The 57671-nt window shown below is 37.1% G+C and carries 40 protein-coding genes, 2 pseudogenes, 1 riboswitch and 1 other annotated feature; of the genes and pseudogenes, 27 read left to right on the top strand and 15 right to left on the bottom strand.

Features of this window, described 5'->3' with window-relative positions:
• The first annotated feature begins 256 nt into the window (after positions 1-256).
• Positions 257-516 (top strand) — a binding site (T-box leader).
• 72 nt (positions 517-588) lie between these two features.
• The gene (gene asnA, locus LRP84_RS16655) at positions 589-1572 is read left to right on the top strand and encodes an aspartate--ammonia ligase (protein ID WP_230576109.1); all 984 of its coding nucleotides are present in this window, start codon (positions 589-591) and stop codon (positions 1570-1572) included.
• A gap of 276 nt (positions 1573-1848) precedes the next feature.
• Here asnA and LRP84_RS16660 read toward each other — a convergent pair whose 3' ends face one another.
• The gene (locus LRP84_RS16660; RefSeq protein ID WP_230576110.1) at positions 1849-3078 is read right to left on the bottom strand and encodes an aspartate kinase; all 1230 of its coding nucleotides are present in this window, start codon (positions 3076-3078) and stop codon (positions 1849-1851) included.
• 234 nt (positions 3079-3312) lie between these two features.
• Positions 3313-3500: riboswitch (Lysine riboswitch) on the bottom strand.
• Between the two features lie 217 nt (positions 3501-3717).
• On the opposite strand from LRP84_RS16660, the gene LRP84_RS16665 reads away from it, so the two are divergent.
• From LRP84_RS16665 to LRP84_RS16690, 6 genes are all read left to right on the top strand, one after another.
• Positions 3718-4626 carry a DoxX-like family protein gene (locus LRP84_RS16665; RefSeq protein WP_230576111.1) on the top strand — a complete coding sequence of 303 codons (909 nt, stop codon included), beginning with the start codon at positions 3718-3720 and terminating at the stop codon, positions 4624-4626.
• 4 nt (positions 4627-4630) lie between these two features.
• Positions 4631-5260 carry a DUF4166 domain-containing protein gene (locus LRP84_RS16670; protein ID WP_230576112.1) on the top strand — a complete coding sequence of 210 codons (630 nt, stop codon included), beginning with the start codon at positions 4631-4633 and terminating at the stop codon, positions 5258-5260.
• Positions 5248-6876 carry a YndJ family protein gene (locus tag LRP84_RS16675; protein WP_230576113.1) on the top strand — a complete coding sequence of 543 codons (1629 nt, stop codon included), beginning with the start codon at positions 5248-5250 and terminating at the stop codon, positions 6874-6876. The genes LRP84_RS16670 and LRP84_RS16675 overlap by 13 nt, the downstream gene beginning before the upstream one ends.
• 133 nt (positions 6877-7009) lie before the next feature.
• The gene (locus LRP84_RS16680) at positions 7010-8272 is read left to right on the top strand and encodes an MFS transporter (protein ID WP_230576114.1); all 1263 of its coding nucleotides are present in this window, start codon (positions 7010-7012) and stop codon (positions 8270-8272) included.
• 206 nt (positions 8273-8478) lie between these two features.
• On the top strand, positions 8479-8769 hold the full coding sequence (locus LRP84_RS16685) for a GYD domain-containing protein (protein WP_230576115.1): 291 nt from the start codon (positions 8479-8481) through the stop codon (positions 8767-8769).
• Positions 8770-9147: 378 nt separating this feature from the next.
• On the top strand, positions 9148-10623 hold the full coding sequence (locus LRP84_RS16690) for a SulP family inorganic anion transporter (RefSeq protein ID WP_230576116.1): 1476 nt from the start codon (positions 9148-9150) through the stop codon (positions 10621-10623).
• A 908-nt stretch (positions 10624-11531) separates the two neighbouring features.
• Here the strand turns inward: LRP84_RS16690 and fabZ are convergent.
• Positions 11532-11963: a 3-hydroxyacyl-ACP dehydratase FabZ gene (fabZ, locus tag LRP84_RS16695; protein WP_230576117.1), complete on the bottom strand. Its 432-nt coding sequence runs from the start codon at positions 11961-11963 to the stop codon at positions 11532-11534.
• Between the two features lie 146 nt (positions 11964-12109).
• Here fabZ and LRP84_RS16700 point away from each other — a divergent pair, with 146 nt between their 5' ends.
• The 3 genes from LRP84_RS16700 to LRP84_RS16710 all read left to right on the top strand — a co-directional run bounded on the left by LRP84_RS16700 (position 12110) and on the right by LRP84_RS16710 (position 15260).
• Positions 12110-13099 (top strand): ketoacyl-ACP synthase III, encoded by a 990-nt coding sequence (locus tag LRP84_RS16700; RefSeq protein ID WP_230576118.1) that lies wholly within the window; start codon positions 12110-12112, stop codon positions 13097-13099.
• A 483-nt stretch (positions 13100-13582) separates the two neighbouring features.
• Positions 13583-13945: a P-II family nitrogen regulator gene (locus tag LRP84_RS16705; protein WP_230576119.1), complete on the top strand. Its 363-nt coding sequence runs from the start codon at positions 13583-13585 to the stop codon at positions 13943-13945.
• A gap of 1 nt (position 13946) precedes the next feature.
• Complete coding sequence (locus LRP84_RS16710) at positions 13947-15260, top strand: ammonium transporter (RefSeq protein ID WP_230576120.1); 1314 nt, start codon at positions 13947-13949, stop codon at positions 15258-15260.
• A gap of 93 nt (positions 15261-15353) precedes the next feature.
• Here the strand turns inward: LRP84_RS16710 and gltC are convergent, their stop codons facing one another.
• A complete protein-coding gene (gene gltC, locus LRP84_RS16715) occupies positions 15354-16271 on the bottom strand; it encodes a glutamate biosynthesis transcriptional regulator GltC (protein WP_230576121.1) in 918 nt (305 codons plus the stop codon).
• A 130-nt stretch (positions 16272-16401) separates the two neighbouring features.
• On the opposite strand from gltC, the gene gltB reads away from it, so the two are divergent.
• The 5 genes from gltB to LRP84_RS16740 all read left to right on the top strand — a co-directional run bounded on the left by gltB (position 16402) and on the right by LRP84_RS16740 (position 26381).
• Entirely contained in the window at positions 16402-20967 is a 4566-nt protein-coding gene (gltB, locus tag LRP84_RS16720; protein ID WP_230576122.1) for a glutamate synthase large subunit, read from the top strand.
• Between the two features lie 11 nt (positions 20968-20978).
• On the top strand, positions 20979-22454 hold the full coding sequence (gltD, locus tag LRP84_RS16725; RefSeq protein WP_230576123.1) for a glutamate synthase small subunit: 1476 nt from the start codon (positions 20979-20981) through the stop codon (positions 22452-22454).
• 164 nt (positions 22455-22618) lie between these two features.
• Positions 22619-23257: an alanyl-tRNA editing protein gene (locus LRP84_RS16730; RefSeq protein WP_230576124.1), complete on the top strand. Its 639-nt coding sequence runs from the start codon at positions 22619-22621 to the stop codon at positions 23255-23257.
• A gap of 600 nt (positions 23258-23857) precedes the next feature.
• A complete protein-coding gene (locus LRP84_RS16735; RefSeq protein ID WP_230576125.1) occupies positions 23858-24082 on the top strand; it encodes a hypothetical protein in 225 nt (74 codons plus the stop codon).
• 94 nt (positions 24083-24176) lie between these two features.
• Positions 24177-26381 carry a transglycosylase domain-containing protein gene (locus LRP84_RS16740; RefSeq protein ID WP_230576126.1) on the top strand — a complete coding sequence of 735 codons (2205 nt, stop codon included), beginning with the start codon at positions 24177-24179 and terminating at the stop codon, positions 26379-26381.
• Positions 26382-26680: 299 nt separating this feature from the next.
• Here LRP84_RS16740 and LRP84_RS16745 read toward each other — a convergent pair whose 3' ends face one another.
• The 5 genes from LRP84_RS16745 to LRP84_RS16765 form a co-directional block, all read right to left on the bottom strand.
• Complete coding sequence (locus tag LRP84_RS16745; RefSeq protein WP_230576127.1) at positions 26681-27265, bottom strand: SCO family protein; 585 nt, start codon at positions 27263-27265, stop codon at positions 26681-26683.
• A 61-nt stretch (positions 27266-27326) separates the two neighbouring features.
• Positions 27327-29768 carry a heavy metal translocating P-type ATPase gene (locus tag LRP84_RS16750; protein ID WP_230576128.1) on the bottom strand — a complete coding sequence of 814 codons (2442 nt, stop codon included), beginning with the start codon at positions 29766-29768 and terminating at the stop codon, positions 27327-27329.
• Entirely contained in the window at positions 29758-30117 is a 360-nt protein-coding gene (locus LRP84_RS16755; RefSeq protein ID WP_230576129.1) for an ArsR/SmtB family transcription factor, read from the bottom strand. The genes LRP84_RS16750 and LRP84_RS16755 overlap by 11 nt, the downstream gene beginning before the upstream one ends.
• 188 nt (positions 30118-30305) lie before the next feature.
• Positions 30306-31511: an MFS transporter gene (locus LRP84_RS16760; RefSeq protein ID WP_230576130.1), complete on the bottom strand. Its 1206-nt coding sequence runs from the start codon at positions 31509-31511 to the stop codon at positions 30306-30308.
• Positions 31512-31596: 85 nt separating this feature from the next.
• A complete protein-coding gene (locus LRP84_RS16765) occupies positions 31597-32175 on the bottom strand; it encodes a DUF2087 domain-containing protein (RefSeq protein WP_230576131.1) in 579 nt (192 codons plus the stop codon).
• 1170 nt (positions 32176-33345) lie between these two features.
• On the opposite strand from LRP84_RS16765, the pseudogene LRP84_RS16770 reads away from it, so the two are divergent.
• Both LRP84_RS16770 and LRP84_RS22670 read left to right on the top strand, forming a co-directional pair.
• A pseudogene (locus tag LRP84_RS16770) lies at positions 33346-34764 on the top strand (GW domain-containing glycosaminoglycan-binding protein); the annotation flags it as partial.
• A 132-nt stretch (positions 34765-34896) separates the two neighbouring features.
• A pseudogene (locus LRP84_RS22670) lies at positions 34897-36111 on the top strand (GH25 family lysozyme); the annotation flags it as partial.
• A 240-nt stretch (positions 36112-36351) separates the two neighbouring features.
• On the opposite strand, the gene LRP84_RS16780 reads toward LRP84_RS22670, so the two are convergent.
• Both LRP84_RS16780 and LRP84_RS16785 read right to left on the bottom strand, forming a co-directional pair.
• Positions 36352-36606, bottom strand: coding sequence for a Phr family secreted Rap phosphatase inhibitor (locus LRP84_RS16780; RefSeq protein WP_230576132.1), 255 nt, complete (start codon positions 36604-36606; stop codon positions 36352-36354).
• A complete protein-coding gene (locus LRP84_RS16785; protein ID WP_230576133.1) occupies positions 36606-37700 on the bottom strand; it encodes a Rap family tetratricopeptide repeat protein in 1095 nt (364 codons plus the stop codon). Before LRP84_RS16785 ends, LRP84_RS16780 begins: the two co-directional genes overlap by 1 nt.
• 229 nt (positions 37701-37929) lie before the next feature.
• On the opposite strand from LRP84_RS16785, the gene LRP84_RS16790 reads away from it, so the two are divergent.
• A complete protein-coding gene (locus LRP84_RS16790) occupies positions 37930-38157 on the top strand; it encodes a hypothetical protein (RefSeq protein WP_230576134.1) in 228 nt (75 codons plus the stop codon).
• A 237-nt stretch (positions 38158-38394) separates the two neighbouring features.
• A complete protein-coding gene (locus tag LRP84_RS16795; protein ID WP_230576135.1) occupies positions 38395-41742 on the top strand; it encodes a carbohydrate-binding protein in 3348 nt (1115 codons plus the stop codon).
• Between the two features lie 376 nt (positions 41743-42118).
• Here the strand turns inward: LRP84_RS16795 and LRP84_RS16800 are convergent, their stop codons facing one another.
• Positions 42119-43072 (bottom strand): aldo/keto reductase family protein, encoded by a 954-nt coding sequence (locus LRP84_RS16800; protein ID WP_230576136.1) that lies wholly within the window; start codon positions 43070-43072, stop codon positions 42119-42121.
• A 739-nt stretch (positions 43073-43811) separates the two neighbouring features.
• On the opposite strand from LRP84_RS16800, the gene LRP84_RS16805 reads away from it, so the two are divergent.
• From LRP84_RS16805 to LRP84_RS16820, 4 genes are read left to right on the top strand one after another with little or no spacing between them, the layout of a single operon-like run.
• The gene (locus LRP84_RS16805; RefSeq protein ID WP_230576137.1) at positions 43812-44840 is read left to right on the top strand and encodes an ABC transporter ATP-binding protein; all 1029 of its coding nucleotides are present in this window, start codon (positions 43812-43814) and stop codon (positions 44838-44840) included.
• Positions 44815-45603, top strand: coding sequence for an ABC transporter permease (locus LRP84_RS16810; RefSeq protein ID WP_230576138.1), 789 nt, complete (start codon positions 44815-44817; stop codon positions 45601-45603). The genes LRP84_RS16805 and LRP84_RS16810 overlap by 26 nt, the downstream gene beginning before the upstream one ends.
• 5 nt (positions 45604-45608) lie before the next feature.
• Complete coding sequence (locus tag LRP84_RS16815) at positions 45609-46409, top strand: ABC transporter permease (RefSeq protein WP_335379683.1); 801 nt, start codon at positions 45609-45611, stop codon at positions 46407-46409.
• A complete protein-coding gene (locus LRP84_RS16820; RefSeq protein ID WP_230576140.1) occupies positions 46384-46611 on the top strand; it encodes a hypothetical protein in 228 nt (75 codons plus the stop codon). Before LRP84_RS16815 ends, LRP84_RS16820 begins: the two co-directional genes overlap by 26 nt.
• A gap of 134 nt (positions 46612-46745) precedes the next feature.
• Here the strand turns inward: LRP84_RS16820 and LRP84_RS16825 are convergent, their stop codons facing one another.
• On the bottom strand, positions 46746-48569 hold the full coding sequence (locus LRP84_RS16825) for an APC family permease (protein ID WP_230576141.1): 1824 nt from the start codon (positions 48567-48569) through the stop codon (positions 46746-46748).
• Between the two features lie 372 nt (positions 48570-48941).
• Here LRP84_RS16825 and LRP84_RS16830 point away from each other — a divergent pair, with 372 nt between their 5' ends.
• Both LRP84_RS16830 and hflX read left to right on the top strand, forming a co-directional pair.
• Positions 48942-49736, top strand: a complete 795-nt coding sequence (locus LRP84_RS16830) for a polyphosphate kinase 2 family protein (RefSeq protein WP_230576142.1) — start codon at positions 48942-48944, stop codon at positions 49734-49736.
• A gap of 642 nt (positions 49737-50378) precedes the next feature.
• Positions 50379-51641, top strand: coding sequence for a GTPase HflX (gene hflX / locus LRP84_RS16835; RefSeq protein WP_230576143.1), 1263 nt, complete (start codon positions 50379-50381; stop codon positions 51639-51641).
• A gap of 54 nt (positions 51642-51695) precedes the next feature.
• Here hflX and LRP84_RS16840 read toward each other — a convergent pair whose 3' ends face one another.
• Positions 51696-52256, bottom strand: a complete 561-nt coding sequence (locus LRP84_RS16840) for a GNAT family N-acetyltransferase (RefSeq protein ID WP_230576144.1) — start codon at positions 52254-52256, stop codon at positions 51696-51698.
• A 267-nt stretch (positions 52257-52523) separates the two neighbouring features.
• Here LRP84_RS16840 and LRP84_RS16845 point away from each other — a divergent pair, with 267 nt between their 5' ends.
• Together LRP84_RS16845 and cysK are read left to right on the top strand one after the other, a co-directional pair.
• Positions 52524-53732 (top strand): MFS transporter, encoded by a 1209-nt coding sequence (locus LRP84_RS16845; protein WP_230576145.1) that lies wholly within the window; start codon positions 52524-52526, stop codon positions 53730-53732.
• A 26-nt stretch (positions 53733-53758) separates the two neighbouring features.
• Positions 53759-54676, top strand: coding sequence for a cysteine synthase A (gene cysK, locus LRP84_RS16850; RefSeq protein WP_230576146.1), 918 nt, complete (start codon positions 53759-53761; stop codon positions 54674-54676).
• A gap of 73 nt (positions 54677-54749) precedes the next feature.
• Here the strand turns inward: cysK and LRP84_RS16855 are convergent, their stop codons facing one another.
• Positions 54750-55598: a pentapeptide repeat-containing protein gene (locus LRP84_RS16855; RefSeq protein ID WP_230576149.1), complete on the bottom strand. Its 849-nt coding sequence runs from the start codon at positions 55596-55598 to the stop codon at positions 54750-54752.
• 406 nt (positions 55599-56004) lie between these two features.
• Entirely contained in the window at positions 56005-57639 is a 1635-nt protein-coding gene (locus LRP84_RS16860) for a putative polysaccharide biosynthesis protein (RefSeq protein WP_230576147.1), read from the bottom strand.
• Positions 57640-57671 lie beyond the last annotated feature (32 nt).

Here is a 57671-nt window from a genome sequence, read left to right on the forward strand (position 1 = left end):
TATTTATAGTTATGTCACACATTACATGACCAATTTGTCTTAAATATGAACGTAAAAAAGAATACACTTAAGACAGTATAATTTATTGAAGTGTGACATATTGTATTTATGGAAATGCGTTCAAATACTTTCTTATCACACACTATTTGAAAAACCATAAAATAAAGAATTGAAAAATATTTTTAAAATTTTTGTTGACTTTCTTATTTTTTTGTATAAAATAAGCATTAATAAAATGTTTCAGAGATGTGACAGTAAAACGACTGTGAAAGGAAGAGTAGTAATAGGGCGTAGTCCAAGCGAGTCAGGGATGGTGTGAGCCTGATACGAAGCCTGTTATGAAGAACCTCCTGGAGTCGCTAACCGAAATCCTTTTTAGGAAAGTAGACTTAGCCGGGAACTTCGCCGTTACAAGAAGAACAGTATCGAGTTATCTCTAATCTCCGTACTGATAAGTGAGCAACCTCTGTTGCTAATTTGGGTGGTACCGCGGAACCAAAGCCTTTCGTCCCAGTTTTTTGGGATAGAAGGGCTTTTTTTATTGGTTTCTATCCTCACTACATCAAAACATTTTAGGAGGAAAACAACATGTACCAAACATTAATGACAGTAAGAGAAACACAAATCGCAATTAAGGAAGTTAAAACATTTTTTGAAGAGCAATTATCAAAACGTCTTGGATTATTCCGCGTATCTGCGCCATTATTTGTAACGAAAAAATCAGGATTAAACGATCATTTAAACGGTGTAGAGCGTCCAATTGAATTTGATATGCTGCATTCAGGAGAAGAGTTAGAAATTGTACATTCACTAGCAAAATGGAAAAGATTTGCCCTGCATGAATATGGATATGAAGCTGGTGAAGGTTTATATACAAACATGAACGCAATTCGCCGCGATGAAGAGCTCGATGCAACGCATTCCATTTACGTTGATCAATGGGATTGGGAAAAAATTATTCAAAAAGAATGGCGCACAGTAGATTACTTACAAGAAACCGTACGAACAATTTATGGAATATTCAAAGATTTAGAAGGCTATTTATTTGAAAAATACCCGTTCCTTGGTAAATACTTACCGGAAGATATCGTATTTATCACATCTCAAGAGCTTGAAGATAAATATCCAGAATTAACACCGAAAGATCGTGAGCATGCGATTGCGAAAGAACACGGTGCAGTCTTTATTAGCGGAATTGGGGGGGCGCTGCGCTCTGGTGAAAAACATGATGGACGTGCAGCTGACTATGATGATTGGAAATTAAACGGAGATATCTTATTCTGGAATCCAGTACTGCAGTCTTCATTTGAATTATCATCCATGGGCATTCGTGTTGACAGCAAATCTCTTGATGAACAATTAACAATAACAGGGGAAGATTTCAAACGTGAATATGATTTCCATAAAGGTATTTTAGAGGACGTACTTCCACTTACACTTGGCGGTGGCATTGGACAATCAAGAATGTGCATGTACTTCTTACGCAAGGCACATATTGGCGAAGTTCAAACTTCTGTATGGCCAGATGACATGCGTGAAGAGTGCAAGAAGCAAAACATTCACTTATTCTAAAAATAAAACAAGGAGATGACCCAAAAGTCCACTTTTGGGTCATCTCTTACTACTTTTCAATATGATCCAGCTTCAGTGGATAGGCTATTCACGTGTCGAACATTGTTTAAGGATCTTTATAATATGTCGAATCGCCGATATATTATAAAAAATGGTCGATATATTGTGAAAAGCGCCGATAAATGTACCATTTCGACCGATATATCGGTCGACACATAAGAAGGGGCCGATCCCCCAAGGCACCTATGTGCTTTTGGAGTCGGCTCCTTGTTTTATCTAATTTACTGATACGAGAGGCTCGATTTTTGCCATAAACGATTCATGAAGTGCTTCCACACCTTTTATTAAGTTAAGACGATCAATAACTACAGAAACTTTAATTTCAGATGTACTTACCATTTTAATATGAATATTTTCTTCTTGTAATGTTGAGAACATTTGAGCAGCTACACCTGGATTAGATACCATACCTGATCCAACAATTGATACTTTCGCCAAATGATTTTCATATTCTACAGATTCATAGTGCATAACCTCACGATTTTCTTCTAGTACGGCTAATGTTTCTTTTAAGTCATTCGAATGAATAGAGAAGGATAAATGTACAGTTCCTTCATTTGTAATACTTTGAATAATAATATCTACATTAATATGAGCACTCGCTAATGTAGAGAAGATTGTGGGAAGTTTTCCTTGTTGTAATCCTTTAATCGTTACGCGCGTAATATTGTCTTCAAATGCAATGCCTTTTACGATTGATTGTTGTTCCATGTCACATTCTCCCTTTACGATTGTTCCGTTTTCTTGTTTCATACTTGAGCGAACTTCTAAAATAACATTATGATTTTTCGCAAATTCTACTGCTCTTGGATGAAGTACACCAGCACCAAGGTTGGCGAGTTCTAGCATTTCATCATAGGAAATTTCATCTAATTTGTAAGCATCTTTTACAACTCGTGGATCAGTTGTGTAAACACCTGTTACATCCGTATAAATATCACATTTTTTTGCTTTTAATGCTGCAGCTAATGCGACTGCAGTTGTATCAGAACCGCCGCGGCCGAGCGTTGTAATTTCTTGTTCTGCGCTTAATCCTTGGAAACCGGCTACAACGACAATTGTTCCTTTTTGTAAATGAGATTGAATACGATCTGTATCAATATCGGTAATTCTTGCACTGCCGTGTACAGGTTCGGTTGTAATACCTGCTTGCCAGCCTGTTAGTGAAATTGCAGCATAACCTTTCGCTTGCAGAGCCATTGTTAATAAAGAAATTGAAATTTGTTCACCTGTTGTAAGTAGCATGTCCATTTCTCGTTTACTAGGCTGATCAGTAATACCGGTAGCTAAAGATACTAATTCATCTGTATTATGTCCCATCGCGGAAACGACCGCTACAATTCCATGTCCTCTTTCATATTCTTCAATGACTAAATCCGCAACATGTTGAATACGTTCGATACTTCCAACAGATGTACCACCAAATTTTTGAACAATAATTTCCATCATGAGAGCCCACTTTCAATTTAATATTGGTTAATAAATTAGGAAAAATGTTGTTAAACATAAGATGGGAAATATAGATCCCTTTCATTCCTGCGAGTTACCGAAAGCAAATAAAAAAACACCATCTCAAATAGGTGAGGATGGTGCTGTTACAGGAAAAAGGAAACAGAAAACGGAGCTAATAAAAAAACCGCCAAAAAAGAAGACGATCATAAAGAAACATGATCTCTCTTTTTTGTAGATAGCTCTTCATATATACACCGCTGTATATATGACAGTTCTGTTTCTATTCGAAAACAGCCCCAATTTACATGTTCAGAGAAACATATAAATTTCGGCAACCTTTCCTTTCTTCTAAACTCACTGACAATCTCTGTGTCTCCTTTAGAATACTCATAAAAGTTGCAACCTCTATCTCACGTCGTTCGGCGAGAGTGATTGGTTGTATGAAGTTGTTGGTAACATTTGTTCCATAGTAATCAAAATGTTGAGAGAAATCAAGTGGGTTATAAAAATTTAGAAAATTAAATCTATTCTAAAATGAAATGAAAATGATATAAAATATGTTTAAAAGAAGGATTTATAACAATATTTTACAAATTTATTCGTTATATAGATTATATGGATGGAGCGGTGTGAATGGAAAAACAAAAACCTATTTATGTGCAAACTGAAATAGAAACAACAATGAATGAACTTTGGAAATATACACAAGATCCAAAGATACATACAGAATGGGATGCACGGTTTACAGAAATATCGTATTTAGAGAGAAAAGAAGGCGAACCGCAGCGTTTTTTGTATAAAACAAAAATTGGTTTTGGACTTGAAATTGCTGGAGAAGGAGAATCAATAGGAGAACTACAAAAAGAAGGTGGGGAACGAATCTCTTCACTGAAATTTTGGACAGATAGTAAACTTTCGTTGATTGCGGTAGGGAGGGGTTATTGGAAGTATACACCGAATGAGAATAAGATTCACTTTGAAACGCAGTATGATTATGAAACGAGGTTTGGAAATATAGGGAAATCTATAGATTCATACATATTTCGTCCGTTATTAGGATGGGCAACTGCTTGGAGTTTTGATGCTTTAAAACTGTGGTTAGAAAAAGGATTTCATCCACGTTTATTATTAAAAAGAGCTGTTACGTATTATCTCGTTTGTTTTTTACTTTCTTTTGTGTGGATTTATCAAGGACTTATTCCGAAAGTTTTATATACGCATCCAGAAGAGGTACGAATGCTTTCTAGTCTTATTGGTGCAACTGATAATGCTGCATGGATTATTAAAATGATTGGCTTTTTGGAAATCGTATTTGGAATCGCGTGGTTGATACCTTTCCAAAAGAAGAAATTGTTTTTCATTCATATTATTATACTATTGGCATTGACCACTGCAGCAGGATTCACAAATATTCATAGTTTTATACAACCTTTTAATCCAATTACTTTAAACATCATGCTGATTGGATTTTCAATAATCGGTTATGTAAATAGTAATAACTTACCACAAGCAAAACATTGTAAGAGAAGCAGAAAGGGGTAAAAATTTGTCTTCCATTTACGAAGCATTATTAGGAGAATCCTATTATCAGTTACATCCAAAATTACAGAAACGTTATGCAATTACAGAAAAATATAGTTTTGTAGGAGAAGGAAGGATGGATGAAATTACAGAAGGATCGGTTGCTGTAAGAATGTTTTTAAAAGTAGCAGCAAAATTCCGGATGTTCTTTTCAGAAAGAGGGGAAGAAGTACCATTTATCATTCAGAATACTGCAGAGAAAGACAGTAAAGGAGAGGTATTTGTAAGATGGAATCGGATGTTTCTATTTGGTGAAAAAAAACGTTATTTTAATGCTGTTATGTATTTGAATGATAAACAAGATGAAATTATCGATTATTTCGGTGAACCACATTTGCTCGTATCGACGCTTGCGCTTCATGTTGGTGCAAAAGGAGCAATTCATATTTCATCAAAAAAACAATGGTTCTACTTATGTGGAGTGAAAATTCCATTGCCAAAGTTTTTATATGGAGAGGCAAAGATTATAGAAAGTTATGATGATGAATTAGATTGTTATCGAATTCATGTACAAGTGCAAAATCCGTTATTAGGGCCGCTTTTCTCCTATAAGGGGACGTTTAAAGAAAGGGATATAAATATATGCGAAATATAATGATTGGTTCCATCTGTTATGTCACTTTTCTCATACTAGAGTGGCCAAAGCTACATCCTGTTGAATCGATTATATTATTGTCAATTCTTTTATTTATCCCGATGGCATTTTCTATTGTAGATAAGAGAAAAAGAAATGGAGAGGAATTATTCTGTTATAAACTTGCAGTATTTATTTATCCAATTGCGGCGATAAGTGCGATGCTTGCTTTTGTAACAAGCCACTTTCTCTTTGCGATAATTTGGTTTATATATACGGGTATTGTAGCGTTGTTTGGTGTCCGTAGATTATTAGAAAGAGGCTGGAGACCGCTAGAAGAAACGGCGATTGATAGTGGGTTTATGTATTTATTTTTAGGCGGCTTTTGGTTCTTTGCTTCTGTAGCAAACATACCAATTATGCAGTTTAGTTCAGATATCGTCTTACTCACAGCAGCTCATTTTCATTACTCTGCTTTTCTACTTCCTTTATCTGCGGGTTTGCTAGGGAGAAAGCAACAAAAGAAAAGTCAATTATATACGATTGTTATGTTTATTATCATCATCTCTCCGATGACAGTTGCAATTGGCATTACTTATTCGAGAATACTCGAGTTTTTTGCGGTGCTACTCTATCTTATTTCGCTCTATGTTTACGGCATTTTTGTATGGAAAACAAAATTTACTTCTATGAGTGCGAAAGTTCTTCTTATTATTTCGTCTAGTACACTTATGGTAACTATTCTTTTTTCGCTTTTATACTCATACGGGAACCTTAGGGGAATGATGACTATTACAATTGCGCAAATGGTTTGGATTCATGGGGTTGTGAACGGAATTGGCGTAGCATTACCTGCTTTTATTGGCTGGATGATTGAAAAGGAGAATCCAGTATACATTCATTATGGAAAGCCGATGAGTCGTATAAAAGGAAGGATGAAAATTGGAGAGAATATTTTATTGGAAAATAAGCTAGTAGAGAAGAACGAATATACGGGTCTTATAAATGAAATGATAGATTTTCATAGTAAACAGTTTAATCCCAAAAGTGTATCACCGCTCATTATTGATTTTTATGAGAACACGAAAAACTATGAATTAAAAGCAACTATTCATTGGTCACGTTGGTTTCGAATATTTGCTTATCTTTATGAAAAAATAAGCCGACGCGTGCAGCAAATTCATTTAGGAATGGGAAATCGCTTAGAGGTTATGCATGGAGAGATTGTTTCTATAAAAGATGAAAAAGACGGTAGAAATGATGCCAGAGCATGGATTCGGAAAAATGAACAGAATGAAACAATCTTTGTAGCGCTCTACTCTCAGCATGAACATAATGGGGAAACATATATGAATATTGCGTTGCCATTACCATATGCGAATATGACTGGAATGTTAAAACTGCGCAATGATAAGAAAAAACTTATCATTACGAGTCGGTTACGGAACAGTGCAAAAGGGGATGAAGGGATTTATTTACATGGTCGCTTCTTTACGATTCGCTTACCGCTCACAGAAACGTTTTTGATAAGAGAGAAGGATGAAATCACGTTAACAGCACATCATCAAATGTGGATGTTTGGTGTGAAGTTTCTAGAGATTGATTATGAAATAGAAAAAACGATTGCTCGAAAATAGCAAGCGTTTTTTATTGCTAAATAATACGATATAAAATACAAAAATTAATGAAATTTGAATTTTTAGAAAATGGTTACATTTAAATGTTATAATGGAATGCAGTATTGTTTTATTTTAGGTAAGGAGGGGACATATGCAAGGAGAGATACAAGAGCAAAAAAATTCGAATTATATAAGTAATTTATTATTACCTATTACAAAATCACGTCATTTTACTTTTTTATGGATTGGGCAACTTTTTTCAGTTCTTGGAAGTTCCATTACAATGGTTATTCTTCCGGTGGTTGTATATACATTAACAGGCTCGACAGTCGTTATGGGGATGACAATGACGATGTATATGCTTCCAAATGTACTTATTTTACCATTTTCGGGATTAATTGTAGATCGTCTTAATCGTGTTAAATTGATGTTATTTACCGATATTGTTCGAGGGATATTAATGACAACGCTAGCAATTCTCATGTTTACTGATACTTTAACGATCCATATTTTATATGTATTAGTAGCAATGTATGGTCTTATGGAAGGGTTATTTCAACCTGCCTATTCAGCAGTTCGAGCAAGAGTATTTGTGCCAGAAATTCGAAATGCAGCGAACGCCTTAACGCAGATGAGCAGCCAAGGTGTACGTTTAATCGGTCCAGCACTTGGTGGCCTTATTGTCTCCGTCGCATCTGCAGGTGTCGGTTTTGGTTTAGATGCATTAACGTATTTGAGCTCTTTTATATGCTTACTATTTTTGAGAGATTTGACAGCAAAAAAAGTGCAAGACAGGGCAGATAATAAGGTTAACCTTAAAAAAGATTTCACGGAAGGAATTGTAGTATTAAAAAGCCATCCGTGGTTATGGGTTACAATTTTAGCATTTTCGTTTATTAATATTTGTCACGCGGGTATCGTAGTCGTCTTAATTCCTTGGTTATTTAATATTCATCATCACTTTGAACCTTTAGTTTACGGTTTTGGAATGGCATTTTCTGGCGGGGGTGCTGTTGTTGCTGCTCTTATTTTTGGAGGGAAACAGAAGTGGCATAAACGTGGTTTATTGGCTTATGGTGGTGTTTTAATTAGTGGAATGGCGCTCTTAATAATGCCTTTTGTCTCATGGGCACCAGCATTAATTGGATTAATGGCTATTGAAGGGTTTGGCATTATGATTTTCGGTTTAATTTGGGAAACGAGTTTGCAAGAACTTGTGCCGGAAGAAGCGTTTGGTAGAGTTGTTAGTCTCGATATGCTTGGATCCTTTGCGCTATTACCGTTAGGGTATTTGATAGTTGGATGGTTGGCTAATATAATTGGTGGTATTTTGACTATCATCATTTTAGCGATTGCGGCTATTGTAGTGGTTCTGGCCGCTTTATCTGTTCCGAGTATTCGTCAATTTGATTGATTCCACTTAACTATAAAAAGAGTAAGCTATGCCTTTTCTGATAAAAATGATTAACAAAGAAGAAATGCATCATCATGTAGTGCCTTTAATGGGAAGTATGTAAAGAAGAAGGAATTCACCTGTGAAGAATGATAATTTAATATTTTTATCGAGTAATGAATATAGTATTATCTGTTTTTATTCTTATTAAAAAAGAGGAGGTTCTTATGCAAAAATATATACTTCTAGCAAAGTTTAATCGTGAAGGAAATGTAAATGTAAAAAATATTAGTGAACGCTTTTCCAACTTACATAAGAATTATGAACGATTCGGTGGACGTATTTTAACTGCTTATGCCATTGTAGGTGAATACGATATGGTTATCACTTTTGAAGCACCTGACATATTAGCAGTAAAGAAAATTGATTTAGCAGGGAAATTACCAGGAATGGTAGAAACAAAGATTTTCCCGTTATTAGAAATGGATGAATTTCAACAACTAGTAACAGAAATCTAAGTTAGAAGATATGGTATTTTCTATTCAAGATTGATTTCATAATGTTTAACAAGTTTATAACTGAACCTTAAGGTTCAGAGAAACGCAATGAAGATAGGTGGGGATATCTACCCGTAAAGTTCGATTGGTTCAACTAACCATCAGTGAGGGATGAAGAAAATCCCTACTGATAGAGGTTTCGCTTTATTTTGGCTATCCTTAATATCTAAGGTTAGCTTTTTTATTTTTTGTTTCATGTGATGTGTCTTTTTTAGGGGATTGTTTAGAGAAAATGCTTGTGACAAAATTGTCACACATGTATAATCGAATCTGTTGTGTCGGACCCGACTTTCATAAGGTGAAAGTTACTTATAATTAAATCAAGAAAGAGGTGCTGTTTTGAAACAGAGACTACAACAAGAGTGGTTTTCAAATATTCGAGCTGATGTATTAGCGGGTATTGTAGTAGCGCTTGCTCTTATTCCCGAAGTAATCGGTTTTTCTATTATTGCTGGTGTTGATCCCATGACTGGTTTGTATGCTTCGTTTTGTACGGCTATTGTTATTGCATTTGTAGGAGGACGTCCCGGGATGGTGTCGGCAGCTGCTGGAGCGATGGCACTTGTACTAGCAGGTTTGGTAAGAGAGCATGGAGTACAATACATGCTTGCAGCTACTATTTTAACGGGAATGATCCAAATTTTACTTGGTGCACTACGAGTAGGACAACTTGTGAAATTTATTCCGCGTTCTGTTATGATTGGTTTTGTAAATTCTTTAGCAATCTTAATTTTTATGGCACAATTACCAGCTTTTTCAGGTGAGTCTTGGAAAATGTATGCGATGGTAGCGGGAGGATTAACGATTATTTATGTGTTTCCTAGAATTACAACAGCGATTCCTTCATCGCTTGTAGCAATCATTATTATTAGTGCAATTTCTATTTTTACAGGCAGCGGGGTACGAACGGTAGGAGACATGGGGAGCATTACGAATGTGTTACCGAACTTTTTCGTTCCAAATGTTCCATTTACAATGGAGACGTTTTCAATTATTTTACCCTATTCTATTTCTTTAGCATTGGTCGGATTAGTTGAATCGTTATTAACAGCTCAAATTGTAGATGAGATGACAGATACAGATAGCAATAAGAATACAGAATGTCGTGGACAAGGTATTGCTAACATTGTAACGGGATTTTTTGGCGGGATGGCTGGTTGTGCGATGATTGGACAATCTGTTATCAATGTGAAATCTGGTGGGCGTGGACGCTTATCAACTTTGGTAGCAGGATCATTTTTAATGTTTTTAATTATTATTTTAAACAAATTGGTTGTCCAAATTCCATTAGCGGCATTAGTTTCGGCTATGATTATGGTATCGATTAGTACATTTAATTGGAGTTCGTTACGAAAGTTGCATAAACTTCCAAAAGCAGATGCAGTTGTTATGATTGTAACGATGATAGCGATTGTGTTTACACATAACTTAGCGATTGGAGTTATTTTAGGTACAATATTAAGTGCATTGTTTTTTGCAGCAAAAATTTCAAAGGTTCGTGTCACAGAAGTGCAAGATGCCTCACTAGATAAAGTTGTTTACAGAGTTGAAGGACAATTGTTCTTTGCATCTGTTACGGATTTTGTAAACGCATTTGATTTTAATACAGATAGAAAAGAGATTGATATTGATTTATCTAAGGCTCATATCTGGGATGATTCAGGTGTAGGAGCAATTGATAAAGTTGTTATTAAGTTTCATCAAAATGGTATTCAAACAAATGTAATTGGTATGAATGAAGCTAGCTCATCACTGATTGAACGTGTAGCGGTCTTTAATAAGCCAGGTGGATTAGATCAAGAAATAAGTCAATAAAAATACCCCTTCATATAGAAGGGGTATTTTTTAGTAAGAAAAGGAGGATATGAAATAAGAATGGGATTGATAATTAAATTCATAATATGCTTAATTAATTATGGGTGAATGATATGGAAATTCATGGGGATTGATGCGCTTTGCAAAAGGAGATCCCTTAATCGTAGCGCTTGATATTGGAATAGTGTTTATCGATAGCGTTTTGTATGGGCTTCTGTTCCATCGAACAAAAAATATATATGCTTCTTAGATTTCACACTTAGCATTGGATGTTATTGGAATCATATGTTTAGTATTCTTTTTATAAGGAGTCTGCCTAGAAGTGAAGCTTTTGGGCAGACTTTTTGTATTTATATATAATGGGAATTTCGCTGTGTTTATTCACAAAAAAATTACAAATAAGTTTGAAAAATTCTCACAAAACCTTCACATATGTTCGATATATTAAAAATCGGAATTATAATCTTACATGTTTATACGAAAAGCGAAGAGCAAGTATCATTTAGGGGGAAAACAGAATATGTTTGCAAAACGACAAACGGTAAATCATTCTGCAGAAAAGTATGTAACTCAGTTGGAAGTTTCAAAGGAGCAATCTTTGTATCGAGCTGTATGGCGCTGGATTGGTTAGTAATAAAGAGAGTTCCAGCTTTGAAAAAATGGTTTGGCTAATATAGATTAGATTATTTATAGAGTAAGGAGAATAATATGAAAAAGAAAATCTTTTCATATGCAGTAGTAAGTATTTTATTAATAATGGGTATATATTTATATATAGGTCATGATAAAATGCATGAAACAAAAGTTACCTCTATGCCGCCTTGTCATATCAACAAGTAGAGTACAGAAAATAGTGAATCATTTTAGGTAAAATAAGAAAGCCCACTTGCATTTGCAAGAGGGTTTTCTTATTTTTTATCGTAAAGAGCAAATGTAACTTCTGCCTCACAAGCGATTTCCCCATCTACTGTAGCAATAGCATGAGCTTTTGCAATTGAACCACGAACACGCATCATCTCCACTTCTAAACGTAGCTGATCACCGGGACGAACTTGTTTTTTGAAGCGACAATTGTCAATACCAGCAAAAAGACCGAGCTTTCCATAGTTCTCTTCTTTTATAAGCATAATAACTGCACTTACTTGGGCTAAAGCTTCTACAATCAGGACACCCGGCATAACTGAGTAGCCAGGAAAGTGACCGTTAAAAAATCTTTCATTAGTCGTAACATTTTTGATCCCAACTGCACGCTTTCCGTCTTCTACTTCAATAATACGATCAATTAATAAAAGGGGAAAACGATGTGGAATAATTTCTTTGATTTGTTGAGTATTGAACATGAATCGATCTCCTTTATACCGTAGCTAGATATTTTAGTCATGTTAATTTCCTAAAATTACATGTTTAAATATTGACAATAATTAGTACCTAGTACTATTATCTAATTATAAAACTAAGTATAAAAATAGTAAAGGGGAATAAATGCATGCAATCAAAAGCAAGAATTACAGCTATTGGTACCTATGTACCCGACAAAAAGTTGACCAATGATGATTTAGAAAAAATAGTAGACACAAATGACGCATGGATTATACAAAGAACTGGAATGAAGGAAAGAAGAATTGCTGGTGATAACGAATATGCCTCTACATTAGCTTTTAAAGCCATTGAAAATTTAGTGGAACGTTATCATAAAAATCTTGTTGACGTGGATTGTATTCTAGTTTCAACAACTACACCTGACTACGCTTTTCCTAGTGTAGCCTGCCAAATACAAGAATATTTTAATATTCAACATACAGGTGCTATTGATCTCAATGCAACTTGTGCTGGTTTTACATATGGATTACATCTGGCGAATGGTTTGATTACATCTGGTCTTCATCGCAAGATTTTAGTTATAACGACAGAAACCTTATCTAAAGTTACAGATTATACTGATCGAACTACATGTATCTTATTTGGTGATGCAGCTGCGGCTGTCTTAGTAGAGAAGGATGAAGAATTGTCTAGTTTTATAGCTACCCATATTGGGACAAATGGGGAAGGGGGCATGCATGTATATCGTACGAATTTATCTACCACCATGTTTGGAAATCCATTGAGAACACATGGAAAGATGGTTCAAAACGGAAGAGAAGTATATAAGTGGGCAGCACGGACGCTACCAATTGGGATTAAAGAATTATTATATCAAGCAGAGTTACAACTGGATGAAGTGGATTGGTTTGTTCCACATAGTGCTAATTTACGAATGATTGAATCTATATGTGAAAGATCAGGTTTCCCACTGGACAAAACTTTAACTAGTGTAGAATACATGGGAAATACTTCTTCTGTCTCCATTCCATTAGCATTGGACATCGGTATGAACGAAGGAAAGCTGAAAAATGGAGATACTCTTTTACTGTATGGATTTGGGGGAGGTCTTACGCATGCTGGGCATATTATTAAGTGGCATTTAGCAAAGGAATAGGAGATGATGTATCTAGTAGTAATATAAACGTATTTTGTTGCATTAAAAGTCCTTATTATTCGTACGGGTTACTAAGAAGAGGTTTGGTTGAGGTAGACTTGAAGATTGCATGAGCTGTAAACTGTTGCATAAAGGAACACCATCTGTTAGAGCGGGTGGTGTTCCTTTATGTGTCTGCTTTATCGGGGAACGAATGAAATGAAGTACATGTTTATCCCGTATTAACGGGCAGTAAGACTCCCGCCTCAAGATTCAGAGAGAAGCAAAGAAGATAGGTGGGGGATGAAGAAAACCCCCACTGACGGAAGTTTCACTTTATTAGGATTACAAATAATCCGCTTACATATTTCAGTGGACTTATTTTTTTCTCTCCGCTCAATAAGGATATTGAAAAAATATTCTAACAATGGATTGACATCTTTTCTTTTGTTGTTATAATTTATTTCAATCGATGTTAGAAAACCTTACATGGGAGGGTGCTGGATGAAGAAGATTGAAGCTATTATAAGGCCTGAAAGGTTAACGGATACGATTAAAGAGTTGAAAAACATTGGGATTACAGGATTTACTGTATCTCAGGTTGTAGGAAGAGGGAAACAAAGGGATGCACAAGGGGTGTATCGTGGAAGAAATTATAAAGTTACTCTTCATCCGAAAATAAAACTTGAAATCGTTCTCTCAGACTATATGGTGGAAAGGACGATAAAGGCTATTATTGCTTCTGCCCAAACGGGTGAAGATGGTGATGGTAAGATTTATGTTTATCCTATTTTGGAAGCTTATAACATACGGACAGGGAAGATGGACTTGAGTATAGATGATTTAGCTGAGAGAGGAGGGGAATGAAGTGAAGTTGATGTATTTAAATACTGTATGGGTTGTAATAGCTGCGGCAATGGTTTTGTTTATGGAAGGCGGATTTAGTTTGCTGGAAGCAGGTTTGGTTCGAACGAAAAATGCTGTGAATGTAACGATGAAGATTTTTGTGGATTTAACAGTGGGAGCCCTAGTTTTTTGGATGCTTGGTTTTGGTCTTATGTTTGGAAAAGATGCTTTCGGAATAATTGGTATTAATTTATTTGGTAGTCCTGAAAAAATATCTTTAGGAATAGAATTGCCTAGCGCTGCTTTTGTGCTATTTCAAATGGGATTTGCGATTGCGTGTGTATCTATCATTTCGGGGGCGGTAGCTGAACGGATGAATTTTAAGGCGTATATTTTGACGGTGGCTATAGTAACGTTGTTAGTTTATCCGATTTCAGGTCATTGGATTTGGAATAGTGATGGCTGGTTGGCTAAATTAGGAATGAAAGATTTTGCTGGATCGGCTGCGATTCACGCCTTAGGTGGATTTACTGCATTAGCGATGGCAAAGCTGTTAGGTCCAAGAAAGGGAAGGTTTAATTCGGACGGCAGCGCGAATGTTTTTGCGCCTAGTAATATTCCATTGGCTTCGTCTGGAGCATTTATTTTATGGTTTGGCTGGTTCGGTTTTAATGCAGGGAGTACTCTTGATGCCTCTAGTCCAATACTTGCACCGGTAGCTATCAATACTATGTTGGCGGGAGCGAGCGGTGGTATAGTTGCTTTATTTATGACGTTGAAAAAGTACGGTAAAGCTGATCCGAGTATGACGATTAACGGTGTATTATCCGGTTTAGTGGCAATTACGGCTGGAGGAGCATTTGTTTCGCAGTGGAGTGCTGTAATTATTGGAATTATAAGTGGTTTGATTGTTATGTATGCTACGCTGCTGATTGATAATTGGAAAATCGATGATCCGGTTGGTGCAGTTGCTGTACATGGATTCAATGGTGTGTTTGGGACAATTGCTGTTGGGTTATTTGATATGTCGGACGGTCTTCTTACAACAGGTCATTTTTCGCTTCTGGCTACACAATTATTAGGAGCGATAGTAGTTAGTGGTTGGGGGATTTTAGGTGGTATCTTTATTGCGAAGCTATCTGAAAAAACTGTTGGCTTCCGAGTAAGTGAACGTGAAGAAGAAGAGGGGCTTGATATGTCATATCATGGTATACCGGCCTACAATGAATTGGAACGCTTTGTTGATTTACCTACGAGTTTATATGATTTTGAAGAAACGACCGGGATTAGTGTCGCTCCAATTGATAGTAAGGAAATTGCAGGTAAAATTGTTTAGTAGCTATTCGTTATTAAAAATTTGAAAGAAGAATGTAAAGAGCCTTTGTGTACATACTCTTTTTGTACACAAAGGCTCTTTTGCAGATCAGACTTATATAAAATCTGAAAACTGATGCTTTGAAAGTAATAAGAAATAACGTCTTACAAAATCATAAAATAGTTTTTCGGAGGGTGGAAGTTCTCGGTTTCGAGGAGAAATTAATCCGACTGTTCTCTTCACTTCCGGGTCGAGAATTTGTACTTTCACGGTATTTTTTGGGAGATTTTCGTAAAGTGTAATTTCGGGTAATAAAGTGACACCGATTCCCGCTGAAACTAAGCCTTTTATTGCATCGAGATCTTCGCCCACAAATGGAATATTCGGACGAAATCCTGCTTGTAAACAAGCGTTTACCGCAATTTCTTGAAGGACAAATCCTTCGGGGAAAAAGATAAAGGACTCGCCGGCTAATTGATATAGTGAAATCCGCGTTTGGGCAGCTAAAGGATGTGTTTCGGGTAATAGCGCGACGATTTTCTCCATAAATAGGATATCTCCGTGAATATCTGGGTCTCGTGTCGGAACAGGACCGATGAAAGCTAAATCTATATCTCGTTGTTTAACCGCATTTACGAGAAAGGTATTAGAACCTTGTCGTAAATGAAATCCGATATGAGGATACTCCTTTTTAAATGTTGAAATTACATTTGGGAGTGTGTGACTTGCTAGGCTGGAAGGGAACCCCACGCGGATTGTACCTCGTTCCGGATCTAGATATTCATAAATTTGTTGTTTGGCATTGTCGATGGCTTTTAATCCGATTATCGCATGTTCAGCAAATATTTTGCCGATAGGAGTGAGTTTAACATTACGCCCTTCTCGTTCTAACAATGAAACTCCTAATTCGCTTTCTAAATTTGCGATTTGGCGGCTGACGGCAGATTGTGCAACATGTAACGTTTCGGCTGCGTCTGATATATGTTCCTGTTTAGCAACTTCGATAAAATATTTCAATTGTCTGAGTTCCATATATGTATCCCCTTTCATATCAAAATGAGATGAATACTATCTAAATTATATATTGTTTATATGAATATTGGAAATTAAAATAAAATTATAAATTTAGACTAGATAAAAATAGAGAAAAGGGGATACGGAGATGAAGAAAAACTTTCAACCTCAAGGATTATATCATCCGGACCTTGAACATGATGCGTGCGGTATTGGTTTATATGCTCATCTGAAAGGAAAAGCCTCCCATGATGTAGTTGAAAAAGGATTATATATGCTTTGCCAAATGGAGCATCGCGGCGGACAGGGAAGCGATCCGAAAACAGGAGATGGAGCAGGAATTATGCTTCAAATTCCGCACGCTTACTTACAAGAAATATGCGATATGCCTATTCCGGAGCAAGGGCGTTATGGTGTAGGGATGATATTCTTTCCGCAAGAAGAAAAAGAAAGAATGGATTATCAGAAGAAAATAGAAGACATCATTGAAGCGGAAGGGCAAATTGTGCTTGGATGGAGAGACGTACCGGTTAATCCGGGTGCGATTGGAGAAACGGCAAAAGCAAGTCAGCCTTATATTCAACAAGTAATTGTTGGTGCGAGTGTCGATATGAAAGACACAATCGCTTTTGAACGTAAACTTTATATCATTCGTAAAAAAATGGAGAAGTTAGAGCAAGGCGAAGAAAACGGGTTATACGTTGCGAGTTTCTCGAGCCGGACAATCGTGTACAAAGGTTTGCTGACTCCAGATCAAATTCGTGCATTCTACTTAGATTTGCAGGATGAAAGGTTTGCTTCTGCGTTTGCTTTAGTACATTCACGTTTTAGTACAAATACTTTTCCAAGCTGGGAACGTGCCCATCCTAATCGCTATTTAGTTCATAATGGAGAAATTAATACGCTGCGCGGAAATATCAATTGGATGAAAGCAAGGGAGAAGCAGTTTGTTTCGGAAGTGTTTGGAGAAGAATTGGAGAAGGTATTACCTGTTATTGATATGAATGGAAGTGATTCTTCTATTTTAGATAATAGTTTTGAATTTTTTGTATTGGCAGGTCGTACGCCTGCTCAAGTTGCGATGATGATGATTCCAGAGCCATGGGTTTATGAGGACGAGATGGATCAGGAAAAAAGAGCTTTTTATGAATATCACAGCAGTTTGATGGAGCCGTGGGATGGACCGACAGCGATTTCCTTCACTGATGGTAAACAAATTGGTGCGATTTTAGACCGTAACGGTCTTCGTCCGATTCGGTATTATGTGACAAAAGATGATTATATTATTCTTTCCTCTGAAGTAGGGGTTATTGATGTGAAACCTGAACAAGTCGCTTACAAAGGTCGACTAAGCCCAGGGAAAATGCTGCTAGTTGACATAGAAGAAGGCCGAATTGTTTCGGACGAGGAGATTAAACAACAGATAGCAAAAGAACAGCCGTACCGTCAATGGGTAGAAGAGAATTTGATAAGAGTTGATGAGTTGCCAGAAGCAATAGAGAATGAAGCGCCTGTTGAAGATGTATTAGCGCAGCAAATTGCGTTTGGTTATACGTATGAAGATGTGACGAAAAATATCGTTCCTACAGTGGAAGAAGGAAAAGACCCAATTATCTCGATGGGCACTGATACGCCGCTGGCTGTGCTATCTAATCGTCCGCAACTGCTGTTCAATTACTTTAAGCAATCCTTTGCGCAAGTAACGAATCCGCCAATCGATGCGATTCGTGAGTATGCCGTAACTTCAATGGTAACATTCCTAGGGGCAGAGGGAAATCTTTTGCACCCGGATGCGCAAGTGGTGAAAAGAATTCGTTTAGAAACTCCGATTTTATCTAAGATTAACTTTCGGAATATTACAAATAATTTTCATCCAGAATTTCAAGTAGCGACGCTTTCTCTGTTGTTTCAAAACAATTTGGAGAAAGCGCTGAACGAATTATTTCAAGCGGCGGATCAAGCAATTGAATCTGGTGCGAGGTTGTTAATCTTGTCTGATCGCGGATTAAACAAAGTATTTGCAGCGATTCCGACGTTATTAGCTGTAAGTGGACTACATCACTATCTCGTTGAAAAAGGAACGCGCACAAAAGTGAGCATCCTTTTAGAAACAGGTGAAGCAAGAGAAGTGCATCATTTCGCCATGTTGATCGGCTATGGGGCGGATGCTATTTATCCGTATTTAGTTTTTGAAACATCAAAGCAATTGATTCATGATGGATCTCTTTCCATGGATGAACAGCAGGCGGAAAAGAATTTCATTGCCGCTGCAACAGATGGTGTTATAAAGGTAATGTCTAAAATGGGAATTTCTACAGTACAAAGTTACCGGGGGGCACAAATCTTTGAAGCACTTGGAATTGGCCTATCGGTGATTGAGAACTATTTCAAAGGTACGCCTTCAAAAATTAATGGTATCGGCTTAGATGTCATTGAGCAAGAAGTGTTATTGCGCCACGAGAAAGCATTTGCGGAAGCAGTTTACGAAGATAAAACATTAGAAACAGGAAGTGATTTCCAATGGAGAAAGCATGGCGAACATCACGCCTTTAATCCAGGAACGATTCACACGCTGCAACAAGCTTGCCGAGCTGGAGACTATGAATTATTTAAAAAATATTCCGAGCAGGCAAATAAAGAGCAGATGGCATTTTTACGTAATCTCTTTACATTTAAGAATGAACAAAAGTCTATTTCAATAGAAGAAGTAGAATCCGTAGAATCTATCGTTCGCAGATTCAAGACAGGAGCGATGTCTTATGGCGCTCTTAGTCAGGAAGCGCATGAGGTGCTCGCGATTGCTATGAATCGTTTAGGCGCAAGAAGCAACAGCGGTGAAGGCGGAGAAGATCCGAAGCGTTACGTTCCTGACGCAAATGGAGATTTACGCCGCAGTGCAATTAAACAGGTTGCATCGGGACGTTTCGGTGTAACGAGTCAATATTTAGTGAATGCGGATGAAATTCAAATTAAGATGGCGCAAGGAGCAAAACCAGGAGAAGGCGGACAGCTACCGGGTAAAAAAGTTTATCCGTGGGTTGCAGAAGTAAGGGGAGCTACGCCAGGTGTCGGTTTAATTTCTCCGCCGCCGCATCATGATATTTATTCCATTGAGGATTTGGCACAACTTATTCACGATGTGAAAAATGCCAATCCATACGCGCGTATTAGCGTAAAACTCGTGTCAAAAGCCGGGGTTGGGACAATCGCTGCAGGTGTAGCGAAAGCCGTTACAGATGTAATTGTAATTAGTGGTTATGACGGAGGAACAGGCGCGTCTCCTCGGACAAGCGTGAAACATGCCGGAATGCCTTGGGAACTTGGATTAGCGGAAGCTCATCAAACGTTGTTAATCAATCAATTGAGAGATCGTGTCGTGTTAGAAACGGACGGGAAGTTGATGACAGGACATGATGTCATTATGGCCGCACTTCTTGGAGCAGAAGAGTTTGGATTTGCTACAGCTCCTCTAGTTGTATTAGGGTGTGTAATGATGCGTGCTTGTCATAAGGATACATGCCCAGTCGGAGTGGCGACTCAAAATCCAGAGCTGCGCAAGAAGTTTATGGGCAGCCCGGATGATATCGTTAATTTCATGCTATTTGTCGCGCAAGAAGTACGTGAGGTTATGGCACAGCTTGGCTTTAGAACAATAGAGGAAATGGTAGGAAGAACAGATATACTAACTGCTAGCAAACGGGCAGCTTCACACTGGAAAGCGAAGCATTTAGACTTATCGGCAATGTTGTATCAGCCGCCTAACGGAGCAGTGCGGACATTTAAACGCCCGCAACAGCATAAGCTGGAGCAGTCTTTAGATGTCCGTGAAATTCTTCCGCTATGCGAAACAGCAATTCGCGAGAAAAAACCGGTGGAGATTGTATTGCCGATCCACAATGTTAATCGTGTAGTTGGAACAATTCTTGGCAGTGAAGTAACGAAGCAATGCGGGGAAGCGGGATTGCCTGAAGATACAATCCAGTTACATTTCAACGGTTCAGCGGGGCAAAGCTTTGGTGCATTTGTACCGAGAGGAATTTCGCTTCAGTTAGAAGGCGATGCAAATGATTTTGTTGGTAAAGGATTATCTGGCGGGAAAATTATTGTTCGTCCGCATTCGAAAGCAAGCTTTTCTCCAGAAGAGAATGTCATTCTTGGAAACGTGGCGCTTTACGGAGCAACTTCTGGAGAAGCGTATATTTACGGCCAAGCTGGAGAACGCTTTGCGGTAAGAAATAGCGGTGTTCAGGCGGTTGTTGAAGGAATAGGCGATCATGGCTGTGAATATATGACAGGTGGTCGCGTTGTTATTTTAGGTTCTGTCGGCAAAAACTTTGCAGCAGGGATGTCCGGCGGTATTGCCTATGTGCTGGTAGAAGATAAAGAGGCATTTGCTGCAAAGTGTAACCTTGAGATGGTGCTCTTAGAAGAATTGAAAGATGAAAAAGAGATGAAAGAGGTTGCTTATTTGATTTCAAACCACTTCCATTACACAGGAAGCTTGAGGGCGGCTCATATACTAGCAAACTGGGATGAATATGCACCTTGTTTTGTAAAAGTGATTCCAAGTGACTACAAACGAGTGGTAGAAACAATGAAAGGCTTAATGGAAACAGGGATGAGTGAGGAAGAAGCTACTCAGGCGGCGTTTGAAGCCAATACGAGTCAGACAAAGGTTTCTATAAAAGAAAATAAAAAAACGGTTATAGTGTAGGGGGAGAGATCATGGGAAAAGCTACAGGATTTATAGACTACGTACGAGAAAAAGCGCAAGAACGTGATCCTCTTGCACGAATTCAAGACTGGAAGGAATTTTCTGTTCGATTATCAGATGAACCGTTGCGCACGCAAGGATCCCGCTGTATGGATTGCGGGACTCCTTTCTGCCAAATGGGAACAGAAATGAGAGGATTAACATCGGGCTGTCCGGTACACAATCTGATTCCAGAATGGAATGATCTTGTATACCGGGACAGATGGAAGGAAGCATTAGGACGATTATTGAAGACAAATAACTTTCCTGAATTTACTGGACGTGTTTGTCCAGCACCATGTGAAGGATCATGTACAGTTGCGATTAATGATCCGGCAGTTTCCATAAAAAATATCGAGCGAGCTATTATTGATAAAGGCTTTGAAGAAGGGTGGGTGACACCGCGTCTTCCGAAAGCACGTACTGGAAAAAAGGTGGCTATCGTCGGATCGGGTCCGAGCGGTCTTGCTGCTGCAGATCAGCTCAATCAAGCAGGGCATTCTGTCACTGTATATGAACGAGCTGATCGAATCGGCGGTATGCTTGTGTATGGGATTCCGAGTATGAAATTAGAAAAAGAAGTAGTGGAGCGCCGTGTGAAGCTGCTAGAACAAGAAGGCATCTGCTTTATTACGAATACCGAAATTGGAAAAGACATTACAGCGGCGGAATTGAGAGAAGGATTTGATGCTGTTGTACTTTGTACAGGCGCTCAAAAGCAACGAGATTTAGTTATTGAAGGTCGTGAATTGCAAGGTGTCCATTTTGCGATGGAATATTTAACGAAGTCTATAAAAAGTTTGCTAGATCCCGATTTTACTAATGTCATTGATGCTAAGGACAAGGATGTTATTGTAGTTGGCGGTGGAGATACAGGAGCTGACTGCGTTGCGACAGCATTAAGACAAAATTGCCGAAGTGTTGTACAATTCGGGAAGCATCCGCAATTGCCAGAAGAGCGTGCATATGACAATCCGTGGCCTGAGTTTCCGTTAACATATACAGTGGAGTATGCGTACGAGGAAGCGGAGGCGAAGTTTGGTGAAGATCCGCGTGTATATTGTATTCAAACGAAGAAATTCGTAGGAGATGAACAAGGATGTTTAAAAGAAATTCATACGATTCAAATGGAAAAGTGTAAGGATGAAAACGGCAAGATTATTTTCCGAGAAATTCCGGGAACTGAAAAAGCATGGCCAACGCAGCTTGTATTTATTGCGATTGGTTTTGAAGGTACAGAACAGACAGTTGTTAATCAATTCGCTCTTGAGACAGACGGACGAAAGATTAAAGCGGAGTATGGAAAATATACAACTTCTGTTCAAGGGATATTTGCAGCGGGTGATGCAAGAAGGGGACAAAGTCTCATCGTTTGGGCGATTAATGAAGGACGCGAGGTTGCTCGTGAAGTGGATTGTTATTTGATGGGGGCATCTATTTTACCATAAAAGGAGTTTATATAGTTTGTAGTAATTAAGTTAAAAAGTACCAAAATATTTCTACTCAGAAATGTTCTGGTACTTTTGTTTTTATGTGCAACCGAATCTCATATGTTACGCTATAACAAATATTTTAGGAAGATTACATATTGTCTTAGAAGGGGTAGATCACAATGACAAAGAAAGTGTTTTGGGACAATCCTTATCTGACTGAGCTACAGACTCGAATTACGAGTGTAGATAGGGCTGATATGATTGTTGAACAAACTATATTCTATGCCTTTTCGGGAGGACAAGAAAGCGATACAGGCACAATTGGAGCATCCCCTGTTTTACAAGCAAGAAAGCAAGAGAAGGATATCATTTACACATTAGAAGAGGGACATACGCTGTGTGTAAACGATATTGTCACAATGAAAGTAGATTGGGATAGAAGGTACAGATTGATGCGACTACATTTTGCGGCAGAAATCATTTTAGAACTCGTATATAAACGTATTGGAAACGTATATAAGATTGGTGCACATATTGCACAGGATAAATCTCGCATCGACTTTGAAATGGATGAAAATATATCTACATACTTTCCACTTTTACAACAAGAGGCAAATATGCTGGTGCAAGAAAACTATGACATCATTAGTAGCTTCAGTGATGAAGAAAACGAGCGTCTGACATGCGAAATCAGAGAATTCTCTAAAGTTGCCTGCGATGGAACTCATTTAAAGAAAACGGGAGAAATCGGGGAGATCACCCTAAAAAGAAAAAATATAGGAAAAGGAAAAGAACGAATTGAAATTTATGTTGCCTAGTCTTGTGTAAATAGGACTGTACAGTATATATTTCTATATTGGCATGTTATATAAAACTAACATGAACATGATATACAAAAAAGACACTGATACATATCCAGTGTCTTTTTTGTTCGTGAAAGAAATTACATTATTTGGGAAACTCATAAAAAATTTTCTGAAAAATTTTTTGACCCCCTTAAAAAGAAGGTTCCTTGCGAAATAAGTATAGATGGAATCCATATAGGAGTGAGAACAATTAGAATTCCTGCGAATGGTTTCATATTATCTTTTTAGGTCTTATTTTTGCCATTTATAAACATTTATAGACAACGCAGATGGGTATGTAATACTATCCTTAATTTTATTCCGCTATTTTGGGGCAGTAAGGTCTCCTCCTCAAGATTCAGAGAGAAGCGAGGGAGAGAGGTGAAACCACTGTTGGAAGTTTCACTTTATCGATATGGACGTTTAATTCGCGTGTGAAGTCTATGAAAAACAAAATTGAGCGACAACTACGGCGTATGTAGTATATAAATTTTACGCATATACGGGTCTGTATAAATAGAAATTCATTTCTACTTAAAATATTGGAAACCGTATTAGAAAGGGAGATTCAACTTGAAGGAATTTACTGTTTGCTATACTTTGGAGAATGATATTAAAAGAGAAAAAATAATAAAAGGATTAGATGTTAAAAAGGAAGAGGTTATACAAGAAGTTTTAGAAAAGATAGAACACGACAAGTTTTTTGTTGCGAAAAGTGACGAAGGAGCTTATATAATAAATTCTTATTTAGTACGTTATGTACGCGTTATAGATGAGAAAGTGTTAGGCCAAATATAATACTCATAATTTAGTAGATAGTAAGCTAACAAAAGGGCCTACTTAATATGGTCTGCAACTTTCATAAGTAAACGAAGCGTAGGAGAGAAGAATAATGTCAGAAACGTATGGTTCTCGTGAGGAACGAAAACAAATAAAGAAAAAACAACAAGGAAGTGGAAAGTCCTCCCCAAAAGGATCATTTTTGAAAAAGATCTTACTTGTCTGCTTGCTGATTGGCATCAGTTTAGTAGGAGCAGGAGTCGTTATTTTCTTTTATATGATTAAGGACGCTCCTAAAATAGAGGCCTCAAAATTGGAGGACCCACTATCGACGAAGTTTTATGATAAAGACGGAAAATTTATCTATGAATATGGAAAGGAAAAACGAACAAAAATCACGTATGATCAAGTTCCAAAAGTGTTGGAACAAGCATTTATTGCTACAGAAGATTCTCATTTTTATGAACACCATGGTATAGACATAAAACGAACGGGTAAAGCAATTTTCGAAAACTTGACTGGGGACTTCGGATCTCAGGGCGGAAGTACCATTACACAGCAAGTTATTAAAAACTCATTTTTGTCTCCTGAAAAAACGTTAAAACGAAAAATGCAGGAATGGTACTTGGCGTATAAGTTGGAGCAAAAATATTCCAAACATGATATTTTAACAATGTACTTGAACAAAATTAATCTTGGAAACCGCTCTTACGGCGTTGCTGCCGCAGCCAAAAATTACTACGGTATTGAAGCGAATGATTTGGAAAAATTGACTCTTCCGCAGGCTGCTATGTTGGCAGGGCTACCACAAAGTCCGAATAACTACGATCCGTCTAAACCGGAAAACGAAGAAGCAGCGACGAAGCGCCGTAACCTTGTCTTAAGCTCTATGCATAGACAAGGTTATATCACAGAGCAACAAATGCAGGATGCAATGAAGGTTCCGGTAACGAAAGGTATTGTTCCGAAAACCAATCAAGAAGGTATGTCGTATGAAGCGTTTTTGGATGCTGCAACAAAAGAAGTTGAAGACAAGTTGAAAGACGTCAATATCGGTACGGATGGTCTTCAAATTTATATGACACTTGACCCGAAAGCACAGCAGTATGCCGATAAAATCATGAATACGCAAGATATTGTGAGTTATCCGAACGACCGTTTCCAGGCAGCTTTTACGTTTATGGATTCGAAAACGGGTGAAGTGCGTGCCATTGGAAGTGGCCGCAATGAATATAAAGCAACATTTCGAGGGAATAATTTCGCTATTGATATAAACCGTCAACCAGGTTCAACGTTTAAACCAATCTTTGATTATGGTCCGGCGATTGAAAATTTAAAATGGTCAACGTACCACCAACTTGTGGACGAACAGTATCATTACTCAAATGGAAAACCCATTCGAAACGCTTATACGGATTATAAAGGTTCTATGTCTATGCGAAACGCTTTAGTAGAGTCACGGAATATTCCAGCTTTGAAGACATTACAGAAAGTTGGTTTGAATAAAGCAAAAGAGTTTGCACAATCACTTGGAATTACGTTTTCTGGTAATCAGGTTTATGAGTCTTACGCAATTGGAAGTAACCTTGTGTCTCCTCTTGAAATGGCAGGAGCATATGGTGCATTTGCAAACGATGGTGTGTATACAAAACCGCATTTCGTTACAAAAGTTGTTTTCTCAGACGGTAAAGAAATAAGTTTTAAGCCGAAAGGCAAACGCGTTATGCATGACTATACGGCTTATATGATTACCGATATGCTTCGTGGTGTAGTGACTGCCTCTAACGGAACAGGTACAGCAGCTAATGTACCAGGTCTTGATATTGCAGGAAAAACGGGAACAACAAACTTTGACGATAAGACACTCAGTCAGTTCGGCTATCCATCTAAAGCGACAAATGATAGTTGGTTTGCCGGTTATACACCACAATACACGATGGCTGTTTGGACTGGCTATGCGAAGAATGGCCCAGGGAATTATATGCTTGGAGATACAACAAAAATCTCACACCTTATTTTTAAAGCAATGATTCAAGCATTCGGAACAGACACATCCAGATTTCAGCAGCCGAGTAGCGTATATCAAATGAATAATGAGCTGTACATTAATGGAGTTAGTCCTGACGCTGTTCCAACAGCAGCGGCGCCATCTGTGGCGCCATCCGCAGTTGTTTCACCGGAAGCTCAAAATCCGGAACAGGATGATAATGAAGGAAATGATAATGAAAACTCAGGTCATGGTGGAGATGAAGATAAAAAAGACAAAGATAAAAAAAATAAAGATAAAAAAGATAAACATAAACATAAGCATGACTAAGGTAAGTACAGAAAAGGGATAACTTAATCATGAAGTGTATTATAGATTTCTAAACTTGTAATAATGAATACTACATTAAATAGGGAAATAGCTTACATATAGTATATCGTTTTTAAAAAGATATACTATAATTGTGCACATCAACGTCAATAAAACTATCAAAAAAGGAATCAATGTTATGATTCCTTTTTTGATATGCTATATATAATATTCTGTTTCTTCAGTTATTTTTTATCATATCTGGCGAGAAGACCCCCACCTTAAGCGCGAAGCGGTAGGCGGGGGTAGTTCAATATGGATTAACGAATCGTTTTAATATCTTGAATAATCTCTTCATACGGCGTATCGGTAAGGGCTGAGTAGCTCTTTACGACAGTTCCGTTCTTATCTACAAGATAGAGTTTTGTTCCGTGAATGACTTGTGTTGTACTTGCTGGTTTATCTACAAATGCTTGAAAGCTATTCTTGGCAAAAGCAGTGATTTCTTCTTGTGTGTAGTTTGTAAGAAAGTGCCAATTAGACATATCGGTATCATAGCGTTCCATAAACTCTTTCATTTTTTCTGGCTTGTCCACAGTAGGGTCTACACTGAATGAAACAAATTCTACATCTTTGATTCCTTCTTCTTTCAACATGTTTTTAAGTTTTGTCATATTGGCTGTCATAGGCGGGCAAACCGTTTCACAACTTGTGAAAATAAAGTCGGCTATCCATACTTCTCCTTTTAAGTCAGAAAGACCAAAAGGTTTTCCGTTTTGATCGGTATACGAAAACTTCTCTACTTTCCAATTCAATGAGTTTTCTAATTTTTTGTCTCCACATGCACTTAAAAATACGATTATGCTGACAATCATCAGTAATGTGATGTTACGAACTTTTTTCATATGTATCCCCTTCCATTTCTTCATTATGTATAAAGAGGCTATGTGATAGCCTCTTAACAGATTACTTGTTTCGTAGTAAACGCATACTATTTAAAATGACAAGGAGTGCAGCACCTGTATCACTAAGTACAGCAATCCAAAGTGTAAGCCAACCTGGAAAGATAAAGGCAAGAGCGATAAATTTAATAATTAATGAGAACCAGATATTTTGTTTAATAATGTGCAATGCTTTACGGCTTAACTTCATTGTATAAGGAAGTTTTTCAAGATTGTCTGCCATCAATACAATATCTGCTGTTTCCATTGCAGTATCGGTTCCTGCACCGCCCATGGCAATTCCAAGATTCGCTGTGGCAAGGGCAGGGGCATCATTAATACCATCTCCAATCATTGCTACCGTTTTACCTTCGGATTGAAGTTGTTTCACTGAATGAACTTTATCTTCTGGTAGCAAATTAGCGAAATAACGATCCACTTCCGCTTTCTGTGCAATATGCTTAGCTGTTCCTTTATTGTCTCCTGTTAACATAACAGTTTCTTGAATGCCTGCTCGTTTTAACTCCTTAATGGTTTGATAAGTGTTCGAACGAATGGAATCTGCTACGGAAATCATCCCTAGAATAGAGCGGTTTGTTCCAACAAGTATTACCGTTTGACCAATTTGTTGCATTTCTTGAATTGGTTTTTTCCACACTTGAAGTGAGACACCTAAATCATAGAATAGGGTAGCGTTTCCAGCATAGTAGGTTTTCCCGTTGATGTTTACTTGTGCACCTTTTCCTACAATTGTACGGAAGTCCGTTCCTTCTTGAGCGGGAATTTGATGTTCTTTTGCATATGTTGTGATTGCTCTTGCGATTGGATGGTTGGAGTATTCTTCGATTGTTGTCGCAATAGACAGTAGCTCATTTTCAGAACAATCCAGACTTCTCGCGTGCATTACCTTTGGTTTTCCTTCAGTCAATGTTCCTGTTTTATCAAATGCGATAGCATTTAACGAACCTGCCACTTCTAAAGCTGTCCCGCCTTTGATGAGTACACCGTTTCTCGCAGCATTTCCAATGGCAGATACAATTGCGACAGGGGTAGAAATGACCAAAGCACAAGGACATGCGATAACGAGGAGTTCTAATCCTTTATAAATCCACTCCATCCATGCTCCCATCCCAAGGAGGGGAGGGATTACCATTACGACAAGCGCTAATAGAAAGACAATTGGTGTATAGATTTTTGCGAAACGATCAACAAACGCTTCGGTCGGTGCTTTCTTTTCTTGCGCTTCCTCAACAAGGTGTATAATCCGTGAAAGAGTGGTATCCTCGACGAGTTTGGTTACCACGATATATAGGGAACCTTCTTCGTTAATTGTTCCTGCATAGACAGAATCGCCAGTTTGTTTATCGATTGGAATAGACTCACCTGTAATGGGTGATTGGTTCACGGTAGAAGTACCTTCAATAACTGTGCCATCCAGTGGGATTTTTTCACCTGGTTTTACGACAATTGTTGTACCTATTGTAATATCGTCTACAAATTTTTTTGTAAGTTCTGTTCCAACTTTCACCCATGCTTCTGAAGGTGCTAAATCAATAAGTCCACGAATTGATTCACGCGTATGTTCAATAGATTTATTTTGTAATGTTGCCCCTAATGCAAATAACCAAACAACCGTTGCCCCTTCTAGCCACTGTCCGATTAGCGCAGCACCAAATGCGGCAGATGTCATGAGAACATTCATATCCAGTGATTTACTTCTTAAGGCGTAAAAAGCACTTTTTGCGGGTTTATATCCTCCAATTAGGATACTGGCTGCGTAGAAAATTGTAATAAGCAGGGGCGGTGTATTTGCAAATCCACCAAAAAAGCCAAAAGCTAAAAATAATCCTGAGAGAATCAAAGTTGTATCTTTAGATTTTGAAGATGGTGTTGCTCCTCTACGTTTTCCTGCTAAGGATGCTTCAAATCCTGCATTTGACACTTCCTTTATAATGTCCTCTGCGTTTCGGTCATGACGAATATGCATCTTTCCGGTAGCGAAGTTTACGCGAACTTCTTTCACACCTGCCACGTTTTGTAGATGTTTTTCGATTGTTAAGGCACAAGCGCCGCAATCCATGCCTCCGACCAGGTACGTTTCTACACCATCTCCTGTTACTTTCGGAGTGTCACGAAGTGAGTTGTCTTCACATGAACTATTACTACAACAAGAAGAGGTTTTTGATGTTACTTCTTCTTTTGGTATGGTGGAGGTAGAAGAGCAGCATGAAGATACGTTTTTCGATTTAGACTCACAACAAGAATCAGAAGAGTCATTTTCTGTTTTTGTAGTATCAGTGTTACTACTGCAGCATGAAGCTTTTTTAGAAATGGAAACAATTGGAATCTCTTTCATAGAAGAACAACAGGATGATTTCTCCTCTGCTATTGCTTCTTTCGCAGGAGTTGATAAAGAATCACTGCAAGAAGAAGTTTGACAGGTTTGTTTCTCTTTCTTATCTGTCATGACAATTCTCTCCCTTTTGAGATAAACAAGCATCGTTTTTATCACATGATGCTACCTCGTTCTGTACTTCATGAAATACAACATTAAACATTGTGAGTAACTGTTCGATTTGTGCATTTCGTAAAGAATAGTAGACGTACTTTCCTTCTTGTCTTCCAAGGATAATGCCACATCCTTTTAAACAGTTCAGGTGTTGGGATATATTTGACTGATTTCCTTTGATAATTTCTACAATTTCAGATACCGTTTTTTCACCATCCATCATACACTGAAGAATCTGAAGCCTCGTTTTATCAGCAAAGCCACGAATAAATTTGGCTTTTATATCTAAATCATTTGTATCGCACAATTGGATTCACTCCATTCGTATTAGTCACTACTAATATGTTTATTCTTCATTTATATTAGCATTGGCTAATATGTGTGTCAAAATAATTAAAAAAGTCTGATAAATAATCCATTAAACCTATTTGGGGATTTGAATTGAAACGCTTAATTAAAGAAATAGGGGAAGGTCTCTATAAGAAAAGGTACCTCTCAAATGGTACCTCTTTTCCGATATGTTTTCGTTGAAATGATTACGATTAAGGAAATGGCAATAAAAATATAGGCGATCCCTCCAATCAAACCTAAGGAACGTGGAGTAAGGTATTGCAGCGCGGATCCAGAAATTAACATGGATATTCCTAATACGGTATTTAGGGTTGTTGCTAATATTCCGAAAATGGTTCCTTGGTGCTGCTCAGGGATTTCCTTCATAAGAATGGTATCAAAGCATGCATTGCAAATCCCAGACATAAATGCAGCTCCACAAAACATAAGAAAAGCAAAAAACACGAAATGTGTTTGACTTAATAACAGTTGAAATATCCCTTCAAGCAATAGACATACTAAACCTGTAACAAGGAAATTTTTTCGTAATTGATTTGCAACAGAAAAGCTTAACATTAAACCAATCCCTAATGCACCATAAAAAAGACCTACACCTACATCTCCAAGATGGTACTCGTTAATGGCATACACGCTGATTAAAACATTATCAATTCCGTTCATAGAAGCTATTAATATCTCACAGAAAAAAAGAATTTGAACTGAGGCGGACATCAAGATTACCTTTTTGAAGGTGGAGATTAGATTTTTTGGCTTCTCTACTTTTTTAACATTTTCACTCTCAGGAAATTTAATTGTATAGTTGATGGCTGCAGCTCCTAAAAATGATACTGCATTTAACCAATATGTTACATCAGGTCCAAAGATAGACGAAACTATTCCACCTGAAAGTGTCCCAATAATTAAAACAAATCCTATCATTACTTGTTCTAAACTATTCACTTTTACAAGATGTTTTTTATTAACGAGTCGAGGTATTGCTGATTTTCTTGCTGGTCCATATATAGCTTCACCAGCAGCTAAAATAAATGAACTAACATAAACAATCCAGATATCCTCTTTACTCTGAACGAATATGAAGGATAAGGCAAACAAGGTTCTTATAAGGTCTGTTCCAACTAATATTGTTTTTCTCGAAAATCGATCAGCCAAAATGCCCCCGATTGGCCCAAAAAACAAAGAAGGTATCAACCGGATTGCTAAAGTCATTCCCACGGACAAGCCTGAACCTGTTAAATGCAGTAGCATCGCTAACACAGCTACAGAACTAAAGCGATCTCCAATACCATTAACAATTCCAGCTAGAAATAACTTCCAATATTGTTTTTCTTCATTTATAAATGAAATATTCATATCTATCCTCCTTGTTTTATACTTATCTAATTTTATGGTTATCTAATTAGTTGGGTAAAAAAATAAGGGCGTCGGGTGACACCCTTTACTTCAACCACCATAGCTCAACGGGGTTTAACTCATATTGATTATTTTCTCGGTACATATATTGGCACATAATAAGCTCACGTCTTAATGTTGCATAATCCTCATGAAACTGCTTTAAATATTCATTGATTTCTTTTTCTTGATAAACTTTCCCAAATTCTAACCCTTTGATCATATGCGAAAGTACGACAAGCTTTTTCTTTCGTTGTGCAGGATAGTTTTTCAGCTTTCCATCCTTTGTGAAGAAATTATTGATAATAGCTGAACGTTCCTTTTCAGTAACCGACATTTCCATGTTTGAATCACCTCCTGTTCCTACAGTAAAAATAGCCTTAGCACTCATTTCTAATATTTTTGTATTAAGAGAAAAATAGATCGTATTTTTATCACGGCGTTCTTTTATAAGTCCAACATCTCGCAGCTTCGTAATATGGTGTGTAATTGTTGGTGGCTTAAGCCCTAACTTCCCAGCAATCTCTTGTCCGCTCAAAGGACCTTGTTGGAGCAAGGCAATAATACGAACCCGTGTAAGATCGCCTAATGCTTTATGAAACTCAACAATTTTGTTTAATTGCACTCAGAACCCTCCTAATTTAATGTTTATCTAATTAGATTGTAATCGAATTACTTTTGTCATTCAAGTAATTAAATGATGAAGGTCTTTATAACGGTAGGCAGGTGTATTTTTCTACTATGGTTAACGTGAGTGCAAAAAATATTGCTGTAACAGGATTTACTGTATCTTAGGCGGTGGGAAGAGGGAAGAAAAGAGATACACAAGGAGTGTATTGTGGAAGAGATTATAAAATTGCTTTTTGGAGGGGGAGTTCTCATTTGTATTTTTACGGTATTCTTTTAAAGGTTTTCGAAAAGTGTAATCTCTGGTGATAAAGTGACACTAATTCCTGCAGAAACTAAGTTTTTTATTGTATAGATATCTTCGCAAAATCATATATTTCGAAGTTTTTCCGATTTCATTGAATGAATTTCAAAAAACTACCCCCATAAAATGATTAGTTGGTCCGAATCTTATATAAGGGAAGAAGAGAGTCGTTGTAATACTTGATATATAATACTCGTCCTGAATCTATTTAAGCTAAAGTATAAAACATTAGGGTTTATTGTAGTGTCTAATATAAAAATATTAAAATATATTAGACAATCAATTTCTCCATTAGCAGATTTATTAATGATTCAAGAGATATTTAGTAGTCATCTCCTAAAAGTTTTATCTTTTATTCTTTGTAATTGACCTTCTTGCTTCGCTTCTAGAAGAAGTAAAGCATCCAGTTGGAAATGTCAGCTTAATGGAAACATGCCAGAAGGTATAACGGATATAACGTTTTTTGTCATCTTTAAATGTGCCTCTTATTTTATATTTCTATGAATAGATTATTTGTTCGTCACCATACCTTTGAATTAGCGCACTTCGGTTTTTGCTTTACGGACATTTACACCCTCGCATTAGCCTTGGTCAATTTATCTTAAACCTTGAAGTAGGGGATAGGGGACTTACGATTCATAAATAGCGGGATAAATCCCAGTAATATTCGCTAAAGATAGTACAAGTACATAATATATATAAATAGGAAAATAACCCATTTTGAAAATTATACCAAAATAGTAAATTGACATGTATTAGAATGTATCGTTTGTTTGTATAAAATGTGAATAAACACTTATATATAAAGGTTATTGAAGAGTTTATATGTTAAAAATATTTCGAAATACTTGTCAAAAATACTATATGAAAATTTCTATAAAAATAGTAATATGTAAAGGTAGTAGAGAGGGACATAAATGTTGGGGATCTGATTTATTAGAACGTATATTAAAAGATTACATAAAAATAGACCTCTTCCAGCTACAAGATTACTACAATTTAAGGAGAGGGTGTGCAGAAGTGAAAAAGATTTGGCTATCTGTATGTACCGCTATTACGGTTTGCGGTTTTCAGACAGTACCTGTTGCAAATGCGGACACTACAAGCTCCACTTTGGCAGCTAGTACCGTCACAAATGAACAAGCGGTAAATTTCGATGGCTTGATTAAGGATAACATGAAAGGCAATGGTATATGGACAGTACCATATGGCTTGCAAGGGGCTAGTTACCTTGGAGATGTTACCAAATATAGTGGTATGATGGTTCATGTTATTGGTAGTGCACAAGTTGGGAATGTGCTTTGGTATCATGTACAGATAAATGGAAAAGATGGAGGTTGGCTTGATAGTAAAGTTCTAAATGCTGCAACGAATGTCAATCAGAATCAGCTGGTCGTTCTTACAACAGGGAATGGAGTTTGGTCTATTCCATATGGTCTAAATGGAGCGAGCTATATCGGTTCCACTAATAATTATGTAGGAAAAGACATAAAGCTGATTCAGAAATTAACGATAGGTAATGCTGTATGGTATCAATTTAGCGTAAATAATCAAGTCATTGGTTGGCTCGATAGTCGTGCGTTAAGTGGTTTGACGAATTTGCAAACCATAAATCAAACGGCTGTGATGGGTGCGACAAATGTCAATGGTATATGGACCATGCCATATGGCCTTCCAGGTGCAAATTATTTAGGATCGACCGATCGATATGCTTTTCGAGATCTGCAGTTACTGGAGAGCGCTACATACCAAGGTGTACAATGGTATAAGTTTAGTATAGATGGTCAAGTTATTGGCTGGATTAGCAGTTATGCGTTAGACAATGCAGGGATAGTAAAGCCGGCAAACTTTTCTGTTACCATTGGAAGTACGGATGGTAACGGCATATGGACCGTACCGTACGGCATTGCTGGCGCACAATATGTACAAAGTACCAATGATTATACATATCAAACGCTTCAAGTTGTGAAGACTGCAACAATAGGAAATGTTACTTGGGATCAAGTAGCAAAAGACGGTAAGCTGTTAGGCTGGCTCGATGCCGGGAAGGCACTTACGGATTTAACGAATATAAAAGATGAGAATCGAACAGCAGTTATAAAACCATCTACGAACGGTGATGGCATATGGACTTTACCCTATGGGGAATATGGCTCGAAATTCGTAGAACTTACAAATAATTATAAATTTCAAATGGTGCAAGTGATACAAAGTGCTACAAAGGGTTCTACTACTTGGAATAAAATTAAGCAAGGCGATCGCATTTTAGGTTGGGTTGATGCGAATGTATTATCTTCGCAAACTGCATATACTCAGTTGGATCCAAATGGTGAAGTTCATTATAACTGGGGATCAGGAGCTCCTGCTGGTTTTCCTTCTCAACAGTTTCAAGCTGATTTTGTTCAAAATAAGCAATTGTCTGGAGGAGATTACTTTGTTCAGTCGTTTGCAGATGACGGTATAAAGGTTTCGGTTGATAATAATCTAGTCATCGATCGCTGGACATTAGCTGCTGGTGAAACGAATCGCGCTATATTACCAAATGTAGCAGCAGGCTCCCATAGCATTCATACGCAATATTATCAAGATGGTGGACAAGCAGCTGTATTTTCAGATGTAGTACCATTTGGTAGCTGGCTTGCATATTACTATCCGAATGAAACACTTTCTGGATATCCTGTTGGCGCTAAGACTCTTTCACAAGCAGCAAATGGCGGCTTACAAGATGATAATGGTCTTGAAGGCTCCCCAGTTACAGGTGTACCAGGAACTCATTTCTCAGCACGCTATGTCACAGCTAAGCACTTGAAAGCTGGTCAGTATCTTTTATACACAGGGGCAGATGATGGAGTTCGTGTATATGTAGATGGACAAAAGGTTGCAGATACATGGGGGTATAATACTTACAATGAACAAGCGTTAAGAATTGATATTCATGATAACCAAAATGCAACAAATGGATTAGCTGATGTTCACTGGATCGAAGTGGAATATATGCAAGGGACAGGCTTTAGTAAAGTAACGACAACACTGAAACCTGCCTATACATTTATTGACGTTTCACACTGGCAAGGAAGTATAGACTGGAATCAAGTGAAGCAGTCTGGCATTAGTGCTTCTTATATGAAAGCAACCGAAGGTACTTCATATACAGATCCAACCTATGCACAATACGTACAAAATGCATCTGCAGCAGGCCTTTTAGTTGGAGCATATCACTTCGCTCATCCAGAACAAAATGACCCGATAGTGGAAGCGAAACATTTTGTTGATGTATTGAATCAATATCATACCGATTTAATGCCTGTACTTGATCTTGAATCACCATCTAGTCCGACAAATGCGTTAACAGGATCTTATGTGTCAAACTGGGCACGTACCTTTATTAATTACGTACAGCAGACAACAGGGAAACGCGTTATGCTCTATACAGGCCGCTGGTATGTAAATGGTTTTAACATAACTGGACTCGGCGATGTACCTCTTTGGGTTGCAAAGTATGGCTCTACCCTTCCAACTACATTAAGTGATTGGAAAGGCTGGAATTCTTGGCAATATACAGACAGTGGGAATGTAAATGGAGTAGGACCGGTTGATATGTCTGTTACAACTTCTTTAGATGGACTTAAGCAATAACGGATTTCTTACCTGTATATTCAGGGAGAAGAAAATACGAAACTTAATGAAAAAAGCAGACCTTTTTAGAAAAGGGTCTGCTTTCTTTCATTTAAAAATTAATATGGATGAAAATAGGATGATATCAAAATTATTTTTTAGTAAATTTTGAATATCATCCTGTTTAATGTATCCTTTGTATGAATAGTGTGGAATTCATTATTTGTCATCAAATAGAAAGGAAATCTTTTTTGATTACCATTCAACCCCATGTTCTGATTCAGAAATGATTATACCACCGCCGTCACCTCTATTAAATTCTGGCGCAGGTAAATCAACATGTCCATCTTGCTTAATTATATCACCATAATCCCCCAGAGAAAATGCAGGTGCACCGCCACCATCTCCACGATTCAAAGCTTGGCTATTGGATTCGGTAAAAGTATTTAAACTAATAGTTAAAGCGCTCGTAATTGCTAGTCCCGTTATTAATAAACCAATTTTTTTCATTATTTTAATGCTCCTTTTTCACGGTATTTTTTGCTCGCCATGATACTCATATAAAAATACTGACTTGCTTTTGAATTATTTTCTTCTTCATAGAATTTTAATGCTAATTTTTCAGTATATTCTTTTACACACTCCCATAAACCTTCGCTTTTAAAATACGAAATACCTTCCAACACTACCTTTTCTAATTCTGTAGTGTGAGAATGTCTATTTAATTCTTGTAAAATTATAAAACGATGTTGGAATTCTTTGTTTTTTAGTTCATTGCAGAGATTTAATCCAGATTTAATGAATTCATTTGCAAGCTCAATTCTACCTAATTTGTAATTTTCCTCAGCCATAGTAAAAATAGCTTTATAATGTCTAGGTGATTTTTCAACAACTTCAGAAATATGACGAATTGCTAATTCTGAAAGATTTTGACTTCCGTATAGCCATCCTAAGTTACTTCGAACCATTAAAACAGCTTTTTCACTATTTAATTTTTTGAAAACATCTAAAGCAGTATTGAAGCTTTCTTCTGCTTGTTCAAATTGCTTTAAGTCGATACAACATAAAGCAAACATATTTTCACATAGAGCTGCATTAATTTGATAATCCTCATGCTTTGCAAATTCTTCTTTTGCTTTTTTTATGTATTCAATTCCTAGTATTGGTTGATACGATTGATAATAGAAATAACTCAATCGATAATTAAACTCAGCTTGTTCAAATGGATTCTGAACATATTTTAAAAGTTTTTCAGCCTTTTCGTATTGTTCTTTTGCTTCTTTATATTTTGTAATGAGTGTAAAATGAAACGCTTTGAAAAAATGATAATAATATGCCAGAAATCCTTCACTTGGAATTTTAAAAGACTCTACCTGATCAAAACTGTCTTCTTTAATCTCTATCCAGTCTGTTAAAACTTTGTATCTAAAATTTAGCAAAGAATAATATAATAATAATTCATGATCTTGTTCTACATTGTTGATTTTATAATCAATATCTTCTTTTAATTGTTTCGATTCAACAAATTGTTGTTTCAATATCGATTGATACCAATTATTGAGTAAACGTGTAAGTTGTTCTTTTGTTATGACTTCTGTACTCATAGTAGATACGCCTCCTTTTTAACTAAATATTACCATAATTCTAACTGTTGGAGGGGAGGGTTAATTTCTATGAAAATTGATAAAAAATAATCAGAATATTCTTTATATTCTGAAATATTAGGTATTTTTTTTTAAAACCTGTAATGTGTAGGATTTGCAAAGAAAAGAGGTGTGAATTGCACCTAACGGGTTCTCATTTGGGAGAAAATAGTGATAATTAAAAAGTTGAATGACAGACCAAATAGCAATATTTTGGTCTGTTTTTTTATTATTAAAAAATGAAGAAATTGCTTCGTTTAAAACGTGGTTTCATCAAATTTTAATCCATACGAAATTAAAAAAAAGAGGAAAACATTTTTCCTTTTTGCAACCTGAAACAGTTAGTCTCTATCATGATCAGATTCAAAGCTGGTTTAAGGAACATCGGCAGCGAAATCAAGCATACTTACTGTTATAAGCATTATATCTCTAGTGATTTTCTTCAAACTGACAGGAAGCAGGTCGGTCAGTGTGTAACACTTTACCGAAAATCAGCCGACATAACAGAAGTGATGAAAAGAGTCCCAAAAAATGCAGATAAAAGGAAGCAATCCATATTTTACGAAACGTTTACAGTTCGCGGATTTAAATTTTACAATCCGTTGATACGATAGAAGTGCCATCGATAGGAATAAAAAAATTAAAGGAGATGTTTATGGTTACCTTAAGGAAGTTTAACAAGTCATTCTTTTCACTTATCATGATAGTTGCATTCCTACTCAGCAGTATTGTTGGCTATACGCCGGTGCATGCCGCAAGCGATGCATATAGTCTGACAGAAGCAGAAAACTTTAGTTCCAAGTCGGGTGCCTACCTTAAAGTTGAATCTTGTCCAGATGGTGGACAATGTGTGGGAGGTACTAATGACAACCAGTATTTAGTATATAAAAATATTGACTTTGGTAGCAGTGTTAATGGTGCTACGAAATTTAGTGCAAGACTTTCAGTAAAGGGATCAAATGCAGGCGGTAATATCGAGATCAGGCTTGACAGTCCGACAGGTCCTTTAGCGGGAACTCTTACTGTCGCTGCTACAGCACCAGACAACTGGAATGTCTACCAGACTCAATCTACCGATATTGCCAATGTTACCGGAACTCATGATGTATACCTTGTATTTAAGGTAGCGGCGGGAAAAACATATGTAGCCAACCTTAACTGGTTTCAGTTTTCAAAAACGTTGAACAGCATTGACATTACAAAACCACCAGCAAAGACTGTTTATCGTATCGGAGAGAGCCTTGATCTCACGGGTATGGTAGTCACCGGCACCTACATAGATGGTTCGACAAGGGTGGAGGAAGTTAGACCTTCTGATGTAAGCGGGTTCAACAGTTCAACTGCAGCGGCTAGCCAGAAACTGACCGTCAAAGTACGCGGTAAGACAGCAACTTATACAGTAGAAATAAAGCCAAAGAATCTAACAAGCATCACAGCACCTGCAGCGGTTAAAGATGTGGTAAACGGAACAGCGCCTACAGCGGCGGCCCTTGGACTGCCTAGTAAAGTAGCACTTGTGACCGATGGCGGAAATGTCGACGCACCTGTGACATGGAATATAGCTGATTCAGGTTACGATCCGGCTGTAAAGACCGAGCAGAATTTCACGGTAACGGGAACAGTAGATCCGCCAGCAGGGGTTGCAAATCCGAATAATCTAGCATTGTCAACAAGCATCAATGTTACGGTTCTTGCTTCAACAACACCTGAGAAGGATACTAGCTATAAATTCAGCTTTATGGCCATTTCTGATACCCATGCAGGTGTATCAGGTGATAAGAACGATGTCACACTTAACAATGCCTTACAGGATGCAGTTAGTAATAATGTACAAAACGTTAGCGTTGTTGGAGATCTTACTGAATATGGAACAGATGCACAATATAATACATTAATGAAAACAATGAATAAATATCCTCAACTTAATAGCAACTATATTTTAGGAAACCATGATGTAAGGTGGTTAGCGGGAGAGGGAGGATTTGATACTGCTAAAAACAGATTTTTGACACATACAGGTATGTCAGATATTTATTATGATGAGTGGATAAACGGATACCACTTCATCTATTTGGCAACGGAGGCTGATGATAAAGACAGTGCATATCTTTCGGATACCCAGCTGCAGTGGTTAAATGATAAGCTGGCAGAGGGTGCAAGTAAAGATAAACCGATCTTTTTATTCCTTCATCAGCCACTAGATAATACCGTATATGAGGAATATCCTTGGGATCCTTATCAAAGTGATGAGGTACAGGATCAAAAGTTAAAGGACATTATTGGAAAATATCCGCAAAGCGTTTTCGTAACGGGACATATACATTATCCTCTCACGTTACCGAGTACTTTGTATAACAAGCAGTACTTTACAATGATAAGAGATGGAGCTATTAAGGATTCAGCTCAAGGCTTGATTTTAGATGTTTATGCAGACAGGGTGGTGATTAATGGAAGGGACTTCTCCACAAAGAGTACGGTAGCCACCTGGACCATCAATAATTATACAGCAGATGCACTTGCAGCAGATAAACAAGCGCCTACCGCACCAGCTAATGTCACAACGAAAGTATTAACAGACAAGATGGCGATGCTGTCATGGGATGCAGCTACAGATAATTTTACGGGGAATGTAGGTGTTACAGGCTATGACATTTATAATGGAGATACTCTGATTGGGTCAACAACAGGGCGTACGAACTTTAAAGTAACAGGATTGACTCCAAATACGACATATCAATTTACTGTAAAAGCTAAGGATGCGGCAGGAAATGTTTCAGAGTTTAGCAGCCCATTAAAAGTTACCACTTTAGGCTACGATCCTGCTCCGGTAAATTTAACTCTGAATAAGACGGTTACAGCAAACGGAAGTATAGCGGGGTACGAACCGTCCAAAGCAGTAGATGGATCGGCTGCAAGCGGCAAAAAGTGGTCCTCAAATACTACTGGAGACAAATGGCTAATGGTCGATCTCGGACAAAATTATGACATTTCTAGATGGGTAGTGAAGCATGCAGGAGAAGGTGGAGATACCTTATCGCTGAATACAAAAAATTATAAGCTTCAAGGAAGTCTGGATGGAACTACTTGGACTGACCTTGATTCTGTAACAGGAAACGTTTCAAACAGCACGGACAGGTATATAAAGAAATCAAATGTAAGGTATGTAAGGCTTTATATTACTACGCCGCAAAATTATGCTGAAACGGGAACTGCAAATATTTATGAATTTGAAGTCTATGGACGTGACGCTGATGTTCAGCCGCCTGTTACAACGGTAACGACGGATGGAGTTACAGGTGAGGACGCTTGGAATGCAAAGGATGTGAATGTGAAGTTCACTGCAGATGACGATTCAACTGGAACTGGTGTAAATCGCATCGAGACAAGGATAGACGGCGGCGATTGGACAAACAAGGCCGAATTGACGCTGACTGCTGAAGGTATGCACAGTGTTGAATATCGTTCTATAGATAATGCCGGCAATGTAGAGGCAGTGAAACATCTTTCTATTGGTATCGATAAGACGGCGCCAGCAATCGCGGTATCTGTACCGGGGGATGGAAGCATTTATGAAAATTCCGGGGATTTGACGCCTCAGTTTACATTGACCGATAACTTTTCGGGTGTTGACAACAGCAAGACGACGGTAACGCTCGATACGCATTCTTACAAAATCGGAACGGAGGTTCCGCTGTATACCTTGCCGCTTGGTCAGCATACTCTTGTTATATCCTCCAGTGACCTAGCCGGTAATCAGGGAAGTAAAACCGTTCACTTCCAGACAGTGGCCAGCATCGATTCCTTAAAGGCGTTGGTGACACGCTTTGCCGATACCAAGTGGATCGACAATGCCGGAATTGCTAGTAGCCTGCAGGACAAATTGGCAAACAACGATTTGAACAGCTTTGTGAATGAAGTGAAGGTACAAAACGGGAAACACATTTCAAGTGAAGCTGCAACCTATTTGCTGCGAGACGCTCAATATGTGTTATCACAAAAATAGCGCATTTATAGACAAATAGACGACCATAGAATTGGTCGTCTGTTTGTCTATTGAGGTAGAAGAAGCGACTGTACCGGGAAGTGTAAAGTGAATTCCAATAAATGTATTTTTGATTTCTAACAATTTATCCCGCATTAACGGGCAGTAAAACCCCCATTTCAAGATTGAGAGAATCGAAGAAGATAGGTGGGGGATAGCTGTCCGTAAAAGCCGGATTGGTTCAACTAACCATCAGTGGGGGATGAAAAAAACCCCACTGATGGAAGTTTCACTTTATCTCCCTTTCTGTCTAGTTAATCTACACAGAAAGGGAGAATTGTATTGAGGCTTAAATATGTACAGGCAGTAGCAACTCGCAAAAATACCTTCTTCATTATCATGAAGAATACAGTTTATGTATATGCTCCATTTCTATTGAAATTTCTTCGGGAATTTGTTTAGATACAGCTTTTACGGTTTCCTCAATTTGTTGAGGAGTAGAAGCACCTGTTAACGCGCTAGCTACATTTTTTTGCTGTAGTACCCAAGCGATTGCAAATTCAGTTAAAGACATATTGCAAGCCTTTGCTATATTTTCTAATCTTTGTGCTGTGAGTAGTGACTCCTTTGTAAAAAGCTTTTTAAAGAATTTATTTACATTTGGATTGTTTGCTCTGCTGTTCTCTGGGATTCGATCGTTATACTTTCCAGTTAAGATACCTTGAGCAAGTGGACTAAAGACGATTTGCGATATCCCTAATTTTTCAGAAACAGGAATGATGCTTTTCTCTATGTCCCGCTTAAGCAGACTGTATTCACATTGATTCACAACAATTCGATTTATTAAATACGTGTCAGAGATATGTATAGCTTCCTCAATTTGTTCCGAATTCCAGTTACTTACCCCAGCGTATAGTATTTTCCCTTGTTTAATTAAATCATCAATTGCTCTTAGTGTTTCTTCTACTGGAGTTTCATAATCGTAACTGTGACAATAGAAAATATCAATGTATTCAAGGTTCATTCTTTTTAAGCTTGCATGTACCTGCTCTACAATATGTTTTCGTGATAGCCCTTTGCTGTTAGGTCCTTTTCTAGTAGCCCAATACGCTTTTGTTGCTATCACATATTCGTCTCTAGCAAATGATTTCAAAGCGGATGCTAAAATTCTTTCAGCTTCACCATTTTGATACACGTTTGCTGTATCAAATGAATTAATTCCTAGATCAAATGCCTTATGGATCGTTCGTATGGCATCTTTTTCTGTTCCTTTTTCTCCGAATGTTAAGTAACTTCCTAAACTAATTTCACTGATTTTTAAACCTGATTTTCCTAGTCTGTTATATTTCAAACATATCCCCCATAACATAATTTAGTATTTATTAAGGTGGATCGATAGACGGTATGTATTTTCGAAGGTCCTTAATATTTAGTTGAATAAATTTGTTAAATATTATTGATTATGTAAAAAATGAGATCTTTTAATATTTTCAATGTTTCACTCTGTTTTCCTCCAACTATTGTGATTTAAAGAAAAAGAAATGTTATTTCAATTCTTCTAAGGAGAACACATTATTTTTCTCAAAATCACTGATGATTTCTGGAGTCATTAGTAATCGTAATTAATCTTTTGTTGACCATTGGTAATCGGTATGTTCCTTTGAGAGAACTACACTTTTAATTTTATTTTTACATAAGTATGTAAGAATAATTACTTGTCTTGTTGGGCTGTTTTTGCAAAGGGTTGCATATAAAATCTTTTCAATTGAAACGTTTCACCCAACTTCTTCTCTAAATTCTATTTCCCTAGCACATTTCAAAGTTCTACTACCAACTTCATTATTATTAGCTCGTTGTATAATTAATGCCTTACTTAAATTTGTTGATAATATTTAAATGCTCCTGTAAAATTATACTAGTTTCCAATTATGCAAACGTTTTCATTGAAAGGGATGTTAGTTTATAATCTACAATCAATCCTTATTTTATAGGGGGCAGGTGTAATAGGGTGAAGAGATTTGTTTGGTTGTTTTAATATTTCAGATGTATAACGGCTAATATTTGTAATAGGGGAAGTAGGGGAATTGTAAATGATTGAAGTAAAGAATGTTACTAAGAGTTATAAGATTTTAGAGAGGAAGCCAGGTTTAATAGGTGCAATAAAAGCTTTAATAAAACGTAAATATTATGATAAGCAAGCGGTAAAACCAATTTCTTTTTCTGTTGAAAAAGGAGAAATGGTCGGATATATCGGATTCAACGGTGCTGGAAAGTCAACCACTATTAAGATGCTGTGTGGAATTTTAACTCCAGATACTGGTGAAATAAGGGTAAATGGAATTATTCCATACAAAAATAGACAGGAAAATGCCAAAAATATTGGAGCTGTTTTTGGACAACGTACACAACTTGCTTGGGATATACCGGTGCGAGAGTCTTTTGAACTATTAAAACATGTTTATGAGATTTCAGAAACAAAATATCAGGAAATGATGCATTTATTTGAAGATGTACTGGACCTAGGAACTTTAATGCCATTACCTGTTCGCCAGTTATCGCTCGGACAAAAAATGCGTTGTGAGTTGGCTGCTGCTTTTCTTCATCAACCTTCAGTTGTGTTCCTAGATGAACCTACAATTGGTTTAGATATTGATGTAAAGGCGAAAATACGTAGTTTTATTAAGGAAATGAATAAGAAATTGGACGCAACAGTTGTATTAACTACACATGATATGCAGGATATAGAAGAGCTTTGCCAACGGATTATTATTATTGATAAAGGGTCTATTATTTATGATGGGGACTTACAGGATCTTAAAGATCGTTTTTCTTATAACCGCATTTTATCTTTAGAATTAGAAGAGCACACAATGTTTGAGATTCCTGTATCATTACAAAATTACATCGTGATACAGAAGAGTGAAGCAGAAAATACTTCCCACGTAGAACTAAGTTTTCACACAAAGTATGTTTCATCGGAATTTGTGCTTTCAGAACTAGCAAGGCACAATAAAATATCAGACTTGACGATTTCAAATCCTAAATTGGAGACGATTATTAAAGATCTTTATCAGCATGGAGGTGAGGAATCCCTTGAAGAAATATTGGGAAATGCTTAAAGTGCAGATAAAGCTAGATACCTCATATGCAGCGTGGTATTGGGCAGGGACATTTGCAATTATCGTTAAATTATGTACGTTATATTATTTTTGGACTGCTGTTTACGAGAATAAAGAGACTGTTGGAGCACTCTCACTAACTAATATGCTAACTTATATGGTCATTGCTTTGTTATTGGAACAATACGTATCTGGAATAGGAACCAATTTAGCGAGAATGATTAAACAAGGTGACATAGCAATGGAACTTATGAAGCCATATCATTTGTTAGATAAACTTGTAGCGATGGATATAGGACAAAAAATTTCTAATTCTATGCGTACAACCTTTCCTATGCTACTGTTTGCCGTCTGGTTTGTAGGGATTCAACTACCACAATCATTAGAGTCTTTTATATTATTTACAGTAAGTGTAGTTTTAGGTATTTTAATTGGAACTCAATTGGATCTTATTATTGGTATATTAGCTTTTTGGACTGTTAATATATGGGGACTTCGACTTCTGCGAGAGTCTGTTGTTCAGTTTTGTTCCGGTGCACTTGTCCCATTATCACTTTATCCACAATGGTTTCAAGAAATTAGTATGTTTTTACCTTTTCAGTCTATGGTCTATATACCTGTTTCTATTTATACAGGTTCCATATCAGGTACACAGGCTTATATGGCAATTGCGACACAATTCATCTGGTTAATTGTTATTACAGTACTCGTCAGATCCTTATGGACTTTAGCAATCCGGAAAATCACAATATTTGGGGGGTGAGTGAATTGTTGCATACTCTTAAACGATACTCATTCTTATACATTGTCTATTTTAAGCAACACTTAAAAGTTATGATGGAGTATAAAGTAGACTTTCTAATAGGAATTTCTTCGGTCTTCATTCAACAATTTGCCTCTATCTTTTTTATAAAAGTGGTATTTGATCATATTGAAACTTTGAAGGGATGGAATTTTTATCAAATTCTCTTAATCTACGGTATTGCTTTTGCAGGAAGGGCAATTCATCATATTTTCTTTGATAATTTATGGACGATTGGATGGCAATACATTCGGACAGGAAATTTAGACCGTTTGCTTATCCGTCCTATCAACCCGCTGTTCCAAATTATAGCGGAGCGTGTTCAACAAGATGGAGTAGGACAACTTTTAATAGGGGGAATTGTTCTTTATTATTCCATTAGTAATCTAGATATTGCTATTACATTTGGAAATGTACTGATACTGATCATAATGATTATATCAAGTGGTCTCATCTTTGTTGCATTAAATCTGTTTTTTATTACTTTTTCTTTTTGGATGACAGATAGTCTCCCAGTTGTATCAGCAGTATTCAATTTAAGCGATTTTTCACGGTATCCGATTACGATTTATAATAAAGTTATAGCATTTATTTTAACGTTTATTATTCCTTACAGTTTTACATCCTTTTATCCAGCTGCCTTTTTCTTCGATAAGGGGTATAAATGGGTTTCTTTGTGTACACCATTCGTTGCTATAATACTATGTTTCATTGCTTATCGTTTCTGGAAATATGGATTAAGTGTATTCACCAGTACAGGAAGTTAATTTTAAGAACCCTCCTGAAGTAACTACAAATTTATTTCCAAATTTGAAGAATGACCCTGGTGAATATGCAAGAAAGTCGATTGGAAATGCAATTCTTGATATTTCTAAAAAACATCAAGAATTAATTCGAAAGGAGTTAAATAATTGGAACTCTAAAGAGCCATTTGTATTATTTACTTATCAAATTGCAAGTCGTCATTAGATTTATTAGCTTAATGGGCATAGTTTTTTATATTACAAATGTGATGTGAAAACTAAGAAATGAGAGCCCTAACTCATTTGTAGTTAGGGCTCTCGTTTTTATAAAAGGATAGAAAAATTTCAATATCGTATATTCTATTTCTTAAATCGAAACGGAACAGTTGAAACAATAACATTCTTTTTATATAAAAGGTATACCCTTAATAAAACACTTGATTGGTTGTGTAAGATGTTATGCCAACTTTTTTTTGTTATAAACTGTGGAATTAAAACAGTAACTGAATGATGGTTTTCCTGCGCTTTTTCTTGAATCATAGCTACTAGTTTTGTTATAGGTCTCATTAAGCTTCTGTAAGAAGAAACTACTGTAATAAGACGAACATCTGGTTTCCATTCTTTCCATTTTTGTTGCATTTTTATTTCACTTTCTTTGTCGAAGGCTACATATACGGCGATGACATTATCACCAATAGCCTCGGCATAATTAATGGATTGTTCGACTACTTTTGTGATTCCTGCAACGGGTACGATGACAATGTTTCCTTCAAATTTGTGAGAAACTGCATTTGGATCGATACGTAGTTGTTCTCCAACGGAATCGTAATGTTTATAAATACGATGACAGGTGTACACAATAATTGGCAGGAATATAACGACAGACCATACTTGTGTAAACTTTGTGATAAAGAAAATCAGTAATACAGATAGTGAAATAAGCGCCCCTACTAAATTTGTTAGTAATTTAGGTAACCATCCTTTTGGTTTTTCGCGTAACCATTTTACAATCATTCCTGTTTGCGACAAGGTGAAAGGAAGGAATACACCAACTGCGTATAGTGGGATGAGTTGCTCTGTTTTTCCTTGAAACGCAATAATTAATATAATAGAAGCGATTCCTAATGTCATAATTCCATTTGAATATCCTAAGCGATCACCGCGCATTAAAAACATGCGAGGCATGTATTTATCTGATGCTAGGTTGTAAGCTAATAATGGGAATGCGGAGAATCCTGTATTAGCAGCTAATACTAAAATAAGGGCAGTTGTTCCTTGAATAAAGTAGTAAACATAATTTCTTCCGAATATATCTGATGCAATTTGAGATACAACGGTCTCATTAGGTTTCGGAGCAATACCGTACCAATATGCCAAAACAGTGATTCCGGTAAATAAGACTGCAAGAATGGCTCCCATCATAACTAATGTATTGGCTGCATTTTTAGCAGCAGGTTCTTTAAAATTGGGAATAGCATTTGAAATAGCTTCTACCCCTGTTAATGCAGAACATCCAGATGAGAATGCTTTTAATAAAAAGAATAATGTAACGCCCGGTACTGCAGTACCAATAGGTGTATGTAAAGTTGCTGGCGCTTGTCCAGTTACAATTTTAAACACTCCAACAGTAATTAATAAAATGAGTGCTAATACGAAGAGATAAACAGGATAAGCTAGAATAGAAGCAGATTCTGTTATTCCTCTAAGGTTGAGAATTGTAATGAAAATAACAAGTATTATAGCTATAGGAACGGTGTACTGATGTAAAACTGGGAACGCAGATGTAATGGCATCTGTCCCAGCTGACACACTTACAGCTACGGTAAGGATATAATCTACCAGTAGGGATCCACCAGCTATGAGCCCAGCATTTATACCTAAATTTGTTTTAGAAACAACGTAAGCCCCTCCTCCTTGTGGATAGGCATTAATAATTTGTCGGTATGATAAAATAAGCGCTGTTAATAGAATAAGAACCCCGATTGCAATTGGAATGGAATACCAAAAGGCAATCGATCCAAGTGTTGTAAGAACAAGTAAAATTTGTTCCGTTCCATACGCAACAGAAGAAAGAGCATCAGATGAAAGAATAGCTAATGCCTTTAGTTTGTTTAATTTTTGTTCACCTAGGGCGTTTGATTTAAGAGGTCTACCAATTAAAAACCTTTTGAATGATGAAAACATGGATGCACCACCAATATATAAATTTTCCAATGAACAGAATATCACAATTGATAGCGAGTGAATAGATATTTTTATTATGAATTCTTTATCCTTTAATAATAAATTGAAAAAACAGTGACAGAATGGTTTTTACTAATGGGGATATTGCGTCATTTAAATCAAGGAACAAAGCGCTCTTAGCACAGATAATTTCAATAAAGTTCTTTTTTGATTACTTTTTAGAAACTATAAATAAGCAAAGTATCAAAGATATATTACCTAAAGTAAATGGTATAGCTTGTGATACATGTTAGCATTCTGGCATATCTATACCCAAAACACTGAAAAGTAGGTTAAAATAATGTTAATTGTTTGAAAAAGGGGGATTCTATTATGAAAAAAGATCGTCTTGCAAAAGTAGATTTAACCAAAAAAATTGAATCGAAACAAAAATATAATAAGAAGCTTGAAAAGTATCAAATGCGTTTACTAGCGTTGCAGCAGATTTTACGAGAAGAAAAAATAGCTGTTATTTTGGCCATGGAAGGATGGGATGCTGCTGGAAAGGGGGGAGCAATTAAACGAATTACCGAGCACCTTGATCCGCGTGGACTGCAAGTAAATCCAATTGGTGCGCCTGCCCCTCATGAAAAACGTTATCATTATCTGCAACGATTCTGGCGGAAAATCCCGCAATATGGCCAAATCACTATTTTCGATCGCTCTTGGTATGGTCGTGTATTGGTTGAACGCGTAGAGGATTTCGCTATAAAGGAAGAGTGGACTAGAGCATATGATGAAATCAATGATTTTGAAAAACTATTAACAGATGATCATTACATAGTAGCGAAATTTTTCTATCATATTAGCAAAGATGAACAGTTAGCAAGATTTAAAGAGCGAGAGCAAAATCCTCTTAAGAAATGGAAAATTACAGATGAAGATTGGCGCAATCGCGAAAAGTGGGATGAATATGTCGAGGCAATGGAAGATATGTTTGAAAAAACAGATAAACCGAATGCAAGATGGAATATTATACCTGGCAATGATAAAATGTATGCGCGTGTGAAAACATTGAAAGTAATAATTTCATTAATTGAGGACTATTTCTTAGAACATGGCATAGAACTGCCATCATACTATCATGAAATGAAAGAAGCAAAGCAAGAGGAAACTGAACAAGTGTAAGATATAAGTCGTTAAATTTGTGTAGGATGAATCCTTTTAACTGATTGTAGTATTACTTTATATACATATAAAGTGGTAGCTAAGTGCTCATCGAATCCAAGTAGTTCTCTTTCATTTGTTATAGGAGTATTCATAATAAGACGTATGCGCAAAAAATGATGAATAAAATAGAAAAATAACGATTTTTTTTATGCTAGTAAATGGAGTTTATTATTGTGTCAGCTATATAACTGTGCTAAAATTTATGTAACTTTTAATGAACGGAGGGGTCTCCTTTGATCTTAATCAGATTACGTCTCAATACTTTGTGCCGATAATTGAATAGCGCTCAAAGGCTCTGTCTGTGTGCAGAGTGAATGGGATTGGTCTGTCTCTTTAAAGGAACCCTATTAAACTTATATGTGAAAAGAGGGAGGGACGAATACGCCCTCTTTTTGTTTTGCCTTTAAAAACAGAATGATATGATGCATGTATACAAACATTTCTTAGAATTGGTGTATCATGCTGGATTTGACGACCATTGAACAAGCCGGCAGCGATGCTTTTTATGTTTATTTGTCGTGCTTTCATCCGTTTATAAAAAACACAGGCAGTAGCTTGTGTTTTTTATTTTGCGCGTAATCGAAATGGAGGAATAAATATATGGAAAAGTTAGTACAAAAAGCAATATTAGTCGGAGTGAATTTAAATAATCAAAGTGATTTTGAATATTCGATGGAAGAGTTAGCGAATTTAGCGGAAGCATGCGATGTGGAAGTGGTAGGGCAAGTTACACAAAATTTACATCGTGTGAACCCATCTCATTATATTGGAACAGGTAAAATTGAAGAAGTGTCAGCGTTCGTGAAAGAAGCCGATGCGAATATGGTGATTTTCAACGATGAGTTATCGCCTTCACAAATCCGAAATTTAGAAGAGGATTTAGAGTGTAAAGTGATTGATCGTACAATTTTAATTTTAGATATTTTTGCGCAGCGTGCAAAGACAAAAGAAGCACAATTACAGGTTGAAGTCGCGCATTTACAATATATGATGCCGCGTTTAATTGGTCTTCGCGAATCGCTTGGAAGACAAAGCGGCGGTGTTGGTACGAGAAACAAAGGTGTCGGGGAAAAGAAACTAGAGCTTGATCGCCGTAAGATTGAGGAGCAAATTGCAGCGCTAAATAAAGAACTAGAAGCACTTACTTTGCATCGTCAAACGCAGCGTAAACAACGTAAGAAAAATGAAGTACCTGTTGTGTCGTTAGTAGGATATACGAACGCTGGTAAATCAACAACGATGAATGCGATGCTTGAAATGTTTAACGGATCTGAAGAAAAACAAGTCTTTGAGAAAGATATGTTGTTTGCGACGCTCGAAACAGCTGTGCGAAATATTCAATTGCCAGATAACAAATCATTTTTATTAACAGATACAGTTGGTTTCGTTAGTAAATTGCCGCATCATCTTGTGAAAGCATTCCGTTCGACGTTAGAAGAAGTAGCGGAGGCTGATTTACTCATTCATGTTGTGGATTATGCGAATCCAAACTATGAGCATCTCATTGATATTACAAATCAAACGTTAAAACAAATCGGTGTTGAAAATATCCCAACGATTTATGCTTATAATAAAGCGGATGTTATGGAAATTGAAATTCCAAAGGTGCAAGATAATCGTGTATATTTGTCGGCTAAACAAAAAGTAGGTATGGATGAACTTGTACAAATGATTTGTACACAAATTTATCAAGATTATATACAATGTGAAATGTTAATTCCTTATGATCAAGGACAGCTAATTTCTTATTTTAACGAACATGCTCATGTTTTATCGACAGACTATGAAAATGAAGGTACGAAGATTACTGTGGAATGTAAAACAAGTGATTTTGAAAAATATAAAAAGTATGTAATACGCTAAAGGGTTCGTTTGAAATATGAAGAGAAGAGTTGCTGTATAGCAACTCTTTTTTCGTTATCTTTTCTTTGCATATACGCACGTATCTCTTAATTCAGCGTCATCTACTGATACGCTGTTATTCTCTAAAATCCCCTCTAATTTAAAACCTAATTTTTCGGGTATGGCACGACTTTTTACATTTCTTGAGTCACAGCGGATTTCCACTCGATTTGCTTGTAATTCATTAAAGGCAAAATCCATAATTCCTGTAACGGCTTCTGTCATGTATCCTTGTCCGCTAAAACGAGAATGAATCCAATAACCAATTTCAAATTTTGGAATATCCCAGTTAATACGGTGTAACCCTGAAGAAGCAACAAATTCACCTGTCTCCTTAAGAAAAACGAGTAACCGTAAATCTTCACGTGCTAAGAATTTCACATGAGAATCTCTAATATTTGCTTCTACTTCTTGTTCCGTTTGTTCTTTTTGAGCAAAAGGCATCCAAGGTTTTAATGCTTCCATAGACTCATTAATTGCATTATGTACTTCTTTTCCGTCTCCAGGTCTTGGCATTCGTATGAGAAGCCTCTCAGTATAAAATTCAGAAGGGAAATTTAATAATAATGGATTCATGTGAAACGCTCCTTACTTGTTCTTTTATATTATGATACTTGAATGGGGGTATATGGTAAATGGTTTTCTGAATTTTAAAAACTAATAAAAAAGGGTATTTACTAGATTTCAGCTTTTACGTGTTTTTCATACGACAGTAAGCAGAGAAGTGGAAAAAGGTGAAAAAGAGGTATAGAATAAGAAATGTTTAAAAAGTCAGAAAAATAAGCAGGTGTATGAAATATATACACAGGCTATTTTCAGCACAGGAGGAGAGGAGCGTGTAACATGCAGGCAGCACAAAAGCCGAATGCGATGACTACACCAACGATTTACCGTATTTTATTTGCGATTAGCTTCGGTCATTTTCTTAATGACTCGATGCAGGCAGTTGTGCCAGCGTTATTTCCAATTTTGGAAAAGTCGATGAATTTATCTTATATGCAGGTGGGGTGGATTGCATTTGCTTTGAATATGACATCATCCATTATGCAGCCGATGTTTGGGATGTATTCAGATAAGAAGCCTTCCCCGTATTTACTGCCACTTGGAATGTTCTCAAGCATGCTTGGGATGATTGGACTTGCGTTTGCACCGAACTTTTTTATTGTTATTTTATCCGTTTTATTTATTGGACTTGGATCCGCTGTCTTTCATCCAGAAGGTGCACGTGTTGCTTATATGGCAGCAGGAGCAAAGCGTGGTTTAGCGCAATCAATTTATCAAGTAGGAGGAAATACCGGGAATTCGCTTGCGCCAATTTTTACGGCACTCGTATTTGTACCACTTGGTCAAATCGGAACTATTTGGTTTACGGGCTTTGCGGTGGTCGGAATTGTCTTATTATACTTTGTTTCTACATGGTATAAAGGGGAGTTAGAAAGCGGGGCTGTAAGAAGGAAGAAACGAGCTGCACTAGAAGCGGAAAGTCTAGTAATAAGCAGCCGGGTTAAGTTTGTTATTGTTTTACTTGTATTTTTAACGTTTGTTCGTTCATGGTACGGAGCAGGGATTGGAAACTTTTATCAATTTTATTTAATTGAACATTATGGACTATCTATTAAAAATGCACAGTTTTATGTGTTTGCTTTCATGATTGCCGGCGTGCTTGGAACGTTTTTTGGAGGGCCGTTAGCAGATCGGTTTGGAAAGCGAAATATTATTGTGTTTTCCATGCTCGGTTCAGCACCTCTAGCACTGCTATTGCCGCACGTTTCGCTTATTTGGGTTGTCCCGTTATTTCTCTGTATTGGATTTATTAGTTCTAGTAGTTTTAGTGTTATCGTTGTGTATGCACAGGAGCTTGTTCCTGGAAAAGTCGGTATGGTATCTGGCTTAATTGTCGGACTCGCATTTGGACTTGGAGCACTAGGAGCGGTTGTACTTGGGAAATTAGCAGATATATATAGTCTTAACTTTATTATGCTGCTATGTAGCATGTTGCCGTTAATTGGTTTATCATCATGGTTACTGCCAAATGATCGTAAAACGATGTAGAAATGGATGGAATAGGAGCCCTGAATATGAAAATATATCATAACGTTACAGAATTAATTGGAAATACACCTGTTGTACGTTTATCTCGCATTGTTCCGGAAGATGCGGCTGATATATATGTAAAGTTAGAGATGTTTAACCCGTCACGTAGCGTAAAGGACCGTGCAGCTTATAATTTAATTCATATGGCAGAAGAAAATGGATTCATACGACCTGGTGACACAATTATTGAACCGACAAGTGGTAATACTGGAATAGGATTGGCAATGAATGCAGCTGCGAAAGGGTATAAAACAATTCTTATTATGCCTGATAACATGTCCAAAGAGCGTATTAACTTGCTGAAGGCATACGGAGCTGAAGTAGTATTGACGCCAGCAACTGAACGGATGCCAGGGGCAATTGCAAAGGCGCTGGAGTTGCAGCAGCAAATTCCAGGCAGCTTTATTCCGCAGCAGTTTGAGAATCAAGCAAACCCTGATATTCACCGCACTACAACAGCAGTTGAAATTTATAAACAAATGAACGGTGAGTTAGATGCATTTGTTGCAACTGCTGGAACAGGTGGAACCATTACAGGGACAGGAGAAACATTACGAGAAAAGCTTCCTAATTTATATATTGCAGTTGTGGAACCGAAAGGATCTCCCGTTTTATCAGGTGGTACTCCGGGCCCTCATAAATTAGTGGGAACAAGTCCAGGGTTCATCCCGAAAAACTTGAATACGGAGATTTATAATGAAATTATTCAAATTGCTGATGAAGACGCAATCGAGACAATGAGAAAGCTTGCGAAAGAAGAAGGGATTTTAGTTGGACCTTCATCAGGAGCTTCTGTGTTTGCTGCGATTACGCTAGCGAAAAGACTAGGTGCTGGGAAAAAAGTGTTATGTATTGCGCCAGATACAGGAGAGCGGTATTTGAGTATGGAGTTATTTGAATGATTGCTATGGAGGATGTATATGAGATATACATCCTCTTTTTCTATTTGTTACATATGTAGCATCTTGGATTCTTTTAATTTGTTTTTTTGCTCAAAGTAGACCAGTGTGTTGGACGAGAAAGCAAGTGAGGTAATTTTGTGTGTGCATCGCCCTTCGCTGAATTAATCTGAACTTGGGTGAGAAGGATACTCTCTGTGAGATCTGCCCCACTAAGGTCAGCGTCTCGTAAATCAGCACCGATAAGGTCAGCCGCTCTCAAATCGGCGCCTCGGAGGTCAGCAGCAATAAGGTATGCTCCTCTTAAATTTGCTCCTCTGAGATCTGCTCCTTTAAGTTTTGCACCCATAAGATCTGCTCCTCGATGGTTCATCCTCTTGCTTTTTTTTGAATTCTTATGTTGACGACGTGCCTCCGTCCATACTAGTTCGCTTGTCTTTAAAAGCAGAGCGGTTACGTTTGCTCTGTGTAATGGAACGTCTAATTCCAAGAGTGAATCAGGACTAAGTTGAGAAAGTCGTTCCGTCTCATCAAGCGCGAGGCTGAGCTCTTGGTGAATCGGACGAGTTGCTTTCAATGTTAAAGCTTCGGTTAAATACCAGAGCATTTCATGGAGTTGTTGCATAATTGGAAACACATTGTACATTTTCTGCGCCTTTTCTGGACCTTCAAGCCAGTCTATTCCTTCGAAAGTGACTTGGGAAACCTTTTGTCCTGCGCCGAAGCATTCAAAAACGGTACACCCTTTAAAACCCTTCTGTCTGAGGTCTTTATGAATACTGCAACGAAAGTCAGCCTGCAGATTAGGGCAGGGCTTGCCAGCATCTTTATCAATTGCAAAATCTGCCGAAGCTGCGAAGGGAAGCGCAACACAGCACAAGCCGAAACAGTTTTCACAGTCGGCACGTAGATTATTACGACTCATGTCGCGTTTTGGATCATCATGGTTCTCAAACAACATGTGGACCTCCTATATTTCTGAGTTACTTTTATAATTTAATATACAAGATTAATAGTTTAGTTGGTACTTCATTTATATTAAAAAGCGTCTTCCAATTCAAATACTATAATTAAATAATTTAACAATCAATTATTGGCTATATTTAGGGGAGTTTTAGAAAAGATGTCTTTTAGATAAGTATTCACTACAACTAACCTACCACGTTAATGCAATATGACAAATCTAAATCCCCTTTTTATTAAGATAATATATTTTGGTTCATCTTTTTTATATAAATATCATACATATTATATCACCTTCTAAAATGGTAGTTACTTTATTTTAATAAAAAAAGGTGTAACCTGAAATGTAAGTTACACCTTTTCAATGCTTATCGTTTTAATTTTTTCAACAATGGGAGACGATTGATACGATCACCAAGAATGTCAGAAGCGAGCCCGCTTGTAAATACAAAGGCGAAGTAAACAAGTCCGCCAAGGGCACCGCATATGACCACAATTACTAAAGACTCCATATATGTTTGTCCTGGGATTAACCATTTTAATAACGTTTTTGCCCCAATTACCACAGCAGACATTGCTGCAGAGTAAATTGTAATAAGTAATACGGTTTTACCAGTCTTTACAATGTTAAACTTCGTATATTTCACAATGCAGTATAACATGATTACATCAGAAACGAGGTAACCAAGTATAGTTCCTAATACAGCACCATGTCCACCTAGCGCATATAGAAGCGGTGTATTGACAAGAACTTTTACAATAATACCTGCAGTAAAAGCAATCATCGTTTTACGCTGATAATCAATACCTTGTAAGATAGCTGCTGATACGGTGAAAATGGCACTCATTACAGCGGATGGGGCAAATGAGATTAAATATTGCGACCCGTCTAATGCTGTATTGTGATCGAAATATACCATGCGAAATGCATCGTAAGCGATGCTAGCAAGCCCAAATGATGCTGGGATTGTGAAAAATAATAATACTGTGAAGATCTTTTCAATTTGATTTTGCAACTGATCTAATTTACCACCCGTAAATGACTGTGTAATGGCCGGGATGATTGTGAGAGAAAATCCTGTTGCTAGTGATGCTGGTATCATAATAAGTTTTTGAGCATAGTTCGTAATGTAAGCAAAAATAGCATTTGCTTTATCAAGTGGTGTGCCCACTGCTTGCAGTGCATCGGCAACCGTATATTGATCCACTAACGTATAAAGTGGAATGGCAATGCCGACAAAAACAATTGGAATCGCATAGCGAAGCAGTTCCATATACATTTTTGTTAAGGAAGCCGAAGAAGAGCGCACTTTTCGTTCACCTTCTGGTGGGCGTAGTCCATTGTACTTCTTCCAATACATAACGAGCATGGAAACACTGGCAATTGCTCCAATAACAGCGCCAAATGTTGCGACTGCTACAGAAGATGCAACCGATCCGCCTAATATTTTAGAAACAATAAAGCTTCCAACTAAAATAAAAATAACACGAGCAATTTGTTCCACAACTTGTGAAACAGCACTTGGTTTCATATGCTGAAAACCTTGGAAATAACCGCGTGTAACACTCATCGCTGGCACGATAATAAGTGCAAAACTTAGCGCGCGCATTGTTAGTGTTACATCCTCGACGAATCCAGGCTCTGGTGTTTTAGAGCGAATAATTAATTCGGATACATAAGGTGCCCCGAAAAATAAAATTAAGAAACCGAGGAATCCCATAAACATCATTACTTTTAAGCTTGAATTATATAATCTTTTACTTGTGCCATAATCTCCTAAAGCATTATATTTGGCAACAAATTTTGAAACGGCGATAGGGATACCTGCTGTTGAAAAGCTTAATAAAATCCCATACCAGGAGTATGCATAAGAATATAAAGCAACTCCATCACTCCCAACTAAAGCTTGAAATGGGAAGAAATAAATAAAACCTAAAATACGTGAAATTATTGTGGCTCCGCTTAGTAAGGCAGTGCCTTTTAATACTTTTGAAGTAGACAAAATACTTCCTCCTACTCATGTTGCTTAAGAAT

The sequence above is a fragment of the Bacillus rhizoplanae genome, assembly GCF_917563915.1.
In the GTDB taxonomy this organism is placed as follows: Bacteria; Bacillota; Bacilli; order Bacillales; family Bacillaceae_G; genus Bacillus_A; species Bacillus_A rhizoplanae.

Bases quoted from the DNA above. Each gene is read 5' to 3' on its own strand.
- LRP84_RS16790 (WP_230576134.1), top strand. From the start codon at position 37,930: ATGACAGACCAAATAGCAATATTTTGGTCTGTTTTTTTATTATTAAAA.
- LRP84_RS16660 (WP_230576110.1), bottom strand. From the start codon at position 3,078: ATGGAAATTATTGTTCAAAAATTTGGTGGTACATCTGTTGGAAGTATC.
- LRP84_RS16700 (WP_230576118.1), top strand. From the start codon at position 12,110: ATGCAATCAAAAGCAAGAATTACAGCTATTGGTACCTATGTACCCGAC.
- LRP84_RS16825 (WP_230576141.1), bottom strand. From the start codon at position 48,569: ATGTTTTCATCATTCAAAAGGTTTTTAATTGGTAGACCTCTTAAATCA.
- LRP84_RS16730 (WP_230576124.1), top strand. From the start codon at position 22,619: ATGACAAAGAAAGTGTTTTGGGACAATCCTTATCTGACTGAGCTACAG.
- fabZ (WP_230576117.1), bottom strand. From the start codon at position 11,963: ATGTTCAATACTCAACAAATCAAAGAAATTATTCCACATCGTTTTCCC.
- LRP84_RS16665 (WP_230576111.1), top strand. From the start codon at position 3,718: ATGGAAAAACAAAAACCTATTTATGTGCAAACTGAAATAGAAACAACA.
- LRP84_RS16745 (WP_230576127.1), bottom strand. From the start codon at position 27,265: ATGAAAAAAGTTCGTAACATCACATTACTGATGATTGTCAGCATAATC.
- LRP84_RS16705 (WP_230576119.1), top strand. From the start codon at position 13,583: ATGAAGAAGATTGAAGCTATTATAAGGCCTGAAAGGTTAACGGATACG.
- LRP84_RS16740 (WP_230576126.1), top strand. From the start codon at position 24,177: ATGTCAGAAACGTATGGTTCTCGTGAGGAACGAAAACAAATAAAGAAA.
- cysK (WP_230576146.1), top strand. From the start codon at position 53,759: ATGAAAATATATCATAACGTTACAGAATTAATTGGAAATACACCTGTT.
- LRP84_RS16780 (WP_230576132.1), bottom strand. From the start codon at position 36,606: ATGAAAAAAATTGGTTTATTAATAACGGGACTAGCAATTACGAGCGCT.
- gltD (WP_230576123.1), top strand. From the start codon at position 20,979: ATGGGAAAAGCTACAGGATTTATAGACTACGTACGAGAAAAAGCGCAA.
- LRP84_RS16805 (WP_230576137.1), top strand. From the start codon at position 43,812: ATGATTGAAGTAAAGAATGTTACTAAGAGTTATAAGATTTTAGAGAGG.
- LRP84_RS16680 (WP_230576114.1), top strand. From the start codon at position 7,010: ATGCAAGGAGAGATACAAGAGCAAAAAAATTCGAATTATATAAGTAAT.
- gltB (WP_230576122.1), top strand. From the start codon at position 16,402: ATGAAGAAAAACTTTCAACCTCAAGGATTATATCATCCGGACCTTGAA.
- LRP84_RS16855 (WP_230576149.1), bottom strand. From the start codon at position 55,598: ATGAGTCGTAATAATCTACGTGCCGACTGTGAAAACTGTTTCGGCTTG.
- LRP84_RS16845 (WP_230576145.1), top strand. From the start codon at position 52,524: ATGCAGGCAGCACAAAAGCCGAATGCGATGACTACACCAACGATTTAC.
- hflX (WP_230576143.1), top strand. From the start codon at position 50,379: ATGGAAAAGTTAGTACAAAAAGCAATATTAGTCGGAGTGAATTTAAAT.
- LRP84_RS16675 (WP_230576113.1), top strand. From the start codon at position 5,248: ATGCGAAATATAATGATTGGTTCCATCTGTTATGTCACTTTTCTCATA.
- LRP84_RS16830 (WP_230576142.1), top strand. From the start codon at position 48,942: ATGAAAAAAGATCGTCTTGCAAAAGTAGATTTAACCAAAAAAATTGAA.
- LRP84_RS16840 (WP_230576144.1), bottom strand. From the start codon at position 52,256: ATGAATCCATTATTATTAAATTTCCCTTCTGAATTTTATACTGAGAGG.
- asnA (WP_230576109.1), top strand. From the start codon at position 589: ATGTACCAAACATTAATGACAGTAAGAGAAACACAAATCGCAATTAAG.
- LRP84_RS16760 (WP_230576130.1), bottom strand. From the start codon at position 31,511: ATGAATATTTCATTTATAAATGAAGAAAAACAATATTGGAAGTTATTT.
- LRP84_RS16750 (WP_230576128.1), bottom strand. From the start codon at position 29,768: ATGACAGATAAGAAAGAGAAACAAACCTGTCAAACTTCTTCTTGCAGT.
- LRP84_RS16785 (WP_230576133.1), bottom strand. From the start codon at position 37,700: ATGAGTACAGAAGTCATAACAAAAGAACAACTTACACGTTTACTCAAT.
- LRP84_RS16685 (WP_230576115.1), top strand. From the start codon at position 8,479: ATGCAAAAATATATACTTCTAGCAAAGTTTAATCGTGAAGGAAATGTA.
- gltC (WP_230576121.1), bottom strand. From the start codon at position 16,271: ATGGAACTCAGACAATTGAAATATTTTATCGAAGTTGCTAAACAGGAA.
- LRP84_RS16795 (WP_230576135.1), top strand. From the start codon at position 38,395: ATGGTTACCTTAAGGAAGTTTAACAAGTCATTCTTTTCACTTATCATG.